Here is a 57671-nt window from a genome sequence, read left to right as displayed (position 1 = left end):
GAACCCGGCCGCGGCCGCCGGGACCCGTACCAGCCCCTTTAGGGACACCGTGCCGGGCACTCCCGCTGGCCGAGCTACGGAGAGGACACCCCCCGATGAGACTCATGGCCCGACTGCTGTCGCTGGCGCTGCTGGCCGGCCTCACCCTCACGGCGCCGCCGGCGTCGGCCGCCGAGCCGGGCGCGTCCGGACCGGACGACGACGCCGCCCCGGCCGACAAGATCGAACCGGAGCTGCGGCGGACGCTCGAGACCGACGACGCGACCGACTTCTGGGTCCGGTTCGCCGACCGGCCGGACCTGACGCGGGCGCGGCAGATCGACGACTGGGCCGAGCGCGGCCGGGCGGTCCACGACGCGCTGCGCGCGTCGGCCGAGACGGCCCAGGCGGACCTGGTCGCTGAGCTCGACGACCTGGGCGCCGACTACGAGACCTACTGGGTGACCAACGCGGTCCTGGTTCGGGACGGCACGGCGGACCTCGCGACCAGGCTGGCGGGCCGGCCCGCCGTCGCCGAGATCGTCGAGACCACGGAGTTCGCGCTGGAGAAGCCGCCCGTCGCGGAGCCCGCGGGCGCCACCTCGAACGCGATCGCGGCCGCGGACGGCCCCGAGTGGGGCATCCGCGAGATCAACGCCGACGACGTGTGGGCCACCGGGATCACCGGCGAGGGCATCACCGTCGCGAACATCGACACGGGTGTGGACGCCGACCACGCCGCGCTCCGCGACACCTACCGCGGCTTCGACGCGGCGACCGGAGCGTTCGACGACGACTACAACTTCCTCGACGTCGACGGCGTCTGCCCCGACGGTGCCGGTCCGTGCGACCGGTTCGACCACGGTTCGCACACGATGGGCACCGTGGTCGGCGACGACGGTGACGGCAACCAGATCGGGGTCGCCCCGGGCGCGCGGTGGATCGCGGCCAACGGCTGCGACTCCTGCTCGGACGTCGCGATGATCGCGTCCGCGCAATGGATGCTCGCGCCGACCGCCGCGGACGGCAGCGACCCCGACCCGGCCCGGCGCCCGCACGTCATCAACAACTCGTGGGGGTCGGAGGCGCCGACCAACGCGCCCTTCATGGAGGACATCATCGCGGCGTGGGATGCCGCCGGCATGTTCTCCGTGTGGTCCAACGGCAACGCGGGCCCGGCCTGCGAGACCGCGGGCTCGCCGGGGTCGCGGACGCTCACCTATTCGGTGGGCGCGTACAGCGAGAACGGCGCCATCGCCGGCTTCTCGTCCCGCGGCCCGGGCCAGGACGGCGAGATCAAGCCGAACATCGCCGCGCCCGGTGACGACGTCCGCTCGGCGATGGGCGACGGGACGTACGCCGTCAAGGACGGCACCTCGATGGCGGCTCCGCACGTCACCGGCGCCGTCGCGCTGCTCTGGTCGGCCGTTCCGGCGCTCGTGGGCGACATCGAGAGCACCCGCGCGCTGCTCGACGAGACGGCGCACGACGTCGACGACACCACCTGCGGCGGGACCGCCGACGACAACCCCACTTGGGGCGAGGGCAAGCTGGACGCGCTCGCGCTGGTCAACGCCGGGATCGCCGCGGGCGGCGCCGGTCAGCTGTCCGGCTCGGTGACCGACGCCGACGGCGCGCCGATCGCGGGCGCCACCGTCACGGCGGACGGCGTGCACTCGCGCTCCGCGACGACGGACGCGGACGGCGCCTTCTCCATCCAGCTCCTCGCGGGCGACTACGAGGTCACGACGACGGCGTTCGGCTACCTGCCGGCCACGACGGACGCCGTCGTCGCCGTCGACGAGGAGACCACGATCGCCGCGACCCTCACGACCGCGGCGCGGCACGACGTGACCGGCACGGTCGTCACGTCCGAGGGCGACCCGGTCCCGAACGCGGACGTGACCGTCGAGAACACCCCGCTGCCCGCCGTCCGCACCGGCGCCGACGGCACCTTCACGTTCACCGGCGTGCCGGTCGGCGACTACCGGCTCGGCGTGCGGCCGAACGCCTGCTTCTCCCCCACCACGGCGGCGCTGACCGTCGACGGCCAGGAGTCGGTGACCGTCCCGGTCGAGCTCGTCGTGGACGGCGGCGGCTACACCTGTGCCGTGTCCCGGGGCGAGCACCGCCAGGGCACGGAGAAGGTGAGCTTCCCGTCCGGCGTCTGGGCCGACGTGGCGATGCCGTTCCCCGTCCCGCTCTACGACGAGTCCTTCGACACCCTGGGCGTGGGGCTGCGCGGCCTGATCGCGCCCGAGACGTCGGGGTCGGCGGCGGTGCTCGCCTTCAACACCGGCCGCCCGCTGCAGATCGACGACCAGGGCGGCGTCTACACCGCGCGGACCACGGTGGACGGCGAGGACGCGTTCGTGGTCGAGTACCGCGACGTGATCGTCTGGGCCGAGGACTTCTCCGGCGCGAACGCGCGGATCACCTTCTCCGTCACCTTCACCCGATCGGGAACGGTGATCGTCGCGTACGGCGACGGCGTCGGCGGCGACGAGCCGCTCAGCGCCGGCACGACGGCCAGCACCGGCATCCACGGACCCGGCGACCTGCCCGGCATCCAGTTCTCGGCCAGGACCCCCGTGCTCGAGGACGGGCTGGTCATCACCTACGACCTGCCCGACTTCGGCTACCTCGACGCCGCGGTGGTGGACCGGAACGACGGGCTGCCCGTGGCCGGCGCCCAGATCTCGATCGCGGACGACGGCGGCGTGGTCGAGAACTTCACCACCGACGCGACCGGGGCGTTCCACCGTCAGCTCCCCACCGGTGACTACACGATGACCGCGGCCGCGCCGGGCTACGGCACCGAGACGTACGAGTTCACGCTCGCCGAGCTCTACGCGTCGGCCGAGGTCGACGCGCAGCTCAGCACCGGCGTCGGCGACCTCACGGTCGACGGCCTCGACGCCGTGCTCGGCGTCGACCAGCGCGGCACCGGGTCGCTGACCGTGACCAACACCGGCTCCGCCCCGATCACGTTCGACCTGGGCGAGGTGGCCCGCCATCCGGAGTTCGACGCCCAGGAGGTCGTGACGCGCACCGTCACCGGCGCCGAGACCAGCATCGACCTCGCCCGCTGGTCCGCGGACGCGCCGGCCGGGCACGAGGCGTCCGACGCGGACGCCGCCGCCGGGGACGCGGCCGGCTCGGAGGCGTCGGACACCATGGGCACGCTCTCCGGCGGCGACGTCCTCGCGAGGTTCACCCCCACGTCCAGCGGCGATCCCGCGCCGACGGGCCTCGGGTACGACGGCGACGTCTGGGTGCACGACTACGACGCGGAGACCAACACCGCCTACACGGTGACCGGCCGGTCGGCGGGGAAGGAGTTCGCGGCGCGGTGGAACCCCGACTACAAGGCGTTCGACCTGGCGCTGGACACGCTGACGGGCGACATGTGCCAGATGGAGGACAGCCCGCACAGTTACATCCACTGCTTCGACCGCGAGACGGGCGAGAAGACCCGGGAGATCAAGGGTGACTGGTCCACGGTCCAGTTGACGGGCCTCGCCTACGACGCGGGCCGCGACGTGTTCTACGTCGGCGGCCGGCGCAACGGCCTGATCGGCACGGTCGCGGGGACGTCGCACGAGACGCCCGGCGAGCTGCTGTCCTTCTGCGCGCCGCCGCTGCCCCAGGTCATGGGCCTGGCGTACAACGCGGCGTCGGACACGATCTGGTACTCCGACCGGGCCAGCGCCCGGAGCCGGCTGCTGCAGGTCGACCCGGCCGACTGCTCGTTGATCAACGCCTGGTGGTTCCCGGACCCGAAGCCGAACCAGGGCGGCGGCCTCGCGACCGACGTGTCCGGCGCCCTGTGGGCCACGGACCAGATCGCGAACGAGGTGCTGCTGGTCGACGTCGAGGACGACCTGGTCACCGACCTGCCGTGGCTGTCGCTGTCCGCCACCGGCGGCACCCTCGCGCCCGGTGAATCGACGACGGTCGACGTCGCCCTCTCCACCGAGGACGCCGAACCCGGCGTCCTCGCCGCGAACATCCTCGTCACCTCCGACGCGGGCCGGCAGTCCAAGCAGTACGTGCCCGTCACCGTCACGACCACCGAGTACCAGGTCGCCGTGAACGCCGGAGGCCCGTCGTTCACCGACGGCGCCGGCTTCACCTGGGCGGCCGACCAGGCGTACGCCGAGGGGTCGTGGGGCTACCAGGGGGCGTCGAGGACGATCTCCACCAGGTCCGGCGTGGACGGAACGGCCGACGACGCCCTGTTCCAGGTCCAGCGCACCACGCCGCGGCCCGACCTGACCTACGTGTTCGACGACGCGCCCGCAGGCGCCTACGTCGTCGATCTGGGCTTCGCGGAGATCGACCGGGTCGACGCCGGCACGCGGGTCTTCGACGTCCTCGTCGACGGCGTGGTGACGCAGTACGCCTACGACATCGCCGGAGCTGTCGGCACCGGGACCGCGGACGTCCGCACCCACGTCGTCGACCATCCCGGCGGTCCGCTGACGGTCGAGCTCAGGGGCTCGCGCGGGCGGCGTGGGCCGAGCATCGCGGCCCTGCGCGTGACGCTCGACCCGCGCGGCGCCGAGGAGCCGCCGGGACCCGGGGATCCCGGCGAGGAGGAGCCGGAGGAGGTGCAGGTGGCCCCCGCCGGGCGCTCGTACACCCAGGAGGTCACGACCGGCCTGTACCGCGAGGGCACGACCAGGACGAACTGGACCGGCACCTTCGGCTGCGGCGTGCTCTGGTTCACGTTCGACTTCCCCTTCTACGACACGACCTGGGACGGGGTGTGCGTGTCGCCGACCGGCATGCTGACCTTCGACCGCAGCCGGACGATCGCGGTGAACACCGATCTTCCGACCAGCGGCCGAGGAGCCGACGCGATCTATCCGTTCTGGGACTACCTGGCCGTCGACGCCGCGGCCGGCATCTACGTCGGCGTCACCGAGGTGGACGGCCTGCGCGCGCAGATCATCGAGTACCGCGACGTCACGTTCCGGGACGCGCCCGGGGAACGGGTGAGCTTCTCCGTCACCCTCGTCGAGGACGGGCGCATCCAGATCGGCTACGCCGGCGGGGCCGGCGGCGAGAATCCGCTGACCAGGGGTGCGTCGGCGACGATCGGGGTGGAGGGCCTGAACGGGGCCCCCGCGCTGGTCTACTCCTACGACGAGCCCGCGGTGAGCGCGGGCATGGGCCTGGAGTACACGCTCCCGGCGTCCGGCACGGTCGAGGGCGCGGTCACCGACGCGAACGACGGCGAGGCGGTCGCCGGCGCGGTCGTCACGCTGACCGCACCCGACGGGCGCGCCCGCACGGTCACCACCAACGAGCAGGGGCTCTGGAAGGCGCAACTGCTGCTCGGCGAGCACACGGTGGAGGTCTCGGCGCCGAACTACGTCGCGACGGCCGACACCGTCACCGTCACCGAGCGCGGGCAGGCCGAGACGCTCGACCGGGCGCTCACCACGGGCGTCGCGGAGGTCTCCGGCGCCGAGCTGGACTGGCTGCTCGGCCCGGACCAGCAGGCCACGGCCGAGCTGACCGTGACCAACACGGGCTCGGCGCCGCTGACGGTCTCGGTCGCGGAACGGGCCCGTGGCGACGCGGCCGCCGGCCTGCCATGGCTCACCCTCGCCGGCGATGCTGTGGAGGGGACCACCGAGCTCGCAGTCGGCGAATCCACGACCGTCACGGCCGCGGTCGACACCTCCGATGCCGCTCCCGGGCTGCTCACCGGCGACGTCCTCGTGTCATCGGACACCGGACGGAACCCGGACCAGCTGGTGCCGGTCACGCTGGCGTCGTCGGCGTATTGGGTCGGGGTCAACGCGGGCGGCGCGGCCTTCACCGGCGCCGACGGCTTCGCGTGGTCCGCCGACCAGGCGTGGTCGGACGGCTCGTGGGGGCACGTCGGCGGCGACGCCGACACCACTCGCGCCGGCATCGCGGGCACCGAGGACGACGACCTGTTCCGCACCCAGCGCAGCGCGCCGACCTTCTCCTATGTGTTCGACGACGCCCCCGCCGGCAGCTACGTCATCGAGCTCGGCTTCGCCGAGATCGCCGAGGTCAAGCCGGGCATGCGCCGGTTCGACGTGCTGGTGGACGGCGAGGTCGTGCTGTACGAGCACGACGTGCGGGCGGAGGTGGGCGCGCTCACCGCCGACACGCACACCGCGACCGTCGAGCACCCGGGTGGCGACCTGACGGTGGAGCTGATCGGCGCGACCGGTGGGCGCGACGCGATGGTCAGCACGCTCAAGGTCCTGGAGGACCCGCATCCCTGACGGGTGCGAACGACCCGTGCGGCAACGGCGTCTCCGGCCGGGCAGGCCGGAGACGCCGTGCCGCGTCAGACTCCGAGGATGTCTTTGAGGAACGCGCCGGTGTGCGACGCCTCGACCTTGGCCACCCGCTCCGGCGTTCCGGTGGCGACGACGGTGCCGCCGCCGGTGCCGCCCTCGGGGCCCATGTCGATGATCCAGTCGGCGGTCTTGACGACGTCGAGGTTGTGCTCGATGACGACGACGGTGTTGCCCTTGTCGACGAGTCCCTGCAGCACGCCGATGAGCTTGCGGATGTCTTCGAAGTGCAGGCCGGTGGTGGGTTCGTCGAGGACGTAGATGGTCTTGCCGGTGGACCGCTTCTGCAGCTCGGCCGCGAGCTTGACCCGCTGCGCCTCGCCGCCGGACAGCGTGGGCGCCGGCTGGCCCAGCCGCACGTACCCCAGCCCGACCTCCTTGAGCGTGCGCAGGTGCCGGGCGATGCGCTCGACCGGGGCGAAGAACTCCGTCGCCTCCTCGATGGGCATCTCAAGCACCTCGGAGATGCTCTTGCCCTTGTAGTGCACCTCGAGGGTCTCGCGGTTGTACCGGGCGCCGTGGCAGACCTCGCACGGCACGTAGACGTCGGGCAGGAAGTTCATCTCGATCTTGATGGTGCCGTCGCCGGAGCACGCCTCGCAGCGGCCGCCCTTGACGTTGAAGGAGAACCGGCCCTGCTGGTAGCCGCGGACCTTCGCCTCCTGCGTCTCCGCGAACAGCTTGCGGATGACGTCGAAGACGCCGGTGTACGTGGCCGGGTTGCTGCGCGGCGTGCGGCCGATGGGCGACTGGTCGACGTGCACGACCTTGTCGACCAGGCCCATGCCCTCGATGCGCTTGTGCCGGCCCGGCACCGCCCGGGCGTTGTAGATCTCTTTCGCCAGCGAGGTGTAGAGGATGTCGTTGACCAGGGTCGACTTGCCCGAGCCGCTGACGCCGGTGACGGCGACGAAGCAGCCCAGCGGGAAGCTGACGGTGACGTCCTGGAGGTTGTTGGCCCGCGCCCCGACGACCTTGAGCGCGCGGTCCTTCGTCGGCGGGCGGCGCACCGCCGGGATGTCGATGCGCTTCTTCCCGGACAGGTACGCCCCCGTCAGGGAGTCTTCCTGCGTCAGGAGGTCGTCGACGGTGCCACTGACGACGACCTGGCCGCCGTGCTCGCCGGCGCCCGGGCCGATGTCGACGACCCAGTCGGCCACCTTGATGGTGTCTTCGTCGTGCTCGACGACGATGAGGGTGTTGCCGAGGTCGCGCAGCCGGATCAGCGTCTCGATGAGCCGGTGGTTGTCGCGCTGGTGCAGCCCGATGGACGGCTCGTCGAGCACGTAGAGCACGCCGACCAGGCCGGAGCCGATCTGCGTCGCGAGCCGGATGCGCTGCGCCTCGCCGCCGGCCAGCGTGGCCGACGCGCGGTCGAGGCTGAGGTAGTGCAGGCCGACGTCGACGAGGAACTGCAGCCGCTCGTTGACCTCCTTGAGCACGCGGGCGGCGATCTGCTCCTCGCGCTCGGACAGCGTCAGGGTGCGCAGGAACTCGGCGCACTCGCCGATGGGCAGCGCCGCGACGTCGGCGATGCTCCTGCCGCCCACCGTGACCGCCAGGACCACCGGCTTGAGCCGCGCGCCGCCGCAGGCCGGGCACGGGACCTCGCGCATGAAGCCCTCGAACCGCTCGCGGCTGGCGTCGGACTCGGCCTCGGCGTAGCGGCGCCGCACCCACGGCAGCACGCCCTCGTAGGACGTGTAGTAGGAGCGCTCGCGGCCGTAGCGGTTGCGGTAGCGGACGTGCACCTGCTCGGGGTGGCCGTGCAGGACGGCCTCGCGGGCCTTCTTCGGGAGCTTCTCGAACGCGACGTCGGTGCGGAACCCGAGCGCTTCGGAGAGCGCGGTGACCAGCCGGTCGAAGTACTCGGACGTGTTGCCCGGCGCCCACGGGGCCAGCGCGCCGTCGTCGAGGCTCTTGGACGGGTCGGGGACGACCAGTTCTTCGTCGACCTCCATGCGGGTGCCCAGGCCGGTGCACTCGGGGCAGGCGCCGAACGGCGAGTTGAAGGAGAACGACCGCGGCTCGAGCTCCTCGAACGACAGCTCGTCGTAGGGGCAGTACAGGTGCTCGGAGTAGACGCGCTCGCGGTGGTCGTCGTCCTCGGGCAGGTCGACGAAGTCGAGCGTGACCAGGCCGCCGGACAGCCGCAGCGCGGTCTCGACGGAGTCGGTGAGCCGGCGCTTGGCGGACTCCTTGACCGCCAGCCGGTCGACCACCACCTCGATGGTGTGCTTCTCCTGCTTCTTCAGCTTCGGCACGTCGGTGAGCTGGTGGACCGTGCCGTCGACCCGCGCCCGGGAGTAGCCCTGCGACCGCAGCGTGCGGAAGAGGTCGGCGTACTCGCCCTTGCGGGCGCGGACCACCGGCGCCAGCACCTGGAAGCGGGAGCCGTCCTCGAGGTCGAGCACCTGGTCGACGATGGACTGCGGCGTCTGCCGGCCGATGGGCCGCCCGCACTCGGGACAGTGCGGATGCCCGGCCCGCGCGTACAGCAGGCGCAGGTAGTCGTAGACCTCGGTGATGGTGCCCACGGTGGAGCGCGGGTTGCGCGACGTGGACTTCTGGTCGATGGAGACCGCCGGCGACAACCCCTCGATGAAGTCGACGTCGGGTTTGTCCATCTGCCCCAGGAACTGCCGGGCGTACGCCGACAGCGACTCGACGTAGCGGCGCTGGCCCTCGGCGAAGATGGTGTCGAAGGCCAGGCTGGACTTCCCCGACCCGGACAGCCCGGTGAACACGATGAGCGCGTCACGCGGCAGGTCGAGGGAGACGTCTTTGAGGTTGTGCTCCCGTGCGCCGCGGACCACCAGGCGGTCGCTGACGCGGGCGGCGGTTCGTTCGGTCATGAGGTCCCGTGGACTCCGGTATCGGTGGTGGTGCAGTGGACAGACGTACGGTTCATTGCATCGTACGGGGCGGGTCCGACAAGGTCGCTCGGACGAATGGTCCGGGACCACCAACTCAGTCGCCGCGACGGCCGATGACGACTAGGTTCGAACACGTGCCCACCGTGAACGCCGAACCGATGTCCCATGATTCCGGCGGTGACTCCCCCGCCGGACCGGTGACCGCCGCGACCGAGCGTCTCATCGCCACGGCCGCCACGCTGGACGACGCTGACCTGGCCGCGTCCAGTCTATGTCCCGGCTGGACGCGTGCCCACGTCCTCACGCATGTGGCCCGCAACGCCGACGGATGCGCCAACCTGCTCGCCTGGGCGCGCACCGGACGCGAGAACCCGATGTACGCCAGCCGCGAGTCCCGCGCCGCCGACATCGAGGCGGGCGCCCGCCGTCCCGCCGCCGACATCGTCGACGACCTGCGCATCACCGCCGACCGATTCGTCCGCGCCGTCATGGAGATGCCCGACGACGGCTGGGAGCGCCAGGTGCGCGGCGGTCCCGCCGCAAGCGGCGATCCGCTGCCCGGCCGGCGGGTGCTGTGGCTGCGGCTGCGCGAGCTCGAGGTGCACCACGTCGACCTCGGCACCGGTTACGGACCGGCCGACTGGCCGGCCGCGTTCGTCCGCCGCGCGCTCGACGAGACGGTGCGCGCGTTCGGCCGCCGCGAGGACGTCCCCGCACTCACGCTCGAGATCGACGACGCCGGCGTCGAGCACCTGGGCGCCGAGGCGCCCGTCACCGTCGGCGGCGACCCCGCCGAGCTGCTGAGCTGGCTGATCGGCCGATCCGACGGCGCCGCGCTGCGGGTCCAGCCGGCCGACCGGCTGCCGGCGCTGCCGTCCTGGCTGTGACCATGTACACCGGCCACGTCGCCCCCGGCGGTGTGCCGGGCGTGCACGAACTGGCCCGGCTGGTCGTCACGAAGGCGGTGGTGGGTCCGCTGTCGTCGAACGTCTACGTGCTGCGCGACCGCTTCGCCGGCGACGAGCTGCTGATCGACGCCGCCGCGGAGCCCGCGCGAGTGCTGGCGCTGTGCGGCGAGGGGCCGCTGCGCTACGTCGTCACGACCCACCGGCACGCCGACCACTGGGGCGCGCTGGCCGAGGTGGCGGCGGCGACCGGCGCGGTCACGGTGGCGCACGCGGCCGACGCACCGGCCATTCCGGTGCCGACGACGCTGGCCGCCCACGACGGCGACCGGCTGACGTTCGGCGACGTGTCGGTCGAGCTGGTCCACCTGACCGGCCACACGCCCGGCGGCCTCGCCGTCCTGTACGACGACCCGACCGGGCCGCCGCACCTGTGGACCGGCGACTCCCTCTTCCCCGGCGGCGTCGGCAAGACCCACTCGGCGGACGACTTCACGTCCCTGCTCGACGACGTCGAGGCGAAGCTGTTCGACCGACTGCCCGACGAGACCTGGGTCTACCCCGGCCACGGCGACGACACCACGCTCGGCGCCGAACGTCCGCAGCTGGCCGCCTGGCGAGCCCGCGGCTGGTAGTGCCGGCCGCCTGAGCCGGGCCGCTCGCGGCCGGCTGGTCCTGGCGCCTGAACCGCGACGCCCCTGGTTGGTGGTCCCTGTCCGCCCGAACCGCGACGCTCGTGGTTGGTGGTCGCGGCCGCCCGAACCGCGACGCCCGCGGCCGGCTGGTCCCTGTCCGCCCGAACCGCGACGCCCCTGGTTGGTGGTCGCGGCCGCCCGAACCGCGACGCCCGCGGCCGGCAGGCCCGACCACCCGAACCACGACGCCCACGGCCGGTGGTCCCGGCGCCCAAGAGGTGACGACGCGGCCGCTGGTCTGCGTCGTCGCCACGGCTGCGCACTCCCGCGCGCCCCGGCGTCGGCGAGTGTGTCGGTGCCCGTCCCTAGGGTGGGGGCCCTCCCTCACGGGGCGGGGTACACCTCCAGGACGCCGCGTGAGGTCACGCACGCTCGGCGCCGAACGTCCGCAGCTGGCCGCCTGATGGGCCGGCGGCCCGGCGGGTCGGCGGGTCGGCGGGTCGGCGGCTGAAGGTCCCGGCGCGACGGGCCATCACGAGGCGTTCTCCCGCATCACCAGGCATGCATTCCTGGTAGAGCGGGAGAACGCCTGGTGTCGTACCCGATCCCCGGGCACACCGCGCCCCACCACCGACAAGCGGACGCACCAAGCGGTCGTACCTAGCAGACGCACGCAGCGGGCGCCCGGCCGCCGTGGCCGGACGCCCGCTACGTGGTCGAGTCGGGGTCGAGTCGGTCAGGAGGAGCGGTCGGCGGTGTCGTCGGCACGCTCGCCGTCGACGACCTCGACCCCGTTGTCCGAGCCGGCCGAGCCGGCCGAGCCGGCCGAGCCGGCCGAGCCGGCCGAGCCGGCCGAGCTGTCCGAGCCGGCCGGGCCCTCGACCTCGTCGTGGGCGGTGCCGGCCGAGTCGCCCGCCTCGGCGGCCTTGCGGTCGTCGCGGCGGGATTTGAGCAGGCTGAGCACGGTCGTGACCAGCAAGGTGCCGATGATGACCGACAGCGACAGCCAGATGGGTACCTCGGGCACGTTGTGGAACGGCTCGCCGCCGTTGACGAACGGCAGGTTGTTCTCGTGCAGGGCGTGCAGGACCAGCTTCACGCCGATGAACGCCAGGATGACGGCCAGGCCGGCGGACAGGTAGACCAGCTTCTCCAGCAGGCCGCCGATGAGGAAGTACAGCTGCCGCAGGCCCATCAGCGCGAAGATGTTCGCGGTGAAGACGATGAACGCCTCCTGCGTGAGGCCGAAGATGGCCGGGATGGAGTCGACGGCGAACAGCAGGTCGGCGGAGGCGATGGACAGGAAGACGATGACCATCGGGGTGTAGACGCGCTTGCCGTTCTCGCGGATGCGCAGCTTGACGCCGTGGTACTCCTTCGTCATCGGCAGCACCCGCTGGGCGCGCCGGACGAACGCGTTCTCGTACTCCTCGTCGTGCTCCTCGTGGTGGACCTGCTGGTTGGCCAGCTTGACGGCGGTGTACACGAGGAACGCGCCGAAGATGTAGAACACCCAGGCGAACTCGTTGATCAGCGCGGCGCCGAGCAGGATGAACACACCACGCAGCACGATGGCGGTGAGGATGCCGAACATCAGCACCGACTGCTGGTACTTCCTGGGCACCCGGAACTGGGCCAGGATGATGACGAAGATGAACAGGTTGTCGACGCTCAGGCTGTACTCGGTGAGCCAGCCGGCGAAGAACTCGCCCGACGCCTGACCATGGCCGACGAACCCCAGGACGATGCCGAACACCACGGCGAGCCCCACGTAGAACCCCACCCACAGGCTGGCCTCGCGCATGGACGGGGCGTGCGGGCGACGGGTGACGATGAGGAGGTCGGCGATGAGTAGCAGGATCAGAACGACGAACGTTCCGACTTCGAACCACACGGGCAGGTCCAACACGAAGACAGAGTCCTCTCCGGTGAGCAGACCGCACAGCGGGCGCTGTGCGCAACCGGAGGTCTCGTCCGCCCAGGATCACCGGGCCGGAGGCACCGGGAGGCTCCCCGGTGTAGGGAGCATCCGTGATGACGATGCCACCGCGTCGGGATTACTCCCCTCCACGCTGTCCCCAGTATATTTCACAGCAACCGCCGGAAGCGCAATTCGTTGTGCCGCCCGACGTTATCGCCGCGCTAGAGAACGCCGTTGCGGGCCGCCTGCAGACCCGCCTGGAACCGTGTCCGCGCGCCGAGCCGGCCGCTGATCTCCTTGATCCGCCGCTGCACGGTGCGCTGGCTGGCGCCGACGTGCCGGGCGATCGACTGCTCCGTCAGCCCCGCGGCCAGCAGGTTCAGGATGACGCGGTCGTCGTCGACCTGGCCGTCCTGGTCGCTGGGCGCCAGCCGCAGCGGCATCGCCCGCAGCCAGGTCTCCTCGAACACCTCGGCCAGCACGTCGAGCAGCCCGCCGGGGTGGACGACCAGCAACTGGTCGGTGATCAGCGCGCCGGCCGTCGCCGGGATCATCGCGAACCGGTCGTCGATCAGCAGCATGCGGGCCGGCAGCGTCGGCGCGACCCGGGCCTCCTCACCGGCGGCGATGCCGCCGATCAGGTCGGACAGCCGGCCGGGCAGGTCGACCGCGCTCTGCTCGTAGAGGACGCGATGCCGGACGCCGGCTCTCAGCAGCTCGACCTCGATCGGGTTCGGCTCGCTGTTCACGACGCCGTACGGCGGCCGTTCCATGGCGCGGACCTCGGTGCGAGCGCCGCTGTAGACGTCGACGAGCCGGCGGGCGGTCGCCTCGGAGCCGGTGACGATCTCGACGAGGTCACCCGGCTCGACGGCGTCGTGGCGGCGGCGGTGCCGGACGGCCAGTTCGTCGACGAGGATGCGGCTGCGCTGCAGGTCGCGCTCGCGGGCGGCCAGCGTCTCGGCGAACGCGAGTGCGGGGTCGACCAGGCGGTACGCGGGCGGCTCCCCCGGCAGCCGGTCGGCGACGCCGCGGCGCTCGAGCGCGTCGAGCAGCTTCTCGACGGCGTCGGACGGCGGGCCGGCGGGGTCCGCCGCGCTCAGCTCCGCCGCCGTGGTGGGCCGGGCGTGGTCCAGCAGGGCGAGGTAGACGGTCTGCTCCTCGTCGCTGAGGCCGAGCTGTTCCAGCATGCGCGGCTCCCGGGGGTCGAGACCGCTGGCCAAAACGCGCCACTGACGGATTTTCGCCAAAGCATAGCCCTTGTCACGTAGATCGGAACTTCGGGACGATCCGGTCACCGCATCGGCTGACGGCACGGCCCGCACCCCCGGAGGGCAGAGCGTTGCGCAGGTATTGGAGAGCGGCCGCGGCCGCCGTCGTCCTCACCGGTCTGGTCGCGCAGGGGATCCCTGCCGCGACCGCCGAGCCGACCGGGCCGGCGGGGGCGTCCCCACCCCCCGCCGGGCCGGTCGGCGGCGTCACGGTCACGCTGATCACCGGCGACCGTGTCCACGTCACGACCGAGCCCGACGGCCGCCAGGCGGCCACCGTCGAGCCCGCCACCAGGGCCGACGGCACCGTGCCCGGCTTCCACGAGCAGGAGCTGGACGGGCACCTGTACATCATGCCGGCCGACGTGGCGCCGCTCGTCCCCGATCTGCTGGACCGCGCGCTGTTCGACGTCACGGCCCTGGTCGAGCAGGGCTACGACGACGCGAGCAGCGACGTGCTCCCGGTCATCGTCGAGTCGGCCGCCTCGCGCGGCCGGGCCGCGGCGCCGGCGCTGCCCGCCGTCACCGCCACGGACACGCTGGAGTCGATCGGAGCGGTCGCCGCTGACGTCGACAAGGACGCCGCGGCGTCGCTCGCGGACGCGCTGACCGGCGCCCGGGCCCTGGACGAGGCCGCCGCGCGGGCCGCCGACCCGCTGGCCGGCGTCGAGAAGATCTGGCTGGACCAGGCGATGAGCACCGTCGACGAGGACAGCGCGCCACAGATCGGCGCACCGGACGCCTGGGCGGCCGGGTTCACCGGCGACGGCGTCACCGTCGCGGTCCTGGACACCGGCATCGACAGCACGCACCCGGACCTCGCCGGGAAGGTCGTCGCCGAGGCGAACTTCAGCGCGTCGGACAGCACGACCGACCGGTTCGGCCACGGCACGCACGTCGCGTCGATCGTCGCCGGGACCGGCGCCGCGTCGGACGGGCAGCGCCGCGGCATCGCGTACGAGGCCGACCTGATCAACGTCAAGGTGCTCGACGACGGCGGTTCCGGTCCGATGTCCGAGGTCATCGCCGGGATGGAGTGGGCCGTCGCCAACGGCGCGGACGTCGTCAACCTCAGCCTGGGCGTGCGCGGCGGCTACACCGACGGCACCGACCCGGCCAGCCAGGCGGTCGACCGGCTCAGCGCGGAGTCGGACGCGCTGTTCGTCATCGCGGCCGGCAACGACGGCCCGCGCGACGGCACCGTCACCACGCCCGGCGCGGCGACCAGCGCGCTCACCGTCGGCGCCGTCGACAAGCAGGACGCCCTGGCCGGGTTCTCCAGCCGCGGCCCGCGAGCCGGCGACTTCGCCCTCAAGCCCGACGTGACGGCGCCGGGCGTCGGGATCATCGCGGCGCGCGCCGCCAACGCCGTCATCGGGACCCCGGTCGGCGACGACTACCTCGCCCTGGACGGCACCTCGATGGCGACGCCGCACGTCGCGGGCGCGGCGGCGCTGCTCCTGCAGCAGCGGCCGGACTGGGCCGGGCCGGACCTCAAGGCCGCGCTGGCCTCGACGTCGTCGCCCGGCGCGGACCTGACGGTGTACGAGCAGGGCGCGGGCCGGATCGACCTCGCCCGCGCGACGACGCAGCAGGTGTTCGCGGCGAGCGGGCCGCTGGACGCCGGCTACTTCCCGTACCCGCAGGACGACGCGGCGCCCGTCACGGGCACGGTCGCCTACCGCAACACCGGCTCCTCCCCCGTCACGCTGTCGCTCGCCCTGTCGGTGAGCGACGAGGCCGGGACGGCGCCCGCGCCGGGCATGGTGACGCTGGGTTCGGCCTCGGTGACGGTGCCCGCGGGCGGGACCGCGGACGTCCCCGTCACCGTCGACCCGGCCGCCGGCGACTACGGCCTGTATGGCGGCTGGCTGGTCGCGACCGGCCCGGACGGCGTGAGCGTGCGCACGGCGCTGGGCTTCTACAAGGAGTCCGAGCGGTACGACCTCACCGTGCGCGGGATCGCCCGCGACGGCCGCCCGGCCGGCGGGATCAGCCTGGTCGACGTCGTGAACGTCGACGACACGTCGGTGTTCGCCGCGACCAGCGTCGGGTTCGCCGACGGCGCGGCGACGTTACGGGTGCCGCCGGGCCGGTACGCCGCGATGGGCTACGTGTTCACCTACGACGAGCCGCACGTGTTCACGACGGAGACCGCGGCGGTGTTCGCGCCGGAGTTCACCGTCGCCGGCGACACGTCGGTCACGCTGGACGCGCGCTCGACGGTGCCGATCTCCGTCGACACCGCCGATCCAGTGGAGGCGACGAACACCATGCTGGCGTGGTGGCGGTCGGACCCGTCCGGCGCGTCGTACGCCCACTCGTTCTCCGTCGGCGCGCAGCCCTCGTTCGCGTCGCCGACCGACCCGGTGACCGTCGGCGACTTCGAGTACTACACCCAGTACTCCATGGTCGCCCCGCTGATCCAGGTGCGGACGCTGACCCCGGTGGAGCGGCCGATCGCGGCGTCGTACGTGTCGAACTCCGCGCTGCTGGACGGGTCGTTCGAGCTGCCGATGGTGTACGCCGGGCTGGGCCGGGCCTCGGACTTCTCCGGGCTCGATGTGGCGGGGAAGATCGCGCTGATCCAGCGCGGCGAGATCACGTTCCTGGAGAAGATGCACAATGCGGCGGCGGCCGGCGCCTCGCTCGTGATGATCTTCAACAACGTCGCCGGGCCGTTGCCGATCGGCGGCGATCCGTCGACGGTGCCGACGATGTCGATGACCCGCGAGGAGGGGCAGGCGCTGCTCGCGCTGCTGGACCAGGGTCCGGTGACGGCGGCCGTCGACGCGATCCCGGTCAGCCCCTACCTCTACGACCTGGTGCTGGTCGAGCCGGACGTCGTGCCGCCGTCGCTGGACTACGTCATCGACTCCTCCAACACGACGCGCATCTCCGTCGACTACCACAGCCACGTCGGCGACCACGGGATCGGCGAGCTGCGCCACAAGTGGCGGCCGTGGGACTCGTTCTCGTTCGGGTTCCTGCGGCGGACGGTCGCGCCGCAACAGCGGGTGGAGTACGTCTCGGGCGGCGACACGACGTGGGCGCAGTACCTCTACGGCGCATCGACCGACGCCGATCCGTTCGGGTTCCTCCTGCAGTCGGCGCCGCGGACGTACGCGAACGGGACGGTGCTGTCGGACGCGTGGCTGCGGCAGGTGCTCGCGCCCGGCGTGCTGCCGGTCGACTTCGGCGCGGAGAACGCGGCGGCGTACCGGTCGGGCGACGACGTGACGCTGCGGCTGCAGGAGTGGACCGACGGGTACGGGCACTGGGGCGGTGCGGTGGCGGGGGTCGATACGCCGTCGTTCCGGCTGTTCGCGAACGGTGCGCTGGTGGCGTCGGGCGGACGGGCGGACGGGACGTTCGCCGTGCCTTCGTCGCCGTCGACGCTGCGGGTCGAACTGGACGTCGCGAGGTCGGCGCCGTGGTGGCTCGCGTCGACGTCGACCTCGACCGCGTGGACGGTCCGATCGTCGTCGGTCGATGAACCGGCGGCGCTCCCCCTGCTGATGCTCTCCTACGACGTCGACGTCTCGTTGCTGAACGTCGCCGCCAAGCCGGGCACCCAGTTCGTCGACATCACTGTCGGGCACCAGCCCGGTTCGGAGGCCTCTGCGGTGGCCGGCGCCACGGTCTCCGTCTCGTTCGACGACGGCGTCAGCTGGCGGCCGGCGCGGGTGCTGCCGCGGGGTGATGGGACGTTCCGCGCCCTGGTCAACCGCGTGCCCGGCGACGCCTCGCACCTGTCGCTGCGGGTCGAGGCCTGGGATCGCGACGGCAACCGGATCGAGCAGGACGTGCTGCGCGCCTACGAGCTCGGCTGACGTCCCCGGCGCCGGCGGGCTGCCCACTCCTCCGGGGGTGCGGGCGGTCCGCCGAGTGCCGCCCGCCGCCCGCGGCTCCGGACGTGGCCGCCTTGCGGTGGTGGCCGGGGCAACGTGATGGCCGGCGGAGCGCTCTTGGCCCGCCGGCACGCTCGACGACAGCCACGCTCCGGGCGCACCGACGATGGTCCAGCCTGCCCAGGACATCCCCGGCACGCCTGCGCGACAACGCAGTGGGTCGAGACGGCCGCGCGTGCCGGGACCCGCCGCGCGTGCCGGGATGCGGTCGCGTGTGCCGAGACGGGCCGCGTGCCGGGACCCACCGCGCGTACCGAGGAACGCGGCGAGGTCAGCCGCCTCGGCAGCGTCGCCGGTCAGCTCGGCCGATCGCCGCCCGAGGCGCCGGCACACCGCCTGCGCGGCCGCCGGGCCGGGCCAGCGCACGTGGACCGCGACGAGCCCGGTCCCCCACCGTCACGCCGCACCGCACCCACCCGCGACCGCCGAGCCGGGGCCAGTGCCCGTGCACCGCGACGCTCCCGAACCGCACCGCGCGGCGGCGGATGAGGCGGGCAGGTCAGCCGACGCCGGCCTCGTGCATGCCGCGCAGTTCCTTCTTCAGCTCCGAGATCTCGTCGCGCAGCCGTGCGGCCAGCTCGAACTGCAGCTCCGCCGCCGCGGCGTGCATCTGGTCGCTGAGCTGCTGGATGAGGCCGGCGAGGTCGGCGGCCGGCATGCCGGCGAGGTCGGCGGCGTGCTTGCCGGCGCTGCCGACGCTCGCGCGCACGCCCGGCACCGGCGACTTGCCCCGGCTGGCGGCCCGACCCGAACCACCGATGAGCGCTTCGGTGTCGGCGTCCTCGCGGGCCAGCAGCTGGGTGATGTCGCTGATCCGCTTGCGCAGCGGCGTGGGGTCGATGCCGTGCTCGCGGTTGTAGGCGACCTGCTTCTCGCGCCGGCGGTTGGTCTCGTCGATGGCGTTCCGCATGGACGGCGTGATGGTGTCGGCGTACATGTGCACCTGGCCGGACACGTTGCGAGCCGCGCGGCCGATGGTCTGGATCAGCGACGTGCCGGAGCGCAGGAAGCCCTCCTTGTCGGCGTCGAGGATGCTGACCAGCGACACCTCGGGGAGGTCGAGGCCCTCGCGGAGCAGGTTGATGCCGACCAGCACGTCGAACTCGCCCGTGCGCAGCTCGCGCAGCAGCTCGACCCGGCGCAGGGTGTCGACCTCGCTGTGCAGGTATCGCACCTGGATGCCGCGTTCGAGCAGGTAGTCGGTGAGGTCTTCGGCCATCTTCTTGGTGAGCGTGGTGACGAGGACCCGCTCGTCGCGCTCGATCCGCAGCCGGATCTCGTGGATGAGGTCGTCGATCTGGCCCTTCGTGGACTTGACCACGACCTCGGGGTCGACCAGGCCGGTCGGGCGGATGATCTGCTCGACGACGGAGTCGACCTTCTCCATCTCGTACGGGCCGGGCGTGGCCGACAGGTACACCGTCTGCCCGATGCGCTCGAGGAACTCCTCGAACCGCAGCGGCCGGTTGTCCATGGCGCTGGGCAGCCGGAAGCCGTGGTCGACGAGGGTGCGCTTGCGGCTCATGTCGCCCTCGTACATGCCGCCGATCTGCGGCACCGTGACGTGCGACTCGTCGATGACCAGCAGGAAGTCTTCGGGGAAGTAGTCGAGCAGGCAGTTGGGCGCCGAGCCGGGCGCGCGGTCGTCCATGTGCCGCGAGTAGTTCTCGATGCCGGACGTGAACCCGACCTCGCGCATCATCTCGATGTCGTACGTGGTGCGCATGCGCAGCCGCTGGGCCTCGAGCAGCTTGCCCTGCCGCTCGAACTCGGCCAGCCGCTCCTCGAGCTCGGTCTCGATGCTGGCGATGGCGCGCTCCATGCGGTCGCGGCCGGACACGTAGTGGGTGGCCGGCGCGACGTAGGTCTCCTGCTCCTCGCGCATGACCTCGCCGGTGAGCGGGTGCATGGTCATGATGCGTTCGATCTCGTCGCCGAAGAACTCGACCCGCACGGCCAGTTCGTCGTACATCGGGATGATCTCGAGGGTGTCGCCGCGGACCCGGAACGTGCCCCGGGTGAGGTTCTGGTCGTTGCGGGTGTACTGGACGTCGACCAGCTCGCGCAGCAACCCCTCGCGGTTCTTCTCGTCGCCGACCTTGAGGTGCACCATGCGATGGAGGTACTCGTCGGCCGAGCCCAGGCCGTAGATGCACGACACCGTGGCCACCACGATGACGTCGCGCCTGGTCAGCAGCGACCACGTGGCCGAGTGCCGGAGCCGCTCGACCTCCTCGTTGATGGAGGAGTCCTTCTCGATGTAGGTGTCGCTCTGCGGGACGTACGCCTCGGGCTGGTAGTAGTCGTAGTACGAGACGAAGTACTCGACCGCGTTGTTCGGGAACATCTCGCGCAGCTCGTTGGCGAACTGGGCGGCCAGCGTCTTGTTCGGCACCATGACCAGCGTGGGCCGTTGCAGCCGCTCGACCAGCCAGGCCGTCGTCGCGCTCTTGCCCGTACCAGTGGCGCCGAGCAGGACGGTGTTCTTGTCGCCGGCGCGGACCCGCCGCTCGAGCTCGTCGATGGCCGCCGGCTGGTCGCCGGACGGGTCCCACTCGCTGACGACCTTGAAGGGCGCCACCACCCGGGAGATCTCACCTGCCGCACGCATGAGAACAACGGTATGCGCTCCCACCGACAAGGTCCTGGGCTACGGCTACGCTCACAGCGATGGACGACGAAACCCGCAGGTTCGTGACCACGTTCCGCAGCTTCCTCGAAGACGTCGTGCATCAGGCCGACCCCGGCGGCGACCCCGGCGGCGAGCCGCTGCTCCCCGTGCTCGAGCAGCACCTGGGCGTGCCGCCGCGCACGCTGCCCGTCGTGGGCGAGCGCGTCTCGACACAGCGCTTCACCGACGCCGACGTCGCGCTCGAGCTGCTCGCCGAGCGGCACGGCGGCCGGCGGCTCATCGGCATCGGCGGGGGTCAGCAGCGGCGGCATTCGTCACTCGCCGAGATCATCGAGTTCGCCGGCCGCCGGCAGTTCCCCGTCGGCCCGGTCGACTACGCGCGCGTCCCCACCGGCCCCGAGGCCAGCCGCCAGGTCGTGACGTTCGGCCTGCACCTGTTCACGTACGACGGCGTCCCGGTGGCCGTCCTCCAGCGCGCCCCGCAGCCGCACTTCGGCCGTGAGCACCCCGACCTCGAGGTGCTCGCGCCGGTCGACGAGGTCGTTCCCGCCCTGCTCGACGAGCTGCGCCGGCTCATGGCCGAGCACAGCGTGCTGCGCGGGCAGGTGGTCACGTTCACGCCCAGCGAGTTCGGCGCCAGCAACGGCAACGTCACATTCCTGCCCCGCCCGGGCCTGAGCGCCGACGACGTCGTGCTGCCCGACGGCGTGCTGGCGAAAGTCGAGCGGCACCTCACCGGCGTCGCCCGCCACCGCGACGCCCTCGCCGCCGCCGGCCAGCATCTCAAGCGTGGCATCCTGCTCTTCGGGCCGCCCGGCACCGGCAAGACGCACACCGTCAAGTACCTCATGGCGGTCAGCCCCGGCACGACGGTGATCGTGCTGACCGGGCAGTCGCTCCGGCTGATCCAGGCCGCCGCCGAGACCGCCCGCGCGCTGGAGCCGGCCGTCGTCGTGCTGGAGGACTGCGACCTGATCGCCGAGGACCGCAGCCTCACGGCCGGGCCACAGCCGCTGCTGTTCGAGGCGCTCGACGCCCTCGACGGCCTGGCCGACGACGCCGACGTCGCGTTCGTCCTCACCACCAACCGGGCCGACCTGCTGGAACCCGCCCTCGCCCAGCGTCCCGGCCGCGTCGACCTCGCCGCGGAGATCCCATTGCCCGACGTCGGTGCTCGGCGGCGGCTGAACCGGCTGTACGCGCGCGACCTGCCGTTCACCCCGCCGGCGCTCGACGCGGCGGCCGACCGTGCTGAGGGCACGACGGCGTCGTTCGCCAAGGAACTCATGCGCCGGGCGGTCCTCACCGCCGCCGACGCCGGCCATCCGCCGGGCGACGAGGACCTGTCCACCGCACTGGACGAGCTGCTCGGCGACACCGAGATGCTGACCCGGAGCCTGCTCGGCGCCGACTCCGACGCCGGCTCCGGCCGCCACCACGAGGACGTCAGCCGCTTCACCACCCCGCGTTCCCGGTGAGACCGTGGGTACGCCTGGCGCTGCGCGACGACCGGCCGGTGCTGCCTGCCGTCAGGGCTGCCAGGCGGTGCGCTCGGCCCAGGCGTCGGCGCGGGCGAGGGCGGAGTTGATCCAGGGTGTCTTGCGGGTGGCGTACTCGTCGATGGTCTCGTGCGGCTGACTGGCGAGCTCCCGCTTGAGCGTCGCGTACTCCGCGACGGCGTCCGGGTGCGCGCGCAGCCAGTCGCGCAGCAGGAGCGCGTCGCGCCAGGTCGGTGACGTGACCGGGCGGATGTGGCAGTTGACGGGGCGGCCGGGATCGGCGTTGACGACGATCGCCTTGTCGTGCTCGACGCCGTCGCGGCCGACGTCCCACCAGCGGTCCGGCAGCCGGACCAGCCCGGCCTCGGCCAGCTCACCGGCGACCGTCTCCGCCGCGGGCAGGTCGGCGACGACGAGCTGCACGTCGATGACGTCCTTCGCCGGCAGCCCGGGCACCGACGTCGAGCCGTGGTGGTCGGAGCGGATCAGCCGGTCGCCCGCGACCCGCCGGATCCGCTCCAGCAGCCGCTCCCCCTGAGCGGCCCAGCTGGGGTCGGGTTCGGCGATGACGGCGTGCGGCGGACGAGGTGCGCGCGTGCGGGTGCGCAGGTGCGCCGCGAACGGCGCCAGGCGCTCCGTCCACAGGGCATCGACCGCCGCCTCGATAGCCACAAGCCGGCCGGAGTTGTCGAGCCAGACGTCCGCGGCGGCCCGCCGTTGGTCGTCGGTGGCCTGCGCTCGGATCCTGGCCAGCGCGTCGGCGGGCGTCATGCCGCGGTCGTCGACCAGTCGCCGCAGCCGTTCCTCCTCCGGCGCGTGCACGACGATGACCAGCGGGTACCCGGCGGCGAGCCCGTTCTCGACGAGCAGCGGGATGTCCTCGGCGACGACGGCGTCCGGCCCCGCCGCGGCGACCAACTCCGCCCGGCGCCGGCCGACCAGCGGATGCACGATCGCGTTCAGCGCCGTCCGGCGCCCTTCGTCGGCGAAGACGATCTTCCCGAGCGCGGGCCGGTCCAGCGCGCCTTCCGGCGTCAGGACGCCGGGCCCGAACTCCTCGACGACGGCGGCCAGACCCGGTGTCCCCGGCTCGACCACCTCGCGAGCGATCAGGTCCGCATCGACGACCGTCGCCCCACACTCGGCCAGGCGGCGCGCCACCACCGACTTGCCTGCCCCGATTCCGCCCGTCAGCCCGACTCTCAGCACCCCACGACCCTAACGGCCGCCCCCGGCCCGTGGGCGTGCGGCCGGATCGCGGCGAACCGCCGGGCTCAATGCACGACCGCGGCGACAGCGTCGGCCAGGACGCCGCGTTCCTGGCGCTCGTCGAGACGCTCGATCGGGACCAGCCGGCCGAGCGCCAGACCGTCGACCACCGTGAGGAGCAGCCGGGCGTGCCGCTCGACCGCGCGCCGGTCGCTCGCGACGGCCCCCTCGGCGGCGAGCGCCTCCAGCCAGGCCGTCACGCGCGCCCGCGCCCGCCTCGAGACGGCCGACCACGCCAGCCGCGATTCCGGCGCCCCGCCGGGGCCGAACGTCGACGTGATGACGTCCATCCAGCGCTCGACGGCCTGCTCGGGCGGCGGCGCCGGCGGCAGCAGCTGTGCGAGGCACTCGGCCAGCCGCTCGCCGGGCGGGACGGCGGTGTCGCGGATGCGCAGATCGAGCATCGTCGCGTCGATCGCGGCACCGAAGACGGCCTCGTAGAGGTCGCGCTGCGACGGGAAGTAGTAGCGCAACGTGCTGGCGCCGATGCCGGCCCTCGCCGCCACCCCGCGCACGCTGAAGCCGGCCGTGCCCTTCTCGGCGATCAGCTCGCGCGCGGCGCGGACGATCTGCTCCTGCCGCTCGTTCAGCGCGGTTCCACCTCCCGCCTCCGGCCCACGGTGCTACCGTGAAATCCCGGTTGGCACAGTGTACTAACGAGGTGCGGAATGGACCTGCTCATCGTCGACGACTTCATGCTGCTCCTGCTCGACGACGAGAGCGGTAGCCCGGCCGGTGCCGGCACCCTGCACTACTCTCTCGGCGGCGCGCTGCTCGTCGACCTCGCGCTGGCGGGACGCATCACGATCGAGTCCAAGGGCGTGACGGTCGTCGACGGGCCGCCGCTGGACGATCCGCTGCTCGACGACGCCCTCGCCAAGGTCGCCGAGAAGCGCCGCGGCACGCACGCGCTGCTCTTCGTGCTCGGCCAGGGTCTCTCCGACCGGGTCACCGAACGGCTGGTCGAGCGCGGCCTGATCCGCCGCGAGACGCGGAAGTTCCTGGGACTGTTCCGGACCACGACGTGGCCGGCCGACGACGTCCGGCACGAGGCCGAGCTGCGTGAACGGCTGCGGCGCGTCCTCGTCGGCGGCGAGCAGCCCGACGCTCGCACAGCGGCGATCATCGCGCTACTCAACGCCATCAACGTGCTGCACATCGTCGTCAGCGGCCCGGACCTGCCCTGGCGCACCGTCGCCAATCGGGCCAGCGAGATCCAGCAGGGCGAGTGGGCCACCGACCCGGCCACGCAAGCCGTCATGACGACCTACGCCGGCATCGTCGCGTCGGCGGCCAGCGCAGTCGCGGTCGCCGCCGCGACCGCAGCGACCAACTCCTAGCCGCGTGAGTCCGATCGCCGGTGGCCGGGCGGCGGCGCGCTCGGGTTCGGCGAGCACCGTGATCAGGTGCGGGTCGGTGCTGCTGTGGCGATGACGACTCACCCTTGATCAAGGCGCGCGTTGACGTGAGCCGGGCAGCGGTCAGTGCTGGTGGACAACGGTGATCATCGACGATCGCGTACGACACCAGGCGTTCTCCCGCTCCACCAGGCATGCACGCCTCGCGATGCACCAGAACGCCACATGATGGCCCATCTCGTGTGACGGCTGCTCAGAGAATGGGCAGCAGGGCACTGCCAACCTGCGGCCTCCGGTGGATGCCGCCGACTCCGGCGAACCCGGGGCGCAACCTACCAGCGGACCGGAGTGCAGAGCCTCATCCGGACTCACTCAGCTACGGCGTCGGCGTCGCGGACGCGCCCGGTGTGGCCGTCGCCGAACCCGTCGGCACGGGCGTCGGCGTGCCGGAGGCCTCGCCGCCGAGCAGGTGCGCGGCCAGGTTCACCAGCACCACCGGCTCCGCCGCGGCCGCCACCACGCCGTGCCGCAACGTGATGACGTAGGTACGGAGGTCGGCGGCGACCACGAACGACACGTCCTCGGCGTCGGACAGCAGGAAGCCGTCGTGACCGGCGACCGTCTGGGCGGTGACGACCGCACCCGCGGCCTGCGCGCCATCGACGGTGGAGTCGATGCGGCCCGCCGCGGTGTCGGCGTCGGTGTAGCCGCTGACGGCGATCTCCAGCGGCACCGGCGCCGGTGTGGGCGTGGGCGCCGGGGTGGGCGCAGGAATCGGCGCCGGCGTCGGAGCCTCCGGCGCCTCGGGAACTCCGTAGCTGCAGGTCAGCCGGCCGGTGCGACCGGAGTCGGGCAGGAACTCGTCGTTGTAGACGCGGACGGTCTCGCCCTGGATCGGGACCTGCAGGATCTGCGCGATCTCGCCCGCGGTGGCGAGGTCGCCGCACAGTTCGGGCACGCCCGTCGTCGAGCTCGGCGACGCGGACGGCTCACCAGCCGCAGCGGTGCCGTCGCCGTCCGTCGGCTCCCCCGAGGTGGGCACGACCGGCACCTCGGGCTCGTTGCCGTTCGAGCAACCGGCCAGCACCAGGAGCAGCGGCAGGAACAGCGTCGCCGCCGCGGTGGGCCGGGTCCGCCGGAGGAGTCTGCTCGTCACGAGCACACCGTAACGTCCCGCGTCGCCCCGAGCACGCAGGCGCCGCGTGGCGAGGCCCGGATGCGACGAGCCCCGCACCCGAAGTGGGTGCGGGGCTCGTGCGATGCGTTTCGGCTCAGTTACCGGTGAGCTTCTCGCGCAGCGCCTGCAGCGCTTCGTCGGACGCCAGCGTGCCGGCGCCCTCTTCCTCAGCCGCGCCCGACGAGTACGTGGACGGGTTGTCGGCCTTCGCCTCGGCGTCGGCCTCCTGCGCGCTCTCGATCTGGGACTTGTGCGCTTCCCAGCGAGCGTGGGCCTCGGCGTACTGCCGCTCCCACTCCTCACGCTGCTTCTCGTAACCCTCGAGCCAGTCGTTGGTCTCCGGGTCGAAGCCCTCGGGGTACTTGTAGTTGCCCTGGTCGTCGTAGTCGGCGGCCATGCCGTACAGCGTCGGGTCGAAGTGCTCGCTGACGTGCGCGGCGGTGTCGCCCTCGTTGGCCTGCTTCAGCGACAGCGAGATACGGCGACGCTCGAGGTCGATGTCGATGACCTTGACCATGACGTCCTTGCCGACGGTGACGACCTGCTCGGGCACCTCGACGTGGCGCTCGGCCAGCTCGGAGATGTGCACGAGGCCCTCGATGCCGTCCTCGACGCGAACGAACGCGCCGAACGGGACGAGCTTGGTGACCTTACCGGGCACGATCTGGCCGATCTGGTGGATCCGGGCGAACTGCTGCCACGGGTCCTCGAGGGTGGCCTTGAGCGAGAGCGACACGCGCTCGCGGTCCATGTCGACGTCGAGCACCTCGACGGTGACCTCCTGGCCGACCTCGACCACCTCGGAGGGGTGATCGATGTGCTTCCAGGAGAGCTCCGAGACGTGCACCAGGCCGTCGACGCCGCCGAGATCGACGAACGCGCCGAAGTTGACGATCGAGGAGACCACGCCGGAGCGGATCTGGCCCTTCTGCAGCGTCTGCAGGAAGGTCGACCGGACCTCGGACTGGGTCTGCTCGAGCCACGCCCGGCGGGACAGGACCACGTTGTTGCGGTTCTTGTCCAGCTCGATGATCTTGGCCTCGATCTCCTTGCCGACGTACGGCTGGAGGTCGCGGACCCGGCGCATCTCGACCAGCGACGCCGGCAGGAAGCCGCGGAGACCGATGTCGAGGATGAGGCCGCCCTTGACGACCTCGATGACGGTGCCCGAAACGACGCCGTCGGCCTCCTTGATCTCCTCGATCTTGCCCCAGGCGCGCTCGTACTGGGCGCGCTTCTTGGACAGGATCAGGCGGCCTTCCTTGTCCTCCTTCTGCAGGACAAGCGCCTCGACGTCGTCGCCGACCGCGACGACGTCGGATGGATCGACGTCGTGCTTGATGGACAGCTCGCGCGAGGGAATGACGCCCTCGGTCTTATAGCCGATGTCGAGTAGGACTTCGTCCCGGTCGACCTTGACGACGGTACCGGAAACGATATCGCCGTCATTGAAGTACTTGATGGTCTCGTCGATCGCGGCGAGGAAGGCTTCCTCGGACCCGATGTCGTTGATCGCGACCTGCGTGGTCGTCCTGGGGGCCGTCGAGGTGGGCGTCTCGGCCTCGATGCTGCTCGTCATGTGGAAGGGGACTCCGGACAAGGTTCGGTGGTAGCTTCACGCGCCAGGACCCTTGGATCGCTGTGCCATCACCGACCAGGTGCTGTATCCCCTGTGCCGCCAACCGACAATAACGAGCGCGAGCCTGCTCCGTCCGAGGTTCGCGCAGGCCCACAGCGCACACATAGATTACCTGCCCGCGACGACCAGGGTCAATCGGCGCAAGGTCGCGAGTTGATCACGGCGAACGATTCGGCTATGGGGTCACTGGGCGTCATGCCCCCGTTCCTCGTTGCGCACCAGAATACTCCCCTTCGACCGGATGGGATCGCGTTGCATCGGCGCAGGCAGAACGGCGTATGAGACGTCGCCGTCAGTAGCGGTGCAGGCTGCCCGCGGACTGGCCGTCCTCGTCGAACTCGTCGAACAGGCCCTCGTCGTCGCGGGCGCGGCGACGGCCTTGGGCGGGTGTGGCGGGCCGCGACGTCGCGCCGTCGTCGGGTGCGCCGGCGGTCTGGGACGGGGTCGCGGCGTGCGTCGGCTCAGGCTCGGCGGGCGCCGGATGGGGGCTCGGCGACTCGGCGGCGTTCTGGTCGGCCGGGGCGAGGTCGGGGTGCTCCTGGGCGAACCGGGCCAGCTCCGCACGCGCCTGCTCGAGCCGGGCGAGGTCGGCGCGGGTCCGGTCCAGGTGGACGGACTCGGCGGACTCCGCAGCGGACGACGTCGCTGGCCGGCGGTCCTCGGAGCGGCTGTCGTGAGCCCGCGCGTCGTGAGCCCGGGTGTCGTGGGACTCGCCCTGGTCGGGATGGGCGTCGCGGCTGTCGGTCGACTGGACCGGCGCGGCGCCATCGGCCGCCGGCCGGGCCGGCGAGCGGTCGTCCTGCGGGCGGCCGGGCACGCGGTCCTGCGGCTGGTCGGGCACGCGGTCCTGCGGGCGGTCGGGCTCGAAGTCCTGCGGGTGGTCGGGCGTGAGCGGGCCGGTCGGCGACTGGCCGAGCAGCGACTGCGCCGACTGTGCCTGGGCCTGCTGCCGTCCCACCGGCGGCCGGACGGCTCCCGTCTGGGGGCGGCGACGCGGCAGCGACTGGGTGGCTCGCTGGTCCAGCTGGCGCTCCCCCGTGGTCTGCTGCGGCGGTGCCGGCTGGCCGGGCTGTGCCAGCTGGCCGGCCTGAGTGGCTTCGCCGGCGCTGCCGTACTCGTCGGCCTGGTCAGGGCGGACGCCCGGCGCGAACTGGTCGCGGTGCCCCTCCGCCGCCGACTGATCGGCGTAGGCGTCCTGACCTGCGGTGTCGTACCCACCGGCCTGCTCGTCCCAGCCGCGGGACTCGGACCAGCGGGCGTCGTCGGCCGCAGCGGGCGGGCCGGCCGGCGCGATCTGGTCGGCTCGTGCGGCCTGGCCGGCGGTGTCGTACTCATCGGCCTGGCCGGCGGTGCCGTACCCGTCAGCCTGCTCGTCCCAGCCGCCGGCGTGGGCCGGGGCAGCGTGGGCGGCCTGGCCGGCGGTGCCGTACTCGCCGGCCTGGTCGTCCCAGCGGCCGTACCCGGCGCCGCGGGCGGTCTCGCCGTGCAGCCGCGGCTGCTGCTCAACAGGCGGGTCGGCGTAGGGCTGCTCCGCCGCCGGGGCCGGGGCGGCCGCCGCCGCGTCCTCGTACCGCGGCCGCTCCCCGTACCGGCGGTCGTCACCGCCGCCATGCCCGCCGTCGTCGTAGCGGTCGTCGTGGGCCGGCTGGTAGCGGGACTGCCCGACCGACTCCTGGGCGCGTGGCCGCTGCCGCAGCGGCATCCGGTCCTCGGCCGGCCGCGTGACGACCCCCGGCGCGGCAGCCGCGACGGCACCGGCCCCGGACCCGCCGGACCCACCCGGCCCGTCCGGACCGTCGTCCTCCAGGCCGGGCGCCCGGCGCTTGCCGTGGTAGGCGCCGCGGCGGGCGAGCAGCAGGCCGAGGACCACGAACACGAGGCCACCGGCCGCGGCCGCGATCGGGACGGTGTCGCGGACGAGCTCGAGGCGGTCGGCGCTCGAGGAGAACTCGTCGATGTTGGCGGTGACCTGGTCGTCGGTGTAGGTCAGCGTGCCCTGGACGATCGTCGGGCCGCGGGTGCCCTCGAAGTCGAGGTAGGAGTCCTGCTCCTCCTGGCCCTTGATGATCGCGCCGGTGTGCGGCTCGACCCAGATGGTGCGGGTGTTGCTGTAGATGCGGTCGGCGACGATCGACCCGGCCTGGCCGAACAGAGCGCCGGGGATCTCCAGCGCCGACACCGGCGTCGGCTCGATGACCTGCTGGAACACGTAGACCGACAGGCCTTCGAGGGTGGTCTCGTTCTGGAACTGCATGGGCCGGGCCTCCTGGATGGTGGAGTCCCAGAACGGGTACGACCGCTCCTCGGTGCCGAACGGCAGCTTGAAGTAGTAGCCCTCGTGGTCGACCTCGACGCGGTCGGCGCGCTCGCCGGTGGGCGTGTAGTACTGGTCGTGGCCGTCGACGGAGTCGCCGGTGTGGCGGTCGAACGCGACCCGCTCCTCGAAGTACGAGAGCACGTTCTCCTCGGGGGTCGCCCCGGCGCCGAGGCCGTCGAAGTTGGTGACGCTGGTGTCCCAGACGGCGGTGTCGTCGGTGCTGTCGCCCCGGTCGGGGATGATCCGCCGGACGGAGCGGACGTCGGTGACGCGCTCGACCTCCGGCTCCTGGCGCACGACGGCGCCGAGGTCGAGGACGGTGACGTCGGAGCCGGTGGACACCCGCTCGGCGACGTCGTTGGAGACGACCGCCAGCCGCGGGTAGGCGTACCAGCGTGACATCGGCGCGAGCACCAACATCAACACGCCCAGTCCCACCAGGACCAGGCCGATACTGCGCCGCATGGACAAGCCTTCCTCGGATCGGGGTCTCCGCGCGGCCCGCGTGAGACCACCGCCGGGCGCGGCCCCGGGGCGGCGCGGGGGCTCTTCGTGAAACTACCCTCCGATCCGCGCCTGTGCATGCCACTCGGCAACATCGCGCCCGATCAGAGCGGCGCCGGAGTCCCTTGACGAGCTGCTCGAGCACCGTCGCGCGGCTGCCGGGCAAGTCGCTGGGCTTGCGGCTGCCTGGGCTCGGTCACCTCGGCCCCTTCGCTCGCGACGACGACCGCGACCGTCGTGCCACCGACGCGCTGAGCCGGGCCGGCTCGTCCCCGTGTCCGGGCTCGGCGGTCCGCTCCGGCGGCCGGTACTCGGCGGCCGGGTCGAGCATCGCGTCGATCCGGACGAACTCGTCGTCCTCGGGGACGCTCCCCGCGCGCTGCCAGGCCACCGAGCCGATGACGGCGAGGGCGATCCCGATCAGCACCAGCCCCTGCGCGACGCCGGAGTGGGCGCCCGGCGACGGACCCGGCCAGGGCCGCAGCGCGACGACGAAGCCGGCGAGCAGGACGGCCCCGGCGGCGAGAGCGGGCGCCAGCCGGGTCAGCCAGGGCCGCCCCGGCCCGGCGAGCAGGACGACGGCGCCGACGGCGGCCGCGGCCAGCCCGGCCGCCCCGCCGATCAGGACCAGCACGGCGGCGCCGAGCACGATGATCGGCGCGGCCCGCTGCCGGCGATGCCGGGCGAGTGGCCTGGCCGTCGGCCGGGCGGTCACCGGCCGGGTGGGCGCGCCGGCCCCGAGCGGCACCGTCCGCCGCGCCCGGCGCCCGCCACCGGCGGCGACCGCCTCGCCGGACACCCGCTGGGCGGGCACCGGCGACGGCGCCGCGGGCACGCGGGTTCCCCGCCAGGCCAGCACGCCGACGACCAGCACGGCACCCAGCCCGGCCAGCAGCGCCCAGCGGTACGGGCCGTCCGGCCCGTACGTCAGCCGCACCACGCCGGCCGAGCCCACGGGCAGCACGAACCCCTGCGCCCAGCCGTCCAGCCGCACCGGCTCCAGCGCCTCACCGTTGAGGGTGGCAGTCCAACCGGTGTTGAGGTTCTCCGTGACGGCGAGGACGGCGGGCTCGTCGCGGACCGGCACGACGACCTCGCGCGCCGCCGCATCCCAGGTCTGGACGGTGACGTCCAGGGACGACGACGGCTCCGGCAGCTCGTCGACCGGCCGCAGCGTCGCCGACTCCGGCCGCACGGCGCCCGTGGACCGGACGACGACGTCGAGTGCCCCCTCGTCCACCGGCACCGGCTCGGCGCCGTCGCCGCAGGGCAGCACGTCCAGCCGCCGCCCGCGCAGCAGGTCGCCGACGGTCGCCTCGACGCGCGTGGTCACCGACGACCCGCCGACCACCAGCTCCGGGCCGTCACCGCAGGCGATGTTCACCGTGCGCGACTCGTCGACCGGCAGCCGCAGGTCGTCGGCGCCCAGCACCTCGACCTCGGACACCCCGGCCGGCAGCACCGAGCGCAGCCCGAACGCCGGGTCCCGGTCCTCGACCTCGGCGACCTCGACGATCTGGATGGTCAGCTCGTCGGTGCGCACCGGCTCCGGGAACGTGACGGCGCCGTCGTCGCCGACGTCCGTCTGGAACCGGGCCTCGCCGGCCCGCACCTCGACCAGGCTGGGCCGCGACGCCGCCAGCCATGGCTCGACCTGCAGTCGCAGCCCTTCGATGGTGCGCCGCGGCCCCCAGGTCAGCGTCAGCGACGGTGACTCGTCGTCGGGCGCGGCCACCCAGCCGGTGCCGGGATCGTGGTCGACGGCGGCCTGCGGGCGGCCGAGCGGGTCGGTGACGGCCCGCGAGCTGGCGGTCGCCACGATCGCGTCCGCATCGGGCGCGAGCAGCTCCTCCAACGACCGGCCGGGGCGCGGGCGCGCCGTCAGCTCGGCCTCGTAGTCCGCGGCGGCCGCGAGTTCGGCGCTGCGGCGCAGGTCGCGGTTCTCCTCGCCGGGCCGGGCCAGCTGCCGGGCGCACCGCGCGACGTCGGTGTCGCCGGTCGCCGTCGCGACGCACTCGCCGCGGCGGCCGTCGGCGACGGCGAAGACCAGCGTGGCCGGCGCCGGGTCGCCGGACGCCGAGCCGCCGAGGTCCGCCTCGGTCACGGCCGGCACGGCGAGCGTGCGGGTCACCTTCAAGTCGGGGACGGTGAGCTCGCGGATGCCGACGCCGCTCACGGTGCCCTCGCCGACGGCGACGACGGTCACGCGCAGTGTGCTGGTCTCGCCGGACGGGACCGCGAGCACCTGCGCGTCGTCGCCGGGGCTCAGGTCGCTCTCCAGGATCCCGGTGTCGGTCTGGACGGCGACGCGCCGCAACGGCGCGCTCACCGGGCCGCCGGTCAGCGGCGTCAGCTCGACGGAGGGGACGCGGCGCGGCTCGTCGAAGGTGATCTCCAGCCACTGCCCGACGGCGCTGCCGTACTCCCCCGACACCCAGCTGGTGCCGAGATCGTCGTCGACGGCGGCCCATGGCGAGTTCTCCGCGCCGCGCGCCATCGTCGCCCGCGGGTCCGAGCCGGACGAGGACGCCGTCACCGACGCGACCCCGTCGACGACGGCGACGGTCTCGCGCGCGAGGTCGTCGCCGGACGGCAGGAAGTCGCGCACCACCCGCCCCAGGCCGCCGTCCTCGCCGGCCCGCAGGACCTCGGTGGTGTTGTCGCGGCTGGCCCCGAACCAGACGGCGCGGCGGCGCAGGCCGTCGGTGACGACCGGCACCGGGTTCGGGTCGGCGATGCCGGCGCCGTCGCCGGCCACGAACGCCGCCCGCCCGTCCAGCAGCCCGGCGTCTCCGGCCGTCAGCAGCGACTCCGGCCCGCCGGACATCCGCAGCGTGCCGTCCAGCGGGTAGGCGTGGACGCGGTGCTCATCGACCTCGGGGTCGGCGACGGCGAAGACCTCCACGGCCGGGTACCGCACGTCCAGCCGCGAGTCCGACGCCGCAGCGGGGTCGTCGGTCGCGCCGACCTGCGGGCCGAACGCCGCGACCCGCTCGGCGCCGGGCAGGTCGGCGATGGCCTGGTGGACGAGCGCGGCGCGCGGCGCGTCGGTGCGGGACCGGTCGAGGTCGTTGCGGACGACGAGGTGGGTGACGCCCGCGCGGCGCAGCGTGTCGACGACGCCCGCGCCACCGTCGCCGGCCGCGAGCCGCGTCTCGACGGCGTCCAGCAACCGGATGTTGCCCGCCGACGAGAGCGGGACGGAGTCGCGCACCGCCCACGGGGTGTCGCCCAGCGCCTGCAGCGGCTCGTCGCGCGGCGCGCCCCAGGTGTACTCGGCGAACGACGCGCCCGGCACCAGCAGCGCCCGCCCGGTGCCGGCGTTCTCGTCCAGCCAGTCCGACGCCTCGTGCCAGTAGCCCGGGATCGCGTCGTACGAGCCCGCCTGCGGCAGCCGTCCGGCCAGCGCGGGCGTCGCCACCCCGGCGATCACCACCACGGCGAGACCGACGACGAGCACCCGGAACCGGCGCACGGAGATGGCCGGCACCCGCAGCATCGACAGCGCGTGCGCCAGCCCGAGCGCGAGCGGCAGCCGCAGGACGACGTCGAACTTGTGCACGTTGCGGAACGGCGCCAGCGGCCCGTCCAGCAGCTCGCGCACCGTCGCCGCCAGCGGCCCGGCCGCGGCGCCCACGTACCCGGCCGACACCAGCGCCAGCCCGAGCACCGCGCCGGTGAGGAACACCCGCCGCCCGGGCATGTCGCGCCGGGCCAGCCCGCCCAGCCCGATCGCCGCGATCAGCACCGTGTGCAGGATCAGCACCGGCTCGCTGGCCAGCAGCCAGCCGGCCGGCCACTGCGGACCGCCGGCCACGGACAGGTAGGACAGCCAGTGGTCGTTGCCGCGCAGCACCTCGATCGGCGACGTGTGCTGGGTGGTGTTGCCGGCCGTCTCGATCCAGTCGAGGAACGGCGGGCTGTGGGACCCGAGCAGCAGCAGCGGCACCCACCACCACACCGTCACCGCCGCGCAGCAGCCGACCCACCACGCCGCGAACCGCCAGCGCCCGGGCCAGTGCGGCGCCAGCAGCAGCCAGAGCCCGGCGGGTATGACGGCGGCGGCGGTCGCCGCCGCGTTGACCCCGCCCATGCAGAGGACGGCCAGCGCCGACAGCGCCGCGTTGCGCACGACCGGACCACCGCGCCAGGCCCGGACCAGCGGGATCAGCGCCCACGGAGCCAGCGCCGTGGGCCACGCCTCGATCGACACCGCTCCCAGCGAGACCAGGATCCGCGGCGCCAGCGCGTACACCAGGCCGCCGAGCAGCCGGGTCCACGAGCGGCCGATGCCCATCTCGCCGGCCAGCCGGACCACGCCGAGGAACGCCGCGACCAGGATCAGCGACCACCACAGCCGCTGCACCATCCAGGCGGGCAGCCCGGCGAGGTCGCCCGCCAGGTGCAGCGGGCCCATCGGCCACAGGTAGCCGTAGGCCTGGTTCTGCAGCTGCCCGAACGCGGCGGCCGGCTCCCACAGGTGCAGCGCGCGCTGCAGGAACCCGGCCGGGTCGGCGGTGAGGTCGAGTTTGGTGTCGGGGACGATCTGCCCGGGCGCCTGCCGGAACGCCAGCGCGATCAGCCCGAGGCAGCAGACGGCGAGCTGCACGTGCCACGCCGGCAGGTGACGGCGCGAAGCGCCACGGACGAATGGCAGCCGCCACGCCGGTCGGGTACCCCGTCGGCGCGGCGCGCGCCGACGGGGTAGCCGACCGCGAGGTCCGACGTCAGTCGCCCCAGAAGACTGTGCGGTCATCGGCGGCGCAGCACCACCGCGAGGTTCCACGTCGCGAGCTCACGCAGGCCCGGCACGCGGACGACGCCCCGCGCCCACCACGGGTGGTAGCGCGGGAACGCCTCGAGCAGTTCGCCGTTCGGGGTGTGCCGCGCCCACAGCAGCGCGTCGGAGACGGAGACCGGGAACAGGCTGGTGCCGTAGCGGTTCTTCGGATCGTGCCCGTGCCGGCTCGCGTACCGGCGGGCGGCGGCCTCACCGCCGAGATAGTGCCAGGGCGCGGTCTCGTGCCCGCCCCACGGCGACAGCCAGACGGTGAACGAGAGGAAGACGACGCCGCCGGGCCGGGTCACCCGCAGCATCTCCTCGGCCATCGCCCAGGGGTCCGGCACGTGCTCGAGGACGTTCGACGAGTAGCAGACGTCGACGGCCTCGTCGCGGATCGGCAACGCCATGCCGCTGCCCATGACGGTGCCCGGCTCGGGCCGGCCGCGGGCGGACAGCTCACCGAGGTCGCTGTCGACGGAGACGTAGCGGGCACCGGCCCGGCCGAACGCCTCGCGGAAATAGCCCGGCCCGCCACCGACGTCGAGCACCAACGCTCCCCGCAAATCGGCATAATCGGACAATTGCGTAATAGAGTCGGCGGCCAGCACCCCATAGAAATGATCCGGGTCACGTTGCTCGGAGAGAAATGCCCGAAACAGCCGGACCGAACGGCTCAGCGTCGCTGTATGGCCCGGGGATTCGGTGAGGAGCACGTCGGCACATTACGACAATTACCGTGGCGGTTGTGGCGATTCGTCACGACTGGTGGAAGAACGGCCCGCCGTTGGCGCCGACGGGCACCCGGTGCGGGTCCAGCGCGACGCCGGCGGTGGCCGCGGCGACCCGGCGGGCGGACCGCTCGGCCGGCGCCTCGGCGACGGTGCGGCGCAGCAGCGCGTCCCACGATCGCACCGTCTGGTCCCAGGTGAACGTCGCGGCGCGGGCGGCGGCGGCGCGACCCAGCGCGGTGCGACGGACGGCGTCGGCGAGCAGCTCGTCGGTGGCCGCGGTGAGGCCGTCGAGGTCGTCGGCGAGCAGGCCGGTGGCGCCGTCGACGATCGACTCGGCCAGACCGCCGGCACTGCGGTAGCCGATGGTGGGCACCTGGTGTTGGGCCGCCTCGACGACGGTGAGCCCCCAGCCCTCCTTCACCGACGGCGCCAGCATGAGCCAGCTGCGGGCCAGCTCCTCGTGCTTGGCCCGCTCGTCGACGAAGCCGAGGAAGTCGGTGATGTCGTCGACGCCGAGCCGCTCGGCCTCGGCGGTGAGGCGCTCGGACCACCAGCCGTCGCCGATGACGCTCACCCGCAGGCCGGGCCGGCTGGCACGAAGCCGGGCCGCGACCCGCAGGGCGTGTTCGACCCGCTTGTGCGGCACCAGGCGGCCGAGGACGCAGATGCGCGGCGCATCGGACCGCGGCGTCGTCGTGGCCGGTGCCGGCGCGGTGCCGTTGTGGACGACGTCCACTCGCTCGGGACCGACCCCGAGCTCGGCGAGTTCCGTCCGGGTGATCTCCGAGACGGTGACGTAGCGGGAGTTCCGGTACACGCGGGGCGCGAGCCGGGACTCCAGCCACCAGCCCAGCCGGGCCGTGGCACGGCCGTAGACGACCCCCCACTGCTCGCGGTGGACGTGGTGGACGAGGACGACCACGGGGCACCGGGCGGCCAGGCGGCTCCAGAACGGAATGCCGTTCTGCACGTCGACGATGACGTCGGGCCGCCCGAGTGCCCCGCTGGCCAGCATCCGGACCGCATGCGCGTAGACGGAGAACTTCCCGCCGCGCCGCACGATCCGGTAGCCGTCGCGCCGCTCCACCTTCGGCGCGCCCGGATGGGCCGCACAGAAGAACGTGACCTCGTGCCCGGCGGCAGCCAGGCCGGCGGCGACGTTCTCCACGTAGCGCTCCGAGCCGCCACCCTCCGGGTGGGTGGTGTCGCGCCAGTTGAGCAGCACGACGCGCAATGGGCGCGACTCGACCAGGGTCTCCGGGGAATGCACTGTGATGTTTTCGCTGACGCCGGGTCAGTTGTCGTCGTAGTTGATCAGCTCTTCGTGGCTGACGTCGTCGGCGTCGCTCGGCTGGCTCACGTTCACGGCGGTGACGACGGTCAGACCGGCGAGCACCACTCCCACAATGGCGGCGACAACGCCTCCGAAATTGCCCATGAACGAATGCACTCCTCGAGCGGTGCGGAAATCACGACTCTTGGGAGCGTAACGACCGTCGTCGCCGAGAGAAGGCCCTTCGAGCAACATCAGCCGATGCGACGACGAGAATGACCGAAAAGACGATATCGGCGGCAATGACTGGCGCTGCGGGCGGAATGCGGGTCCACGTGCCTATGACACCCGGAACGCGATAGAGGTCGAACGTCCCGTTGATTTCGACCGATTCGAGCGATTCGAGGAGTCCGTCCGGAACGGCGCCCGGGGTGTCCCGCTCGACCGCGACCCAGCCGACGCCGAGGACGGCAAGCTCGCCCGCAGAATCGTCGCCGTCGAGCGCTGCGGCGACCTCCGCGGCCCGGCGGTCCTCCCCCGGCACGACGGCATCGCCGACCGGCAGCGCGTCCGGGACGACGGCCTCGACGCCGAGGTACCGCGGAGCGGGGTCGAGCACCGTGCGGTCGCCGGCCCAGGAGAAGCGGCGGAACGGCTGGTACGGCAGGACGACGACGTCGCCGTGGCCGCCGTCGATGGCCGCCCTGACGTCGGACCACGCCGCCGGGTAGCTGGACGGCTCGAGCCGGCCGGCCGCCCCCCACGCGAGGTCGGGCAGGGCCGCGATGGGGAGTAGAGCGGGGATCAGCGCGGCCGCGACCGCGACGCCAGACCCCGCCCGGCCGGGTGGGCCACCCACCCTACGGGCGGGGGCCGACAACGTCGTGCGGTTCGCGGCGGCGCCGGCGGCCGTGGCGGCGCTGCTCGTGTCAGCGCGGGCGGTGCCGGCGGCCGTGGCGGCGCTGCTCGCGGCCAGCCGGACCAGCCGGGCGGCACCCGCGGCAGCGGCGAGCGCGACCAGCAGCGCGTACCAGGCGAGGAACTTCTGCCCGTCGCGGATCAGCCCGCCGCCGGGGACCTCAGACACCAGCCATTCGAGGACGCTCCCGCCGCCCGGCAGCGCGCTGCTCACCGCGACGAGGAAGCCGGTGGCGGCCAGCGCGCCCAGCGTCGCCAGCTCCGCGCGGCCCAGGTGCCGGCGCAGCTCCGTCGCGCCGAACACCGCGAGCGCCAGCACGACCACCGTCAGGGCCAGCGCGGACGGCAGTGCCCGGCTGTCCGGGACGACGCCCCCGTTCCAGATGCCGCCGAGCGTGAGCAGGCTGCCGAGCAGGCCGAGCGGCGAGTCGGAGGCGGCGGCGAACGCGGCGACGCCGGACGGGTCGGAGACGGCCGGGTCGGGCCGCAGGACGGACGGGACCACCCACGGCGCCTGGAGCAGCAGGAGGGCGACGGCACCCAGGACACGCGTGCGCCGGCCGTGCCGGCCGCCCGGAGCGAGGAGCAGCGCGCCGAACAGCGCCGCCGCGAGCAGCCCGCCGGTCGGCGTCAGCGCGGACACCCCGGCCAGCAGCACGGCCGGCGCGAGGGCCGAGGTCCGGCCGCGGCGGACCCGGCGGCCGAGGATCAGCAGCCACGGCAGCGCGGCGTACGCGATCAGCGTCGGCCAGTGCCCGATGACCAGCCGCTCGAACACGTAGGCGTTCCAGACATAGACCGACGCCGCGACCAGCCGCGTCCCCGTGCGGACCGTCGGCAGCGCCAGCCCGGCGCCGAGGGCCGCGCCGAGCACGATGCCGGCCAGCGCCAGCTTCTGCACAAGCTGCCCGGTGAGCACGGAGTCGGCCAGCGCGACCGCGGCGTCGAGCGGGACGGCCCTGGGCACCGCGCTGCTCAGCCCCACGGACGACGGCAACAGCGCTTGGTCCGGCACCGCGACCATGTCGTAGGAGAGCACGTAGCCGGGCGCCGCCAGCGGGCCGAGCATGACGGCCGTGAGCAGGACGCACCAGCAGAGCAGGATCCAGTCGCCGCGGTGCGCCCGCCGGTGCCGGGCCCCGCTGTCGGGCGCTGCGTCGCGACGGGCGACGGCCTGCGGGGCGGTCACACCAGCTCCTCCCCGCATGATCGACCTTGCCGCGAGCATAACGGTCGCGGCGGCGGCGCACGGGGCGATTCGGCCAGCTCTCCCACAGCCCGGTACGACGCGGTCCAACTCCCCGAATCCGAGTTGATCATGGAGAAGTACAGCTTCCCGCTGAACCGGAAGCTGTACTTCTCCATGATCAACTCGGGTGGCGGCGAAGGCGGCGGCGTATCCGGACGGGTGAGACGGGGCGGCCACCGGGGGGCGTGGCGGCCGCCCCGCGTCCTCAGGTGCGGCGGCTGCGGACGAACGTCGCCGCGGCGGCAGCGGCCGCGAACACGCCGAGCGCCACCACACCGCGGGTGACGTTGCGGCCGCCCTCGCCGCTCACCTCAGGGATCTCGAAGGTGAACGCCGTCTTCAGCGTCGCGCCCGCCGGCGCGCCGTTGACCAGCGCCTCGTTCTTCGCCCGATCGGCGCCGGCCTCGAGCAGCGCGTACCGGGTACCGAAGTCGGCCGCGGTCTCCTGTCCGGCGCCGGCCAGCTGCGACGCGCCCTCGGTGGACAGCCGCTGGGCGCCGTCGACGAGCTGCGGCGCGCCCTGGGCGGCCTGGAGCAGGCCGTCGTAGATCTGGACGGAGCCGTCGGCGGCGTCCTCGAGCCCGGTGGCCAGCACTCCGGCCCCGACCGCGGCCTCGTCGGCGCCGTCGGCCAGCTGATCCGCGCCGTCGGCGATCTGCCCCGCGCCGTCGGCGGCGTCCTGGGCGCCCTCGGAGAGCCGGCCGGCGCCGTCCTCGATCTGCCCGGCGCCGTCGGCGGCGTCGCGGGCGCCGTCCTCGAGCTGACCCGCGCCGTCGGCGATCCGGCCCGCGCCGTCGGCGGCATCCTGCGCGCCGGTGGCCAGCTCGCCGGCCCCTTCGGAGATCCGCAGGTTGCCGTCGTGCAGCTGGTGGGCCCCGTCGGTGAGCTGCATCAGCCCGGAGACCAGCGCGTTGCCGCCGGCGATGATCTGGTCGACGCCGTCGCTGAGGCCGTTGACGCCGCCGCGCAGGGTCTCGTCGGCCGGGAGGTCGTCGGGCTGGCCGATGCCGCCCTGCACCGACCCGACCACGCCGCTGACCAGCTGCCCGACGCCGTCGTCGAGCAGGTTCAGGCCCTGCAGCAGGCCCGGCTCGTCGCGGTCGCAGACGTCGGTGGACCGGTTGGACAGGCCGCACTGCAGCCGCAGCAGGCCGCGCAGGACCCCGTCGCCACTCGTCAGAGCGGCCTCCAGGGTGTTGAGCCCGCCGTAGAGGGTGTCCTGGTCCATGGGGTCGTCCGGGTTGGCCAGGGCGCCGCGGCCGTCGGCGAGCTGATCGCGCAGCCCGGCCAGCACCTGGTCGGTGATGACGTCGACGTCGTAGCCGAGCGTCGGGCGGGCCGTGTTCAGCAGCACCGCCTGCTCGGGCGTGTAGCAGGGCGGCCCGAACCCGCTGGTCTTCCGGTCGGCGATGTCCTGGAGGACGACGACGGCGCAGCCGAGGCGCTGGTAGGCGCCGGGCTCCGAGGCGGACTCGTGGTAGACGCCCTCGGCCATCTGCTGCAGCGCCGGGACCGCACGCTCCTCGAGGCCGACCCGGATCGTCTCCAGCCCGCCGAGCAACGTCTCGCCGTCGTCGACGTCACCGATGCCGGCGCGCAGCCGGGCGATGCCGTCGACCAGCGGCTGCGCCTGCTCGGGCAGGCCGCCGACGCCGTCGTACAGGCGGGTGAGGCCGGCATCGACGCGGTCCAGGCCGGAGCCGACCTGCTCGAGCCCGCCGATGAGCTCCGGCGCGCGGTCGCCCGCGGTCTCGAGGCCCTCGGCCAGCTGCCCGGCCCCGTCGGCGGCGTCGGAGGCGCCGTCGGCGAGCTGGTTCGCGCCCGGCGCGAGCCGGCCCCGCAGCCCTTCGGCGAGCTCCGCTCCACCGTCGGCGAGCTGCCCAGCGCCCGGCACGAGCCGCTCCGCCAGGCCCTCGGCCAGCACGCCGGCGCCCTCGGACAGCTGCGCCGCGCCCGGCGCCAGCTCGCCGTTGACGCCCTGGTAGAACACCTGCGCGCCGGCCTGCAGCTCGCGCGCACCCGGCGCCAGCTGGTCGCCGAGCCCGTCGGCCAGCTCGCGAGCGCCCGGCGCGGCCTGGTCGGACAGCCCGGTGCTCAGCTCCTGCGCGCCGTCGCGCAGCTGGATCAGCCCGCCGAGCAGGTCTGCCGCGCCGTCTCGCAGCCGCAGCAGGTTCTCGTCGATGGTCTGCGCGCCCTCGGTGAGCGCGATGCCGGAGTCGATGCCGCCCTCGTACCCGGCGACGCCGGTCGCGTACGTCGGGCTGTCCAGCGGCGACACCGGCAGCGCCGACAGCGTCGCCCGCGGGATGACGCCGTCCTCGATGACGGCCGTGTAGCCGAACTCCTGCTCGGCCGAGCCGATCGGCGGGAACAGGGTCAGCGCGTACGTCAGCCTGGTGCCGCCCCGGCCGTCGCCGCCCATGTTCGCCTCGCCGGAGCTGACGCTGGTGAACGACGGCGGCAGGGTGGTGGTCATCGTGCCGACCATGGGGACGTAGACGTCCTCCTCGGCGCTCACCATGGTGCCGGTGCCGTCGTCGTACTCGATCTCGCGCGGCTCGCCGGTCTCGTTGACGACCCGGTAGCGGACCTCCAGCTCACCGGACTCTCCCACGACGTCCCCGGCGTCGACGACCTCGCCGTCGAGCCGGTACTCCACCGACACCGACAGCGGCAGCTCGCCGGCGAAGTCGGAGACGGTGCGCCGGCGCTGCTCGCCGTCGACGTCAGTCTGCAGTAGCGCCTCGCCGTCCTCGGTGTCGGTGCCGCCGAAACCGTCGAGGTTGCGCAGGCCGTCGGTGGTGACCGGGTTGCGCAGGTCGACGCTGCCGCTGCCGGTGAGGTCGAGCTGGTCGTAGACGCGGGCGCGGTCCACGCCGCCGTCGGGGTTCAGGTAGACCTGGACGGTCTCGGTGTTGGTGACGTCGACGTCCGCGGCCGCGGCGGGCGCGACCACGAGCACGAGGGTCACGGCTCCGGCGGCCGCCGCGGCGATCCGGCGGCTCATCGCAGCGCCCCTTCCCAGAACGGGCCGCGCGAGGTGTCGTCGGCGGTCTCGCCGGGCTCGGGCTGGACGGCGTCCGGTTCGTCGTCCGAGGCGTACCGGCCGCGTTCGCGGGCCCGGTCCTCCTCGATGGTGTTGCCGAGGAACACGGTCGCGAGGAAGCCGAACGCGGCCGCGAGCAGCACGGTCGTGAGTGCCGTCGGCGAGGTCTCGACGAACTCCGGCGGCGCGGCGGTGTAGGCGACCTCGTAGGAGCCGACCACCGCGGCCGCCCCGATGAGGAACGACCACAGCGGCAGCCGGCCGGAGGTCAGGAACGCGATGAGCAGGCAGGCCAGCACCACGAGCATCGCGGCGACGCCGCGTCCGGCCGAAGTGTCCGGCAGCCAGGCGGCCCGCAGCGCGTAGCCGAGCCAGGCCAGCACCGCGCCGGCCAGCAGTCCGGCCGCCCGCTCCCACGGCGCGCGGTCCGGCACGACGCCGGTCGCCCCGCCGAGCGCCGCTCCGAGCAGGGCGACGTGTTCCAGTTCCAGCCCGAGCCAGTCGCCACCGAAGACCAGCACGCCGGTCGCCACGGCCAGGAACACTCCTGGCAGGAAATAGCCCCTCATCGCTTCCTCTCCGGCGGACGTCCGCGGCCACCGTCATCGATGAGGAGACTTCTTACCAGTCAGTAACAAGTTGCGCCAGTACTTCCGGCAAGAAACTTGGTCATGCAAGAACAACCGGACAGGCCGGGCAACCCTGGACCGATCGGCGCGACGGACTGGCACGATAGGCCCGTGCCGCAGCTCGCCAGACGCCTGCTCGGTGCCGGGCGCAGCTCCGCCGGGCTGCTCGCACTCGGCACCAGCGTCGCCAACCTGCTCGGATACGCGCTGACGGTGGTCGGGGCGCGGCGGCTCGGGCCGCACGAGTTCGGCGCGTTCAGCGCGCTGCTGGCGCTGATCATCGTCGGCAACGTCGCGGCGCTGGCGGTCCAAGCGACGACGGCGCGCGCGGCGGCCACCGATCGGCCGGTCGCGCCGGCGGTCCGCTCCGGCCTGGTCCTCGCCGTCGTCATCGGTGTCGGCCTGACGGCGCTCAGCCCGCTCGTCGAGTCGGTGCTGCAGCTGCCGTCGCCGGTGCCGGCGATCGCCGCGGCCGTCGCGATCGCGTCGCTCACCGCCACCGCGCCGTCACTGGGCATCATCCAGGGCCGTGAGCGCTTCGGGCTGCTGGCGGCACTGGTGACGGTCCAGGCGGCGCTGCGGGTCGGCGGCGGGCTGGTCGGCATGGCGCTGGAGCCGACCGCGACCAGCGCGCTGATCGGCATCGCCCTCGGCTTCGCCGCCGCGGGTCTCGTGGCCTGGCTGGTCGCGCGGCCGTCGTCGCTGCTGTCGTCGCGCGGCGGTTTCGCCGTCCGGGCAACGCTGGCGTCGGGCGCGATGCTGCTGGGCTTCGTCGTGCTCACCAACATCGACGTGATCCTCGCCCGGCACGTGCTGCCCCCGGAGATCAGCGGGCTCTACGCGGCGGGGTCGATCTTCACCAAGATCGCGTTCTGGCTGCCGCAGTTCGTGCCGATGCTGGCGTTCCCCGCGCTGACCGACCCCGCCCGGCGGCGGACCGCGGTCACGATCGGGGTGGCCGCCGTGGCGGGCTGCGGCGCGGCGCTGACGGTGCTCTGCTGGCTGGTCGCCGAGCCCGCCGTCGACCTCGTCGCCGGGCCGTCCTACGACGACGTCGTGCCGTGGGTGCCCGGGTTCGCCGGCCTCGGCGCGCTGTACGCGCTGGCGCACCTGCTGGTGTACGCGCACCTGGCGCAGCGGGACCGGTGGACCACCGGCGTGCTGTGGATCGTGCTGGCCGGCTACGTGGTGACCGTCGAGGTGTGGGCGTCGACGCTGGCCGGCGTGCTGCTGCCGGGACTGGTCGCCGCCGGGCTGATCGTGCTGTGGGGGCTGGCCCGCGAGCGGTTCGGCGCGCCGAGCCGCTACGACAGGGGCGAGAGCCCGGCGACGCTCACCTGACCGCCCCCGCGGGAACGGTCAGGTGACGCGGCGTCCGGAACTCAGCGTGCGCCGAGCCGGCCGAGCCAGCGACGCCGGCTGGTCGAGCGCGACGTGGGCGTCGCGGTGTTCGGCGTCTCGGCGACGGTCGGTGACGGCGAGTCCTCGGTGGGCGCCGGCGAGCCGGTGATGGTCGGCGGCTCGGTGGACGGCGGCGTCTCGCAGTCGGGGTCGACCACCTCACCCGTCGCGGGATCGATCACCTCACCCGTCGCCGGGTCGACTGCCGTGTCCTCCGGGCAGTCGGTGTCGGGCTCCTCGCCCGGCGGCGTCGTCGGATCTTCGGTGGGCGTCTCCGTCGGATCTTCGGTGGGCGTCTCCGTCGGATCTTCGGTGGGCGTCTCCGTCGGGGTCTCCGTGGGAGTCTCCGTCGGGGTCTCCGTGGGAGTCGGCGTGGGAGTGCGAGTCGGCGTGGGGGTGGGAGTCGGCGACGACGTGGGCGTCGGCGTCGATGTGGGCGGCGTCGTCGGCTGGTTGGTCGGCGGCGGCGTGGTGGGCGGCGTGGACGGAGGCGTCGACGGCGGAGGCGTCGTCGGCGGGGTGTTCGGCGGCGTCGTCGGCTGCGGGTCCTGCGGCGGCGTGGGTGTCGGGCTCGGGGAGCCGGACGGATTCGGCGCGTCGGTCGACGGCGGCGGCAGCGGCGGACCGGCCGGGCCAGGACCCGGGGTCTCGGTGACGTAGCCGTTGCCGTTGTCGTAGGCGCGGATCCAGGCCATCACGTTGTCGACGTACGTGGACGACGGGTTGTAGCGGAACAGCGCCGCCCGCAGCTGCGCCTCGTCGGCCAGGTTGCCGCCACCGGCGCACAGGTACTGCGCGGACGCGAGCGTGGCGTCGAAGATGTTGTGCGGGTCGACGACGCTGTCGCCGTTGCCGTCGACGCCGTAGGCCTTCCAGGTGCCCGGGATGAACTGCATCGGGCCGACGGCGCGATCCCAGACGGTGTCGCCGTCCCACCGTCCGCCGTCGCTGTCGCCGATGGACGCGAAGCCGTTGCCGTTGAGCGCCGGGCCGACGATGCGCGGCTGGACGTCGCCGCCGGCCGTGACCTGGCCGCCGTTGGCGTGCCCGGACTCGATCTTGCCGATGCCGGCGAGGATCTCCCAGCGGATGCCGCAGCCGGGCTTCTCGAGAGTCATCTGCGCCGCGGCGCTCTGATACGCCTCGAGCACGATGCTGGGGATGCCGAGGCCGCTGGCGAGTGTCTGGGTGATGACGCCCGGCGACGGGCTCGGGCCGACGATGAAGCCGGCCGCGACGGCGGCCGCATTGTCGGCGACCACCGTGACCGAGGCCTGACCGTCAGTGGGGTCGCTGGAGATGATGGCGTCGCCGCGGCCCTGATAGATGCCGTCGGAGTCGTGGCCGTCGGGATACTCGGAGGACGAGACCAACTGGGCCGGTCCCGGGAGTCCCGCCGCGCCGCCTAGGCAGAGGACCCCCGATGTCGCCACGACGGCCCCAGCTGCTCGGAACACTGGTCGCAATGCGGACTCCCGTTCTCACGACGTCCCCACGAGCCTCGCATGTGATCGTCCGTTCGGTCTACCCCACAATGCAAACAGCCGACCAACGTGTGGTTTACACGGACGACTCAGTGGCCCGCTTCGTGCCACGTACGTCCGATTCCGACCGAGACGTCGAGTGGAACCCGCAGCGGATAGGCCGCGCCCATCTCGCGCCGGACGAGTTCGTCGACCTGCTCGCGCTCGCCCTCGGCGACTTCGAGGACGAGCTCGTCGTGCACCTGCAGCAGCATGCGCGAGGCCAGCTTCTCCGTGGCCAGCGCCTGGTCGACCCGCAGCATCGCCACCTTGACGATGTCGGCGGCCGACCCCTGGATGGGCGCGTTGAGCGCCATGCGCTCGGCCATCTCGCGGCGCTGCCGGTTCTCGCTGGTGAGGTCGGGCAGGTAGCGACGGCGACCCAGCATGGTCTCGGTCCAGCCGACCATGCGGGCCCGCTCGACCACCTCGCTGAGGTAGTCGCGCACGCCGCCGAACGTCTCGAAGTACTCGTCCATGAGGCCCTGCGCCTCGGCGACCGCGATGTTCAGCTGCCGCGACAGCCCGTAGGACGACAGGCCGTAGGCGAGGCCGTAGTTCATCGCCTTGATCTTCGCCCGCTGCGCGGGGCTGACGTCGTCGGCCGGGACGTCGAACACCCGCGACGCCGTGACGGAGTGGAAGTCCATGCCCGACGCGAACGCCTCGATCAGCGCCTGGTCGTCGGAGAGGTGCGCCATGATGCGCATCTCGATCTGGCTGTAGTCGGCGCTGAGCAGCGCCTCGCAGCCCGCCCCGACGACGAACGCCTCGCGGATGCGCCGGCCCTCGTCGGTGCGGATGGGGATGTTCTGCAGGTTGGGGTCGGTGGACGACAGCCGACCGGTGGCCGCGATGGTCTGCACGAACGTGGTGTGGATGCGGCCGTCGTCGGAGACCGAGCCGAGCAGCCCTTCGACGGTGACCCGCAGCTTGGAGGCGTCGCGGTGGCGCAGCAGCGCGGCGAGGAACGGGTGCTCGGTCTTGGCGTACAGCTCGGCCAGGGAGTCGGCGTCGGTGGTGTAACCGGTCTTGGTGCGCTTGGTCTTCGGCATGCCGAGGTCGTCGAAGAGGATGGCCTGCAGCTGCTTCGGCGAGCCGAGGTTGACGTCGCGGCGGCCGATGGCGTCGTAGGCGTCGTCGGCGGCCTTCGCGACCTTGCCGGCGAACTCGGACTCGAGCGCGTGCAGGTGGTCGAGGTCGACGGCGATGCCGGCCCGCTCCATGCCGGCCAGCACCCCGACCAGCGGCAGCTCGACCTGCTCGAGCAGCGTCTGGCCGCCCTTCTTGTCGAGCTCGGCCTCGAGCGCCTCGGCGAGGTCGAGGACGGCGCGGGCGCGGACGGTCTCGTCGGCGCCCAGCTGCTCTTCGTCGCCGCCGTCGAGGGACAGCTGGACGGCGCCGCCGGCGTCCTCGGCGCGCAGCTCGCGGCTGAGGAAGCGCAGCACGAGATCGGCGAGGTTGTAGGAGCGCTGGCCGGGCAACGCGAGGAACGCCGTCAGCTCGGTGTCGGCGGCCAGGCCACCCAGCGGCCAGCCGCGGGCGGCCAGCGCGTGCATGGGGCCCTTGGCGTCGTGCATGACCTTGCCGCGCGCGGGGTCGGCCAGCCAGGCGGCGACGGCCGCGTCGTCGTCGGGGGTGAGGTCGGCCGGCTCGAACCAGGCGCCGGCGCCGTCGGACGTCGCCACGGCCAGCTCGGTGACCTCGCCGGAACCGCGGGCCCAGTGGCCGCGCACCGACACGCCGGCCCGGCCCTGGCCGAGGTGCTCGGCCAGCCAGCCGGCCACCTCACCGGGGCGCAGGTGCACCGCGTCGATCTCGAAGCCCTCTTCGGCCTCGGGGGCGGTGTCGGGCTCGAGGTACTCGTAGAGACGGTCGCGCAGCACCCGGAACTGGAGGGTGTCGAAGAGCTGGTGCACCTCTTCGCGGTCCCAGGTCTGCCGGGCGAGGTCGTCGATGCGGACGTCGATGGGGACGTCGCGGACCAGCTCGGTGAGCTGCCGGTTGGTCATGACCTGGCCGAGGTGGGCCCGCAGCGCGTCGCCGGCCTTGCCCTTGACCTCGTCGGCGCGGGCGACGAGCTGGTCGAGGTCGCCGAACTCGACCACCCACTTGACGGCCGTCTTCTCCCCCACGCTCGGGATGTTCGGGAGGTTGTCGGAGGGGTCGCCGCGAAGCGCCGCGAAGTCGGGGTACTGCGCCGGCGTGAGGCCGTACTTCTCCTGCACCGCCTCAGGGGTCATGCGCGAGAGGTCGGACACGCCACGTCGCGGGTAGAGCACCGTGACGCGATCGGTGACCAGCTGGAAGGCGTCGCGGTCGCCGGTGCAGATGGAGACGTCGAGGCCGTCCTTCTCGGCCATGGTCGCCAGCGTGGCGATGACGTCGTCGGCCTCGAACCCGTCCTTCTCCACGTATGGGATGCGCAGCGCCGTCAGCACCTCCTTGACGAGGTCGAGCTGGCCGCTGAACTCCTCGGGCGACTTGCTGCGGTTGGCCTTGTACTCGGGGAACCTCTCGCTGCGGAACGTCTTGCGCGACACGTCGAAGGCCACCGCCACGTGCGTGGGCGCTTCGTCACGCAGCACGTTGATGAGCATGGAGGTGAAGCCGTACACACCCTCGGTGTGCTGGCCCGTCGTCGTGACGAGGTTGGCGTCCTTCAGAGCGTAGAAAGCCCGGTAGGCCAGCGAGTGACCGTCGAGGAGCAGGAGGCGGGGAGAATCGGATGCAGCGACCACGCGGCAACCCTAGTAGCCGGTTCCGACATTGTCGCAGGGTCTGCCCGGACGACCGCCATCCGTGCCGCGATATCGTCCGGCCATGACCGAACCGGCCCGTGACTCCGTCGCCGCGTACAACCGCCAGCCCGGCCTGCCGTCCGCTCCCCTGGACGACCGCATGGGCATCGAGTACGTCGAGGCCACCGCCGAGCGCGTCGTCGCCCGCATGCCGGTCGAGGGGAACACCCAGCCGTTCGGGCTGCTGCACGGCGGCGCGTCGTGCGTGCTGGCCGAGAGCGTCGGCTCGGTGGCGGCCAACCTGCACGGCGCGCCGGACAAGTACGCCGTCGGCGTCGACATCAACGCCACCCACCACCGCGGGGTGCGGTCCGGGCACGTCACCGCGGTCGCCACTCCGGCACACCTCGGCCGCAGCTCGGCCAGCTACGAGATCGTCATCTCCGACGACGACGGCCGGCGGGTCTGCACCGCGCGGCTCACCTGCTTCCTGATCCCGATCGAACCGGGCGCCTGACGCCGCGCATGTTCCCGGGTTTCGGCACCGTCCTCAACGTCGTCACCGTCGTCGCCGGCTCGGCCGCCGGCCTGCTCGTCGGCCACCGCCTGCCGCAGCGCACCCGCGATGTCGTCACCGACGCGCTCGGGCTGGTCACGCTGCTCATCGCCGCGATCTCCGCGGCCGCCGTCCTGGACGCCGGGTTCGCCGCCGACGTGGGCGACTCCGCGACGGTGCTGATCGTGCTCGGGGCGCTGCTGGTCGGCGGCATCACCGGCTCGCTGCTGCGGATCGAGGCGCGGCTGGAGGACGTCGGGTCCGGGCTGCAGCGGCGGCTGTCGCGCGCCGGCGACGGCGAGGCGCGGCGGCGCTTCGTCGAGGGGTTCGTCAGCACGTCGCTGCTGTTCTGCGTCGGCCCGCTGACCATCCTGGGGTCGCTGTCCGACGGCATGGGCCTGGGCTACGACCAGCTGGCGCTCAAGGCGACGATGGACGGGTTCGCGGCGGTCGCGTTCGCGGCGTCGCTGGGCTGGGGCGTCATGGCCTCCGCGATCGCCGTCGCCGTCGTCCAGGGGCTGCTGACGCTCGTCGGCGTGATCGCCGGGAGCCTGCTCGGCGACGCCTATGTGTCCGCGATCACGGCGACCGGCGGGCTGCTACTCGTCGGCGTGGCGCTGCGGCTGCTGCGGATGAAGCCGCTTCCCGTCGGTGATCTGCTGCCCGCTCTCCTCGTGGCGCCCCTACTTGTCAGTATTGTCGCCGCCATTCGCACCTGACGTGCGGGAATGCCCGAACGTCACCATGTGGTATCGGTCCGGACTCGGCGACGCCGTGGCAACGGCGGCGTCCCAGAAGCGAGTTATGCTCCGGCACGAACGTCTGACGATCGGACGACCGATCTGACGTGTGTCTGCCACACGTGCGGCCGGTCCTGGGAGCGGGAGGTACATCACACGTGCAGAAGCTGGCCAGATGTCTGGGAGCGCTGCTCGCTGTCCTGGCCGCCGTCCTGCTCGCCACCCCCGCGGTGGCCCAGGGCAGCGGCGAGACGGTCAACGGCACGCTCACCTACCAGGACGCGCCCGTCGCGGGCGTCACCATCTCGGTCGCCTCCGCCGACGGCACCGAGATCGGGACCGCGCAGACCGCCGCCGACGGCACCTGGGCGGTGCCCGTGCCCGGCCCTGGCGACTACTCCGTGACGCTCGACGCGGCGACGCTGCCGCCGACGGCGCCCGGCGTCGTCCGCGAGACCATCGAGACCACGGTCAACCCGCAGCAGCGCAAGGTCGTCCTCTTCCGCATCGGCGCACCCGAGACCGGCGGCGAACAGCCGTCACCATCGGAGTCCGCGCCGTCCGAGGGCGAGAGCGAGGCGCCGGGCGGCACCGAGTCCGGCAGCGGCGCGGAGTCCGAGGCGGGGCAGGACCTCACCGCCACCGGCGGTAACAACCAGCTGCTGCAACTGTTCGTCAGCGGCCTGCGGTTCGGGCTCATCCTCGGCCTCGCCGGACTGGGGCTGTCGCTGGTCTTCGGGACCACCGGCCTCACCAACTTCTCGCACGGCGAACTGATCGTCTTCGGCGCCGTCGCGGCGCTGCTGCTCAACCAGGCCGGCGTGCCGATCCTGCTGGCGGCCGTACTGGCCACCATCCTCAGCGCCCTCTTCGGGTGGGGCCAGGACCGCGGGTTCTGGAGACCATTGCGCAAGAAACCCACCGGGCTGATCGCACTGATGATCATCTCGATCGGTGTGTCGCTGATCCTGCGCTATCTCACGCAGTTCATCATCGGCGGCGGCCGCGAGACCTACGACGAGTACACCTACCAGGACCCGATCTCCATCGGCCCCGTCAGCATCACACCGCGCGACCTCATCATCATGGGCATCTGCGTCGTGCTGCTGGCCGCCGTCGCGCTGGCGCTGACGCGCACCCGCATGGGCAAGGCCACCCGCGCCGTCGCCGACAACCCGGCGCTGGCCGCCGCCTCCGGCATCAACGTCGACCGCGTCATCACCGTGGTGTGGACGGTGGGCACCGGGCTGGCCGGCCTGTCCGGCATCTTCTTCGGCATGATCCAGGGCGTCGACTACCTCATGGGCATGCGGATCCTGCTGCTGGTGTTCGCCGCGACGGTCCTCGGCGGGCTCGGCACCGCCTGGGGCGCCATGGTCGGCGCGCTGGTCGTCGGCATCTTCATCGAGGTCTCGGCCTACGTGGTCCCATCGGAACTCAAGACGGCCGGTGTGCTGGTCGTGCTCATCCTGATCCTCCTGGTCCGGCCGCAGGGCATCCTCGGCCGCCGCGAGCGGGTCGGCTGAGGCGGAAGGAGCTACGACCATGGACTGGGGAAACATCCTCGAGCTGTCGCTGCGCGAGCTGATCGGCGTGCAGGCGATCGTGTTCGCTCTCGCCGCCATCGGCATCAACGTGCAGTTCGGCTACACCGGCCTGCTCAACTTCGGCCAGGCCGCGTTCGCCGCCGTCGGCGGCTACGGCATCGCCGTCATCGTCACCACCTACGACATGTCGTTCTGGCTCGGCCTGGTGGTCGGCGTCGTCGGCGCGATCATCCTGGCTCTCCTGCTCGGCATCCCGACGCTGCGGCTGCGGGCCGACTACCTCGCCATCGTCACCATCGCCGCGTCCGAGATCGTCCGCCTGGTCGGCCGGTCCGCGTCGGGCCGCGACATCTTCGGCGGCTCCGACGGCATCACCGGCTTCAGCAGGGCGTTCTACGACCTCAACCCGTTCACCGAGCCGTTCTCGTTCGGCCCGTTCGAGTTCCGCGAGCGGGTGCTGTGGGTCCTGGTCGTCGGCTGGTCGCTGGTGGCCATCTGCACGCTGGTCGTCTGGCTGCTCATGCGCAGCCCGTGGGGCCGCGTGCTCAAGGGCATCCGCGAGGACGAGGACGCCGTGCGCAGCCTCGGCAAGAACGTCTACGCCTACAAGATGCAGTCGCTGGTCATCGGCGGCGTCATCGGTGCACTCGCCGGCATCGTCTACTCCCTGTTCCAGGGCGCGATGCAGCCGGACGTGTACGCCACCAACTTCACCTTCTTCGCCTACGCGATCCTCATCCTGGGCGGCGCGGCCACGGTGTTCGGCCCGGTGCTGGGCGCCGCGATCATGTGGTTCTCCTTCCAGTTCATCGACCTCGCGCTGCGCGGGGCCATCCAGCAGGACTACATCCCCAGCTGGTTGATGGATTCGAACGACGTCGGCGCCGTACGATTCATGTTGACCGGTGTCGTCCTGGTGCTCTTGCTCGTGTTCCGCCCGCAAGGCATTCTCGGCGACCGGAGGGAGATCGCGCTCGATGCCCGCTGACGACCAGAGGACCCCGGCGTCCTTGACGGCAAAGCGCGAGGCGGCGGTCGCCGCCCTCGCCGATGTGCCGCGCGAGCCCGGGGCCAAGAAGCCCGACCCGATCCTCGTCGCGGACGACGTCAAGCGGCACTTCGGCGGCCTGCTCGCCGTCGACGTCGAACACGTCGAGGTGCAGCGCGGCTCCATCACCGCGCTGATCGGCCCCAACGGCGCCGGGAAGACCACGTTCTTCAACCTGCTCACCGGGTTCGACCGCCCCAACTCCGGCTCGTGGTCGTTCAACGGCCGCTCGCTGCACGGCACACCGCCGTTCAAGGTCGCGCGGGCCGGCATGGTGCGCACGTTCCAGCTGACCAAGGCGCTGTCGAAGCTGACGGTCATCGAGAACATGCGGCTGGGCGCCACCGGGCAGCGCGGCGAGTCGTTCTGGCGAGCGCTGCTGCCGTTCACCTGGCGCTCCCAGGAGGACGCCATCACCGGGCGGGCCGAGGAGCTGCTGACCCGCTTCAAGCTCGACGCCAAGCGCGACGACTTCGCCGGCTCGCTCTCCGGCGGCCAGCGCAAGCTGCTCGAGATGGCCCGCGCGCTCATGGTCGAGCCCGAGCTCGTCATGCTCGACGAGCCGATGGCCGGCGTGAACCCGGCACTCACCCAGTCGCTGCTCGAGCACGTCTCCAACCTGCGCGAGCAGGGCATGACCGTCCTGTTCGTCGAGCACGACATGGACATGGTCCGCGACATCGCCGACTGGGTGATCGTCATGGGCCAGGGGAAGGTCCTCGCCGAGGGCCCGCCCGACGCCGTCATGTCCGACCCGCGCGTCATCGACGCCTACCTCGGCGCCCACCACGACCAGTCGCTGGCCGAGCTGGAGCAGGAGTTCGAGACCGGTGCGCTGACCGCGGAGGCCGAGGCGGAGCTGGCCGGCACCGATGCGCCGGTCGCGGCCGAGACCAGCGGCGAGACGAAGGACGGGCGATGAGCCAGAGTGAGAGCACGACCGCGGCCGACCGCTCGGCCCACCTGGCCGGCGCCGAGGGCGCCGTCCTGCGCGCCGACGAGATCGTCGCCTCGTACGTCGAGGGCGTCAACATCCTCACCGGCTGCGACCTCTACTGCCAGCAGGGCGAGATCGTCGGCATCATCGGCCCCAACGGCGCCGGCAAGTCGACGCTGCTGAAGGCGCTGTTCGGGCTGGTGCGGGTACGCGAGGGCTCGGTGACCCTCAAGGGCGAGGACATCACCAACCTGCAGGCCAACCAGCTGGTGTCGCGCGGTGTCAGTTTCGTGCCGCAGACGAACAACGTGTTCCCTGGCCTGACGGTCGAGGAGAACCTCGAGATGGGCGTCTACCAGGCGCCGAAGCGGTTCACCGAGCGGTTCGCTTTCGTCACCGACCTCTTCCCCGCTCTCGGCGACCGCCGCAAGCAGCGGGCCGGCTCGCTGTCCGGCGGCGAGCGGCAGATGGTGGCGATGGGCCGCGCCCTCATGGCCGACCCCAGCGTCATCCTCCTCGACGAGCCGTCCGCCGGCCTCTCCCCCGTCCTCCAGGACGAGGTGTTCATCCGCACCCGCGAGATCAACAAGGCCGGCGTCTCCGTCGTCATCGTCGAGCAGAACGCCCGGCGCTGCCTGCAGATCTGTCACCGCGGCTACGTGCTCGACCAAGGCCGCAACGCCTACACCGGCACCGGCCGCGAGCTCATCAACGACCCCAAGGTGATCGAGCTCTACCTCGGGTCGCTGGCCCGCGCCTGACCCACGCTCGCAGGGGACGAGCGGGCGCAGCCCGCAGCTTCGCGCGCCCGTTCCCACCCCACTAGGACTCTTCCCGCTCTACCAGGCATGCATGCCTGGTAGAGCAGGAGAACGCCCCCTGACAACTGCCCGCAGCAGGGGGACGGTGGCTGGGCAACACTCCGGCGGGCGGAGGCTCGCCGGTGCGCGAGCCCCCGCCCCGGTCCGTCACTCGTAGGGCTGGACGTTGCCCGGCGGGATGGGCGGGCCGAGGCTCTCCCACTTGGTGTGCCCGACGATCCGCTCGGGCGGCCAGGCGATCTGCCCGTTGGGCCACTTCTGCCCGGTCCGCTTGAGGAACCACTCCGGCGGCTCGACGACCGGCGGCTGGAAGTCCGCCGGCAGCAGGCTGGCCCAGTCGACGTTCGCCGTGCGGGCGGCGTGCTCCTCCTTGATCTCCGTCACCAGCGCCGGCTGCGTGAACAGGTCGACGGCGATGGCGGCGAGGTAGCGGGAGGCGGCCAGCAGGGCCACGTGGCCCGCATGCGACACCGTCGAGCCGGTCGTCAGCCAGCTGTGGTTCGCCGTCCCCGACGGGCTCACCGGGGTGCCGAGGCTGAGCGTCGGGATGATCCAGCTGATGTCGGAGACGTCGGTGGAGCCGCCGCCGAGGAAGGTCGTCTCCGGCGGGCGCAGGTCCGCGACGCCGGTGCTGAAGCCGTTCTGAGCGATACCGGCCGCGGCCTGCAGCCCCTTCCCGTACGCCTGGTCCTCCTCGGTGAACTCCGGCGCGCCGATCTGCACCATGTTGTCGTGGACGAGTTCGGCGCCGCGCTTGTTCGGGAGCATGTTCCAGATGTTCGCGACGGTGCGCTCGTGCACCTCCATCTGCATGGCGATGCCGGCCGCCCGGGCGCAGTCGCTCACCTTCGACGCCAGGATCGCCACCCGTTCCGGCGTCGCCTCGCGGACGAAGAACCAGGCGCCGGCCAGCGCGGCGTGCACGTTCGGCGCCTCGGCGGAGTGCCGGATCGCGTGATGGATGCGCCCCGACGGCGCGACGTGGTGCTCGCGCAGCAGATCGGTGAGCACCGTCAGGGCCCGGACGGCGTTCTGCGCGTTCTTGTTGCCCAGCGGGCTGCCGCCGTGGCCGTGCGTGCCGCTGAAGTTGAACGCGATCGCCTTGAGCGCGTTGTTCGAGCCGAACCCGGTGCTGGTGTTGCGGCCCGGATGCCAGTCGACGAACACGTCGCAGCCGTCGTACACGCCCTTCATGACGTCGTAGGCCTTGCCGACCAGCTGCTCCTCCGCCGTCGACCCGAAGAACTTGACGGTGCCGTCGAGCCGGTGCCGGCGCAGCGCGCTCGCCGCGGCCACCGCCGCCCCGGCCGCCGCCGCACCGAGCGCCGAGTGGCCGCAGCCGTGCCCGTACCCGTAGTTCGGCGAGTACGGGTCATCCTTGTAGACCAGCGGGTCGTGCGCGGTGGACCCCTTCTTCTGCGAGACGCCGGGCAGCGCGTCGTACTCGCCGCTGAACCCGATGACCGGGCTGCCGGTCCCGTTGCTGAACGTCGCGACGAACGTCGACGGCAGGCCGCCGACCGCCCACTGGATGCGGAACCCGTTCTTGCGCAGGAACTCCGCCTCCGCGAGGGCGGAGTTCCACTCGGCCAGCGACGGTTCGGCGAACTCCCAGATGGTGTCGCTGAGGCCGGTGATCGAGTCCGCGTTGCGGTCGATGACGCCGAGCGCGGTGTCCTTCGCGTTGCTGTCCATCGCCAGGCCGGTGGGCGCCTCGTAGTTGTCCGGGCTCACCTCCGCCGCGGCGTACGCGGCCTGCCGTCCGGTGAGCCCCGGGACGACGGTCGCGGCGGCCGCCGCGGCGGCGCCGAGGCCGATCGCCTGACGCCGGCTGAACTGCGGATTGCTGACGGGTTCGTTGTGGTCGGTGTCGCACATCGCATTCGCTCCTCACTGCGGCCACAAGTGGCCGGACAGGCGTCTGAGCTGCGGGGATGAGCGGCGTGGCGCCGTCGCCGGAACCGCTGACCCGGACGCGACCAGAGTGGTCGCGCCAAGGCAGGACGGATGTCGAAATAGGTCGGCTGAGGATGATTTCGGCGCCTTGAACGAGGAACGTACAAGAGCAATGTATAAAATGTCAACGGTCGTATCACGCCCCGCGCGGGCGCGCGAAAAGGCCCCGCCGGGCGTGCCCGGCGGGGCCTTCGCTGACGTGATGTCAGATCACTGCGACATGGTCCGCTCGACGAAGTCCAGCGGCGTCAGGGTGTTGTCGGCGCCGTACTGGTAGACGCCGATGGTGGCCGTCTCGGGGTCGCCGGCGTCGGTGAACTCGATCGGGCCGGAGACACCGCTGTAGTCGATGTCCTCGCCGTCGGCCAGCAGGTCGGCGCACTCCTGGAACGTCGCGCACTCGGTGCCGTCGCGGGAGACCTGGACCAGGTTGTCGGCGATGTCGCGGCTCTCGACCGACCCGGCCTGGATGGCGGCCAGCGCCAGCAGGACGGTCGCGTCGTACGACTCAGGACCGTAGTTGAAGTCCTGCAGGTCGGGGTCGGTGTCGAGCATCCGCTGGCGGAAGTCGTCGCCGATCTCCGCACCCGGCTGCGTGCCCTTGTTGCCCTCGAGCAGCCCGGCCGGCAGCTCCGCGCCGTAGTTCGACAGGTTGCCGTCGACGAAGTACAGCGGGATCTGCTGCGGGCCGACACCCTGCGTGACCAGCTCGGGGATGATCGTGACGGTCTCCTCGAAGCCGATCAGCGCGATGGCGTCGGGCGCCGTCGCGGCCAGCTGGCTGATCTCGGACGTGTAGTTCGAGGCCTGCGGGTCGTAGACGATCTGCGCCGCGACGGTGCCGCCGCCGCTCTCGATGGTCTCGGTGAGGTACTGAGCGAGGCCGTTGCCGTACGCGTCGTCGAGGTTCATGATCGCGATGTTGGCGTGGCCGTCACCGAGGATGGTGTCGCCGAGCACCTGGCCCTGCAGCACGTCGGACGGCGCCGTGCGGAAGTACAGGCCGTCGTCCTCGTACGTGGTGAAGTCGGGCGAGGTGTTCGCCGGCGAGAACATGATGGTCTCGTCCTGGACGATGCGGTCGAGCACCGTGAACGACACACCGGACGACGCGGCGCCGATGATGGCCGCGACCCCCGCGTTGAGCAGCGAGTCCGTCGACTGCTGGGTGACCGCCGTGTTGCTGGCGTCACTGGAGTCGGTGTGCGTCACCTCGACGTCGTGGCCGAGCACGCCGCCGGCGTCGTTGATCTCCTGGATCGCGAGGTCGACGCCGGCGAACTCCGGCGGGCCCAGGAAGGCCAGGTTGCCGGTCTCGGGGAGCAGCGTGCCGAGCCGCAGGGGCTCCTCGCTGGTCGCCGTGCCACCGTCGCCGCCGGCCCCGGGCGACTCGTCGTCCGAACCGCCGTCGTCGTCGCCACCACAAGCGGCCAGGACGAGCGAGGCCGCTCCGGCGACGGCAAGAGACCGCCACAGTCGCGATGTGCGGGTCATGAGTTGTCTCCTTCGCCGAGCCGGCCGCCGTCGGCCGC

32 protein-coding genes are annotated in these 57671 nt (G+C 72.7%); 13 read left to right on the top strand and 19 right to left on the bottom strand.

What is annotated here, in order from left to right; all coding sequences use genetic code 11:
* The first annotated feature begins 95 nt into the window (after nucleotides 1–95).
* A complete protein-coding gene (locus DZA62_RS09210) occupies nucleotides 96–6251 on the top strand; it encodes a carboxypeptidase regulatory-like domain-containing protein (protein WP_116948540.1) in 6156 nt (2051 codons plus the stop codon).
* 65 nt (nucleotides 6252–6316) lie between these two features.
* Here the strand turns inward: DZA62_RS09210 and uvrA are convergent, their stop codons facing one another.
* Nucleotides 6317–9181 carry an excinuclease ABC subunit UvrA gene (gene uvrA, locus DZA62_RS09205; RefSeq protein WP_116948539.1) on the bottom strand — a complete coding sequence of 955 codons (2865 nt, stop codon included), beginning with the start codon at nucleotides 9179–9181 and terminating at the stop codon, nucleotides 6317–6319.
* Nucleotides 9182–9360: 179 nt separating this feature from the next.
* Between uvrA and DZA62_RS09200 the strand changes: the two genes are divergently transcribed.
* Together DZA62_RS09200 and DZA62_RS09195 are read left to right on the top strand one after the other, a co-directional pair.
* Nucleotides 9361–10089, top strand: a complete 729-nt coding sequence (locus tag DZA62_RS09200; RefSeq protein ID WP_116948641.1) for a maleylpyruvate isomerase family mycothiol-dependent enzyme — start codon at nucleotides 9361–9363, stop codon at nucleotides 10087–10089.
* 2 nt (nucleotides 10090–10091) lie between these two features.
* Nucleotides 10092–10742, top strand: coding sequence for an MBL fold metallo-hydrolase (locus DZA62_RS09195; RefSeq protein ID WP_116948538.1), 651 nt, complete (start codon nucleotides 10092–10094; stop codon nucleotides 10740–10742).
* Between the two features lie 736 nt (nucleotides 10743–11478).
* Here DZA62_RS09195 and DZA62_RS09190 read toward each other — a convergent pair.
* Both DZA62_RS09190 and DZA62_RS09185 read right to left on the bottom strand, forming a co-directional pair.
* Entirely contained in the window at nucleotides 11479–12648 is a 1170-nt protein-coding gene (locus tag DZA62_RS09190; RefSeq protein ID WP_116948537.1) for a TerC family protein, read from the bottom strand.
* Between the two features lie 236 nt (nucleotides 12649–12884).
* Nucleotides 12885–13853, bottom strand: a complete 969-nt coding sequence (locus DZA62_RS09185) for a helix-turn-helix domain-containing protein (RefSeq protein ID WP_116948536.1) — start codon at nucleotides 13851–13853, stop codon at nucleotides 12885–12887.
* 152 nt (nucleotides 13854–14005) lie between these two features.
* Here DZA62_RS09185 and DZA62_RS09180 point away from each other — a divergent pair, with 152 nt between their 5' ends.
* Complete coding sequence (locus DZA62_RS09180) at nucleotides 14006–17767, top strand: S8 family serine peptidase (protein ID WP_116948535.1); 3762 nt, start codon at nucleotides 14006–14008, stop codon at nucleotides 17765–17767.
* Between the two features lie 577 nt (nucleotides 17768–18344).
* Here the strand turns inward: DZA62_RS09180 and uvrB are convergent.
* Nucleotides 18345–20456 (bottom strand): excinuclease ABC subunit UvrB, encoded by a 2112-nt coding sequence (gene uvrB / locus DZA62_RS09175; RefSeq protein WP_116948534.1) that lies wholly within the window; start codon nucleotides 20454–20456, stop codon nucleotides 18345–18347.
* 59 nt (nucleotides 20457–20515) lie between these two features.
* Between uvrB and DZA62_RS09170 the strand changes: the two genes are divergently transcribed.
* Nucleotides 20516–21955 carry an AAA family ATPase gene (locus DZA62_RS09170; protein ID WP_116948533.1) on the top strand — a complete coding sequence of 480 codons (1440 nt, stop codon included), beginning with the start codon at nucleotides 20516–20518 and terminating at the stop codon, nucleotides 21953–21955.
* A gap of 51 nt (nucleotides 21956–22006) precedes the next feature.
* Here DZA62_RS09170 and coaE read toward each other — a convergent pair whose 3' ends face one another.
* Nucleotides 22007–23185, bottom strand: coding sequence for a dephospho-CoA kinase (coaE, locus tag DZA62_RS09165; protein WP_116948532.1), 1179 nt, complete (start codon nucleotides 23183–23185; stop codon nucleotides 22007–22009).
* Between the two features lie 65 nt (nucleotides 23186–23250).
* On the bottom strand, nucleotides 23251–23814 hold the full coding sequence (locus tag DZA62_RS36285) for a TetR/AcrR family transcriptional regulator (protein ID WP_269813864.1): 564 nt from the start codon (nucleotides 23812–23814) through the stop codon (nucleotides 23251–23253).
* A gap of 99 nt (nucleotides 23815–23913) precedes the next feature.
* On the opposite strand from DZA62_RS36285, the gene DZA62_RS09155 reads away from it, so the two are divergent.
* Nucleotides 23914–24585: a GOLPH3/VPS74 family protein gene (locus DZA62_RS09155; RefSeq protein ID WP_116948530.1), complete on the top strand. Its 672-nt coding sequence runs from the start codon at nucleotides 23914–23916 to the stop codon at nucleotides 24583–24585.
* Nucleotides 24586–24979: 394 nt separating this feature from the next.
* On the opposite strand, the gene DZA62_RS09150 is transcribed toward DZA62_RS09155, so the two are convergent.
* The 9 genes from DZA62_RS09150 to DZA62_RS09110 form a co-directional block, all read right to left on the bottom strand.
* Entirely contained in the window at nucleotides 24980–25759 is a 780-nt protein-coding gene (locus DZA62_RS09150; protein WP_157987563.1) for a hypothetical protein, read from the bottom strand.
* 115 nt (nucleotides 25760–25874) lie between these two features.
* Nucleotides 25875–27359: a 30S ribosomal protein S1 gene (rpsA, locus tag DZA62_RS09145; protein ID WP_116948528.1), complete on the bottom strand. Its 1485-nt coding sequence runs from the start codon at nucleotides 27357–27359 to the stop codon at nucleotides 25875–25877.
* A 352-nt stretch (nucleotides 27360–27711) separates the two neighbouring features.
* Nucleotides 27712–30201 carry a DUF3068 domain-containing protein gene (locus tag DZA62_RS37185; protein WP_116948527.1) on the bottom strand — a complete coding sequence of 830 codons (2490 nt, stop codon included), beginning with the start codon at nucleotides 30199–30201 and terminating at the stop codon, nucleotides 27712–27714.
* A gap of 235 nt (nucleotides 30202–30436) precedes the next feature.
* On the bottom strand, nucleotides 30437–34849 hold the full coding sequence (locus tag DZA62_RS09135; RefSeq protein ID WP_198663571.1) for an alpha-(1->3)-arabinofuranosyltransferase domain-containing protein: 4413 nt from the start codon (nucleotides 34847–34849) through the stop codon (nucleotides 30437–30439).
* A gap of 143 nt (nucleotides 34850–34992) precedes the next feature.
* Complete coding sequence (locus DZA62_RS09130; RefSeq protein WP_269813863.1) at nucleotides 34993–35631, bottom strand: class I SAM-dependent methyltransferase; 639 nt, start codon at nucleotides 35629–35631, stop codon at nucleotides 34993–34995.
* A gap of 148 nt (nucleotides 35632–35779) precedes the next feature.
* Entirely contained in the window at nucleotides 35780–37024 is a 1245-nt protein-coding gene (locus DZA62_RS09125; RefSeq protein WP_198663570.1) for a glycosyltransferase family 4 protein, read from the bottom strand.
* 199 nt (nucleotides 37025–37223) lie between these two features.
* On the bottom strand, nucleotides 37224–39134 hold the full coding sequence (locus DZA62_RS09120) for a hypothetical protein (RefSeq protein WP_116948523.1): 1911 nt from the start codon (nucleotides 39132–39134) through the stop codon (nucleotides 37224–37226).
* Nucleotides 39135–39399: 265 nt separating this feature from the next.
* Complete coding sequence (locus DZA62_RS09115) at nucleotides 39400–42201, bottom strand: hypothetical protein (RefSeq protein ID WP_116948522.1); 2802 nt, start codon at nucleotides 42199–42201, stop codon at nucleotides 39400–39402.
* Nucleotides 42198–42809: a hypothetical protein gene (locus tag DZA62_RS09110; protein ID WP_157987562.1), complete on the bottom strand. Its 612-nt coding sequence runs from the start codon at nucleotides 42807–42809 to the stop codon at nucleotides 42198–42200. The genes DZA62_RS09115 and DZA62_RS09110 overlap by 4 nt, the downstream gene beginning before the upstream one ends.
* Before the next feature lie 171 nt (nucleotides 42810–42980).
* On the opposite strand from DZA62_RS09110, the gene DZA62_RS09105 reads away from it, so the two are divergent.
* Nucleotides 42981–44210, top strand: a complete 1230-nt coding sequence (locus DZA62_RS09105; protein ID WP_157987561.1) for a lipopolysaccharide biosynthesis protein — start codon at nucleotides 42981–42983, stop codon at nucleotides 44208–44210.
* A 41-nt stretch (nucleotides 44211–44251) separates the two neighbouring features.
* On the opposite strand, the gene DZA62_RS36280 is transcribed toward DZA62_RS09105, so the two are convergent.
* Together DZA62_RS36280 and polA are read right to left on the bottom strand one after the other, a co-directional pair.
* Complete coding sequence (locus tag DZA62_RS36280) at nucleotides 44252–45643, bottom strand: lytic transglycosylase domain-containing protein (protein WP_198663569.1); 1392 nt, start codon at nucleotides 45641–45643, stop codon at nucleotides 44252–44254.
* Nucleotides 45644–45843: 200 nt separating this feature from the next.
* On the bottom strand, nucleotides 45844–48534 hold the full coding sequence (gene polA, locus DZA62_RS09090; RefSeq protein ID WP_116948518.1) for a DNA polymerase I: 2691 nt from the start codon (nucleotides 48532–48534) through the stop codon (nucleotides 45844–45846).
* Nucleotides 48535–48616: 82 nt separating this feature from the next.
* On the opposite strand from polA, the gene DZA62_RS09085 reads away from it, so the two are divergent.
* The 6 genes from DZA62_RS09085 to DZA62_RS09060 all read left to right on the top strand — a co-directional run bounded on the left by DZA62_RS09085 (nucleotide 48617) and on the right by DZA62_RS09060 (nucleotide 54123).
* Nucleotides 48617–49051, top strand: a complete 435-nt coding sequence (locus tag DZA62_RS09085; RefSeq protein WP_116948517.1) for a PaaI family thioesterase — start codon at nucleotides 48617–48619, stop codon at nucleotides 49049–49051.
* Between the two features lie 8 nt (nucleotides 49052–49059).
* Complete coding sequence (locus DZA62_RS09080; RefSeq protein ID WP_116948516.1) at nucleotides 49060–49809, top strand: DUF554 domain-containing protein; 750 nt, start codon at nucleotides 49060–49062, stop codon at nucleotides 49807–49809.
* A 179-nt stretch (nucleotides 49810–49988) separates the two neighbouring features.
* The gene (locus DZA62_RS09075) at nucleotides 49989–51356 is read left to right on the top strand and encodes a branched-chain amino acid ABC transporter permease (RefSeq protein ID WP_198663568.1); all 1368 of its coding nucleotides are present in this window, start codon (nucleotides 49989–49991) and stop codon (nucleotides 51354–51356) included.
* Between the two features lie 19 nt (nucleotides 51357–51375).
* Complete coding sequence (locus tag DZA62_RS09070) at nucleotides 51376–52365, top strand: branched-chain amino acid ABC transporter permease (protein ID WP_116948515.1); 990 nt, start codon at nucleotides 51376–51378, stop codon at nucleotides 52363–52365.
* A complete protein-coding gene (locus DZA62_RS09065; RefSeq protein WP_116948514.1) occupies nucleotides 52355–53347 on the top strand; it encodes an ABC transporter ATP-binding protein in 993 nt (330 codons plus the stop codon). The genes DZA62_RS09070 and DZA62_RS09065 overlap by 11 nt, the downstream gene beginning before the upstream one ends.
* A complete protein-coding gene (locus DZA62_RS09060; RefSeq protein ID WP_116948513.1) occupies nucleotides 53344–54123 on the top strand; it encodes an ABC transporter ATP-binding protein in 780 nt (259 codons plus the stop codon). Before DZA62_RS09065 ends, DZA62_RS09060 begins: the two co-directional genes overlap by 4 nt.
* Nucleotides 54124–54330: 207 nt before the next feature.
* On the opposite strand, the gene DZA62_RS35600 is transcribed toward DZA62_RS09060, so the two are convergent.
* Entirely contained in the window at nucleotides 54331–56061 is a 1731-nt protein-coding gene (locus DZA62_RS35600; protein ID WP_157987560.1) for a M20/M25/M40 family metallo-hydrolase, read from the bottom strand.
* Nucleotides 56062–56349: 288 nt separating this feature from the next.
* Nucleotides 56350–57633 carry an ABC transporter substrate-binding protein gene (locus DZA62_RS09040; RefSeq protein ID WP_116948509.1) on the bottom strand — a complete coding sequence of 428 codons (1284 nt, stop codon included), beginning with the start codon at nucleotides 57631–57633 and terminating at the stop codon, nucleotides 56350–56352.
* Nucleotides 57634–57671 lie beyond the last annotated feature (38 nt).

It is taken from the genome of Jiangella endophytica, assembly GCF_003427025.1.
Lineage (GTDB): Bacteria > Actinomycetota > Actinomycetes > Jiangellales > Jiangellaceae > Jiangella > Jiangella endophytica.
The sequence above is the reverse complement of the archived record's forward strand: the minus strand, read 5'-3'. Positions and strand labels throughout refer to the sequence as shown.

What these genes read in the sequence shown, in the direction of transcription:
- DZA62_RS09210 (WP_116948540.1), top strand. Translation starts at nt 96, where the DNA reads ATGAGACTCATGGCCCGACTGCTGTCGCTGGCGCTGCTGGCCGGCCTC.
- uvrA (WP_116948539.1), bottom strand. Translation starts at nt 9,181, where the DNA reads ATGACCGAACGAACCGCCGCCCGCGTCAGCGACCGCCTGGTGGTCCGC.
- DZA62_RS09200 (WP_116948641.1), top strand. Translation starts at nt 9,361, where the DNA reads ATGTCCCATGATTCCGGCGGTGACTCCCCCGCCGGACCGGTGACCGCC.
- DZA62_RS09195 (WP_116948538.1), top strand. Translation starts at nt 10,092, where the DNA reads ATGTACACCGGCCACGTCGCCCCCGGCGGTGTGCCGGGCGTGCACGAA.
- DZA62_RS09185 (WP_116948536.1), bottom strand. Translation starts at nt 13,853, where the DNA reads ATGCTGGAACAGCTCGGCCTCAGCGACGAGGAGCAGACCGTCTACCTC.
- uvrB (WP_116948534.1), bottom strand. Translation starts at nt 20,456, where the DNA reads ATGCGTGCGGCAGGTGAGATCTCCCGGGTGGTGGCGCCCTTCAAGGTC.
- DZA62_RS09170 (WP_116948533.1), top strand. Translation starts at nt 20,516, where the DNA reads ATGGACGACGAAACCCGCAGGTTCGTGACCACGTTCCGCAGCTTCCTC.
- DZA62_RS09155 (WP_116948530.1), top strand. Translation starts at nt 23,914, where the DNA reads ATGGACCTGCTCATCGTCGACGACTTCATGCTGCTCCTGCTCGACGAC.
- rpsA (WP_116948528.1), bottom strand. Translation starts at nt 27,359, where the DNA reads ATGACGAGCAGCATCGAGGCCGAGACGCCCACCTCGACGGCCCCCAGG.
- DZA62_RS37185 (WP_116948527.1), bottom strand. Translation starts at nt 30,201, where the DNA reads ATGCGGCGCAGTATCGGCCTGGTCCTGGTGGGACTGGGCGTGTTGATG.
- DZA62_RS09115 (WP_116948522.1), bottom strand. Translation starts at nt 42,201, where the DNA reads ATGAGCCGCCGGATCGCCGCGGCGGCCGCCGGAGCCGTGACCCTCGTG.
- DZA62_RS09110 (WP_157987562.1), bottom strand. Translation starts at nt 42,809, where the DNA reads ATGAGGGGCTATTTCCTGCCAGGAGTGTTCCTGGCCGTGGCGACCGGC.
- DZA62_RS09085 (WP_116948517.1), top strand. Translation starts at nt 48,617, where the DNA reads ATGACCGAACCGGCCCGTGACTCCGTCGCCGCGTACAACCGCCAGCCC.
- DZA62_RS09080 (WP_116948516.1), top strand. Translation starts at nt 49,060, where the DNA reads ATGTTCCCGGGTTTCGGCACCGTCCTCAACGTCGTCACCGTCGTCGCC.
- DZA62_RS09070 (WP_116948515.1), top strand. Translation starts at nt 51,376, where the DNA reads ATGGACTGGGGAAACATCCTCGAGCTGTCGCTGCGCGAGCTGATCGGC.
- DZA62_RS09065 (WP_116948514.1), top strand. Translation starts at nt 52,355, where the DNA reads ATGCCCGCTGACGACCAGAGGACCCCGGCGTCCTTGACGGCAAAGCGC.
- DZA62_RS09060 (WP_116948513.1), top strand. Translation starts at nt 53,344, where the DNA reads ATGAGCCAGAGTGAGAGCACGACCGCGGCCGACCGCTCGGCCCACCTG.
- DZA62_RS35600 (WP_157987560.1), bottom strand. Translation starts at nt 56,061, where the DNA reads ATGTGCGACACCGACCACAACGAACCCGTCAGCAATCCGCAGTTCAGC.
- DZA62_RS09040 (WP_116948509.1), bottom strand. Translation starts at nt 57,633, where the DNA reads ATGACCCGCACATCGCGACTGTGGCGGTCTCTTGCCGTCGCCGGAGCG.